Origin of the sequence: Vibrio sp. 1159 (assembly GCF_033340395.1) — a bacterium.
Taxonomy (GTDB): Bacteria; Pseudomonadota; Gammaproteobacteria; order Enterobacterales; family Vibrionaceae; genus Vibrio; species Vibrio alginolyticus.
Genome location: NZ_JAWOWL010000033.1, coordinates 1 through 57,671 on the forward strand (window position 1 = coordinate 1; position 57,671 = coordinate 57,671).

Here is a 57,671-nt window from a genome sequence, read left to right on the forward strand (position 1 = left end):
TTTCCACACTGTTAAATTCTTCCTTGAAAATGGAGGAATATCAGTGATTAAAGAACTTATACCAGTAATAGGGACAGCGGTACTGCTTGCAGGCTGTAATGGTGGCGAAAGCCAAACAGACAACGATGCTGTAGGGGAGGGAGAACAGCAACCAGGAGGAAATGAATCGGAACAATTCATCGCTAACTCCAACATTGTCGGTACTAGCATGATAGCGGTAGCGACAGCGTACCCAGCTGCAGAACCATACAATATAGGTTTGATGGCATCGGATGGCTCCTTAGGAGTTTCACCTCGCTGGACGGTTACAACAGCACCTAAGAATGCACAATACACGATTACATCTCCCAGCTCTGCAACGACAGGCTTTATTGCTGATACTCCTGGAGAGTATGAAATTGAACTGACCGTGAGTAATGAACAGGGTGTTACAAGTACCAGTAGTCACAAGATATCAGTTGTTGAAGACCTCGATGGTGATGGGGTAATTGATTCGAATGATAACGATCTTGACGGTGATGGCTTCTTCAATGAAAACGACCTTTTCCCAAATGATAAAGCATCGCACTCTGATACCAATAGTGATGGCATTAGCAACTATCACGATACAGATGAAGACAAGGATGGTGTTCCTGATTTACTAGACCAGTATCCATTTGACGATTCTAAGAGTGATTTTCCACTCTATGAGGAAAGAGAAACATCGAGCTCAAATAATGGTATCAATGTAGCTGAAACGATTTCTGACTTTCCGTTCAAGTTAACTGGTACGCTATCAAGCGCAACGAACTATGAGCAGGACTATTTTAGATTAAGTCTTCCTACGGGTGCATTAACCTTCAACGTTAAGTTTGGAAGTGACAAATTCTCAGGTAATTTATTGCTAGTCGATGGCAGTGGCAATCCTATTTCCTACAGCCTGAAAAAATTATCTAAATCTCAAATTCTGATTAACGCGGTAAATGCGACGGAAGGTACCTACTACCTCGTTTTAACTCAACCTGAGAATGGTGATGTCATCACTTATTCTGTCAGTGGGTACATCGATACTGACCATGATGGTCTGTCTGATGCAATTGAGTTGGCGATTGATAGTAATCCCAACAATGCCGACTCTGACTCAGATTTAGTTAGTGATCATGTCGAAGCCTATGGCAGTTTGGATAACGACGTGGATCCAGACAATGATGGATTACCGAGCTGGTGGGACTTAGACTCAGACGGCGATAATATTTCTGACACTGTAGAAATGCTTAACACTGCAGCTGACGTAGATAAAGATGGTTATACCAACCATCTCGACCTTGATTCTGACAATAATGGCATAACCGACAGTGTTGAATTTGGTGATGACCCACGAACTCCAGTTAATAGCGATGGTGATTCCATACCGAACTTTCTTGACCTCGATAATGATAATGATGGTGTAGATGACTCAATGGATCCGGCTATGGATACACCGCTCGAACCATTAATGGTGCAGAATCCCATTACGATCAATAGCATTAGTTTTGATGGTCAATTGGTTCGTGAATGTAGAGAGGGGCAGGTACTTACTCTAGATTTATCTGACTCGACTCCATTTGGAGAAGACACACTACTCATTGCAAAAGGATCATCCACCAGCCAAAAGGTTGATATTCCATTCACATGGTCTGACGATGATATTGTTTTCAATTGTGACGATGGTCCATTAGGTTCATCGGTGAATCTGTTTGTTACCGATGGTAACTCCGCGTCGACGGAATACGGTATGAATTTCCGGGATACGGGTGAGCTATTTGTATCCAGTGTAAGTCTCAACGGTTCGTATATTACTCTTAATGGTGTCAATCTTAACCAGGCATTCACACTGAAATGGGATGGTGGCGAATACGACTACGATAATTCCCGATCAAGCGACGATACTCGGGTTAGTTTTTACTTACCAAACAACTTCACAAAAGGATTCTCATACATAGAGTATCTAGATGGTCGAACATCGACGTTCTACGTAAATTATGAAGACCAACAAAATATCGAGTTTGTTGTTAATGAAGTGGAAGGTCTCGATAGAAGTGCTTTATACGCAAGTACAAAGCCAGGTGATGAAACACTAATTGGTTCGGCTAACACTGATATTGATGTGTCATCCGTATCCGGTGATTTGATAACACTGACATTAGAAAAAGCCGATCAGCCGATAAAAGTCGTGGGTTACCTTCCGACTATCCCGGCCGCAAATAACTATACGTTAAACAGCAGTACTACTGGTCTTGGTTTACTATGGACGGTAATGAACAAAGACTGGGTACAAGATGCAGATGCGCTCACGGTTTACAACGATTTACTCGCGCTTCCTGAGATTCAAGCACTAGGTGAGTATGTCTACCAGCAGCTAAGAAATGATGCTGCTTACTTAGCTAAATTCGACTTGTACTCAACAAATGAATATAGAAATGCGTTAATTGCAGTTAGCCAAAAATTACCAAGTTCTCAGAGTAATATTTCCACACAAAAAGTTGATGTCTACCCAAAGGGTGAAACTGATGGATTCACTGTACAACTAGAAGGGGGGGAAGTCATCGTTGATAACGACACCAAGCTTTTCGTAGCGTTTGAGTATGCAGATGACAGTGGAACGCCGTTGTGTGGATTTGGTGATAGCTTATTCAGTCAGAGTTTTGTTGGGCCTCAGTCCTCATACTTGTACTGGGCAGGCCGCGGCAAATGCTATCAAGGAGATTTTTCAGCTTACAAATCAGGTAATGTACGCATTTTAACGCCGGGTTATGACGTGTCATATGACGCCCAACTGACTCCAGCAATGCTGAGCAAAAATGAGAAGAGAATTCGAGAGTTGCTTGCAATGCGATCAATCTCTGAATCTCTAGTACTTCCAGTGTTTAATGGAGCTCTAGATATTATTGGCTTGCAACCGACAAAAGCGGAAAACCTAATCACGGTTCTAAGTGAAACTCCTTGGTTTCTGACGGAAATTGCTGCTTTTTCAACAGGTGGCCAGCAATGGGAGCCGACAAGAGATGCCATTAAACGTAAACTTTATGAAGATGTACTTTCTTATGGCACGTTCTCACAGCTTTTTGTCGAAAAAGTCTTGCGCTCATCATTTGATGCTGGCGAATTAATTAAAAAGAATGCAGTTAAAGCGGTTCCATTTTTTGGGCAGGTCTGGACGGCAGTGCATACTGGAACGGTTGTTGCGGGAACTGGTTTAGAATTAGCTAACTACGGTTATGATATGGCCAACCGTGACACAGTAATCGACTTTACTGTTACGGCTCCAATTGAGATAGAAAGCGTAGAGCCAAGACAGCTCATTGAGCCTGAAGAACCAGTACGCGTAGTAATTAAAGGTGTGGGGATGTACGAATACAAAGAACATTGGTATTCGACTCCTGTCAAACCAACCATAAAAATTACCAACAATACTACCGGTGAAACAGAAGAAATTTCACCATATCATATTGAAGACGACGGTAGCGAAATATGGGCGATGGCTCCACAGAGCTTTTTTATCAAAGGGACAAAATACGACATTGAGGTTACTTCGGCTGAAGATAAAGCCGGTTCGAGTACATTGAATGACGCGATAGAGGTCGTCAACAACGAAACATATATTGATTTCATTGAGGCAGTGGAAGGTAGTCAGTCAAATGAGTTCATGATTAATGGCTATGGCTTCAGCACAATCAGTAGCGACAACCAGATCATGCTAGATGATGAAACACAACTACTAGTTTCAAGTGCATCAGAGACGAGTTTGTTATTTAGGTTACCGGTTGGACTTGAAACTGGTGAGCATACTATAAAGGTCCGAAATACTAAATTCGGTCAAAATGCTGAATGGTCTAATGCGAGTTCGATAGAAGTGTTGTCGAGTAATGTGTCGGCTATCGTTTGTGACAACGGCGGGGCCAAAGACGACAACTACGCGTTAGATATAGACGGCATCCGTGTAGGTCAGACATTTACAACATGGAGTAACTACTGTTTTACTTTCGAGTTAAACCTGTCAGCTGGTTATCACACAGCAACACTTATTGGTTTGGATGCTCCTGATGGTATTGGTACATACTCCATCAGATTTCAAGGCGTCGAAAGTGTTTCTGGCGACTATCAATCAGGTAATGATCTAGAGCCAAGTACGCCGCCTAAACATTATAGATTTAAAGTGGCGGAGCAGGTGACGACTACAAAAGCTGTATCTTTAACCACGCGGTCGATAGCTGAATAGGTAGAAGATGTTAAGTAAAATTAAATCAATAATCCATATGATCTTATTCGGTGTTGAATCTCGGTATATGGAAAAGGAAGGGAAAAAGAAAAGCGTCAATTTTGCTTTTCATGCACTTTGTTTTTTCATTGCCTTGTGCTTCTCACCACTATACGAGCCTAACGTTCAAATTATAGGTGTTACGAGTGGGCGAGGCCCAGGTCCAGGTGGGGATATTTTGTCCGTGGTTGTGCCAATCTTATTGTGTGCAATTCTCTATGCTGGGCGATACAGAGGTGACTTCAAAAATAAACCATCTAAGTCAGTCGTGAGAGAATATAACATACGGTCAGTTTCGTTACTTTTACTCTACGGGCTCTTCTTTTTCACAATGCCGGTTTTGAACAATTATTTCCATTATGGAATTGTCTATTTAAATCCATGTGAATTATTGGTTATTGACGGACGATAAACTAATCAACGCCCTAACTAAGGGCGTTGTCATTTGCTGTATCAGATGACAAGCTTTAACCGACATTCCGCAGCTAATTTAGGAATAAACTACCTCATAGAATCTACCGAGTAATTTGAGTAGTTGTGTTTGATGCTCTTGAAGTCCAGTGATGAACCTTTGGCCGTTGATCTCTAACGTATCAATACCTTCGAACTGCAAGAAGACCCAACGTGCCGTCGGTTTTGCTGTCGTCTTGTTCTTTACCATACTTGGGAAGAACGCTTCGGTTTGTGCGAGTTGCTCTCTGATTTTGTGTTCTAAACTGGCGTAAACAAGCAAACTCAACGTCATTATCATTAGCAACGCTTCAATGCGTTCAGGCTTTTTCAAGAAGATCGATGAGGTTAAAAACTCAGGGCTTTTTAGAAAGCGGAAGCCGCGCTCGACTTTTTGTTGCGATTTGTAATGTTCTAGAAGAGCCGTCATGGTGAGTGCTTCATTGTCGGTGTCATTTGTCGCGAGGATAAACATGCCTACTTTGAGCTTAGCCAGTTTTACTTTTTCCAGGTCGGTGAAGGGGGCGGCTTCGATAAAGTATTGGTATCCTGTCGGCGCTTCATCTGTCTTTGGGCGGCCCGAATGAGAGTAAGTCGGCAGTTTGATGAGAGTGCCTTGTTCAAACCCTAATAAGTCACATTGTTTCTTGAACTCGTTAAACGCTAATTCTGCGTCAACTTCACAAGCGAATGGTTTTTTACTTAGCTTTCCCAGCGCTTTGATTTCTTTTGCTATATTTGCCTCTAAGTTCTTGAAGAAAGTGATTTCTTCCCGCTTGGTGGCTTGTTCACTGTGAACGAGCAACCAACGTTGATTGACCTTTCCGTAATCCGAGTTTACCCAACACCCTGAGTAGCCATGACCGATAGCGCTCAATTGCTCTGGCTCTAGCGCAAGCAGTGCTTGTTTGGCGAGCTTGATGGTCATGGGTACACGGGTAATGAACTTTTGATTTTGCTCATCTAGCGAGGAGATGCTTTCTTCGGTGTACAAAGCGGCATCAGCGATAAAGTAACGACTATTTTGCGCGGCTTTTAGGCAATGTATGTGTCTTTTAGTGACTTCAGCGAATGCCTTGGCATCGTTGGTGTTGCCACTCAGTGCTTGCATGTAAACAGGAATACCTGCTTGGTTTTCACAGATGAGTTCAAGCACGACTTGGTTAAGCTCTGGCCTATGATCCCGACTGTAGCCTCTTACAAGCTTAATGACGTTGGTGTTTTCATCTTGTGCATACTCACCATCGACGTGGAAGCTAGTGATATCAAGATGAACAGAATCCGTCGTCAAGCCCAGTTTATCAACAACACGCTCAGCAATAACCTGATAGAGCGCTGAGACATCGGCTTTGTATAGAGCATCTAAGGTGCGGCCTAGTACATCATCAGTAAGGTGGTGCGCTTCAATGTCTTTGGCGAGTAACTTAGACACAGGCTTGGTCTTAAAAAAGTCCGAGAACATGTGCAATGTTCTGCTATGAAAGCCAAGTCCATTTAGGAGCATGGCCAATACCGCGTCACCATGAGAAACATGGTGGTCAGAATATTTTGGGATAACGGCATCTATCATCCGTGGCAGGCCAATTTCGTGACAAAAGGCGGCAATGAGACCAAGGTGATCTAAGCGTTTAATAACAGGCTGGGTAGACATATTTTGAGGCCGTCAAATAGCAGTAATAGATCAAAACTGTCGATCGCGGTCAAGATGGTGTCGTGGTTTTTATTAACAAACGATCGCTAGATCACACTATTTAAATTCTGGAATTAGCTGCGGAATGACGGTTGAAAACGTACTATGTTTGATTCTCCCAAATAACTGACCGGTTGCACCAGTTGAAGTAACATTCAGGTTTGAATTGCTGACACTTATGTTGGTCCCAATTGTATCATCAGTAGTACCCAACACCATTGCTGCACCAAGGCTCGCTGCAAAAGGAGCGTCAATAACACTGTTGTTAACGTGAACATTGGTTAATTGACTATCATATGCTCGACCTGCGAGGATGCCAATGGTTTTAACATCTTCGGCAATAGAGAGCTCAGCACTATCAAACGTGACATTAGAAATCTCAGAGCCTCTTAGTTGCTCAAAAAGACCAACATTACTGTCTGTTCCTATGATTGTAAGTTGGTTGATGTTAAATCCTTGACCATCGAGCGTACCTTTAAAGATCCCCAAACTAGGTAATTCATGTCCATTGCAGTCGATGTCAGATGTAAGCTGAAATGTTCCGCTAGGATTTTCACTTAGTAGTTCAAGTGACTCGCAGCTATCGATAGTAATTACATCAGCTACAGCTGATGCACTGAAGAAAATAGCGATGGTTGTTGCGATAACTGATTTACTTAAATTAAACTTGATCATGTCTACCTCTATTTAAAATATGGCATTTGCCGTTTAAGTTAAGTGAAAATTATCACCCAGCTTTGTAATCCCGCCATAGGGTGTAATATGATCAGACAATTAAAAGAGCCATAAAATATCACCAGATCAACAAAATCGTTATCTAATTTAAATGTAATCCGATCACGGGTTTGTGTTCGTCTAAATATTTCTAATCATATCGAAGGATTTTAAAAACCAATTTATCATTTGATTTTTTAAATGAGTGTTTATGATTTTCCGACAGATTAAATGTAATTCTAATTAAAGGTGGCAATGATTGGTTACGGTGTCACGCAATGATTTTTCACCATTTATCGGCTTATTATTCTGGAGTACGTGACCATCGATAGATCATAGCCACGTATTAGGAGAGGAATTAAACATAACCTCGAAATGATACGCTTTGACTAATAGCAAGATAGACTATTTGTCGGCTCTGGTTCGAGTTCAAATGTTGATTGGTTAAACTATTTCCAATCCGTCCACTCTACATTACTATCTTCATCTCGGTATCCTTGCATACCGGTTTCGTTATCTACAGAATATGCTCAAAAGAATGTAATTCTGGAGTTTTCAGTATTCCAGTTTCACTCGATACTTTTCGTTACGGATGGGCACAAAATGTCTAAGTACCAGCAACAATTTGAAGAAGCTATCCAGTTCGGCCACGAGCTCTTTGGAAGTGATAGTGTAACAAACAAATCAGCAAATCCTCATGCAGCTAGAATTATGCAGGACGATGAATTCAATGCTAAAACTCATGAATTCATCAATATCATGGTTGATATGTTCTTGAGTGATAGGCACCACTTAATAGGCAAAGACCCTTCATTTCAATGTCATGTAGTGTCGCAACAATTTAAAGAGTTTGTCGACAATTGGAAGGGGGGCGAAATTGTTTGCTCTATTGCAGACCTTCGACTAACGGTAGGGAATATCTTATACAAGGGACATAACATCTATCAGTTGAACAAGAAAAAGTTAAAGGAGATTGTGAATGAAGGGTACGCACTCACAAAGTCTCTCGATCTTCATGTTTGGCTGACTGCATCCGATATGACTGTTTACGATTTAACAATCATCCCGACATTGAAGGAATTGGGTTATGGCATGCAGAGTGATGAAATTTCTGAGTATAAGGTCTGGAACCAAGACGATAAGAAGGGTTTTGATTACGTGCCACTGTTGGTCGACGATAAATTTTCGCGCCGGGTTGATATTTTTAGCTAAGTACTAGGTTTCCTTTTTCAAAGCTCCCAAAATTTGGGAGCTTTTTTTTGCGTATAATTCTGCTCAAACCACTAATTTATAAAAAAGTTACGTTGTCACTTATCACGCGCCGAGGGCTGAACATTATTACCTTCGATAAATGTCATTAACGAAGGTAATCAAAATAATTTGATAGAATGCATGAAAACTTTAGTTTTTATGTGTTTGTTTGCTGGTGGCTTTGACTGCTTATGCCAGGTTCGTTTAGTGCACGACTTATGTAGCTTGATAGGTATAAACAGCTACCTGTTCGGGGTATCAGAACGTTTTAGTCCGTACTGTATGAGTTTTTAATTTTCCAAGAAACACAACTACTACAATATTAAAAATTGATGTTTAAAATGAATTTAATTGAAGAAGGGGGGATGTTAGAAGTTAAAGATCAAAGTAAAAGCCATGCTAGTTAATGCATGGCTATGACGTTTTTTGTTAGTCGTGTTTATCTAACATATTGGCTAACTCAGTAAGTGTCAGGTTCGCACTGCCTCTACCTTCTTCTTTGTTATAGCCGCGGCCCCAACATACCCAAGGATATTGCATGTTTGAGGACCAGCGAGTATGTACTTCATCAAGGCCATAGGTTGGGAAGAATGCCCCAAAACTTGAGGTTGTATTCTGAAATTTGAATAGCATTTTAGCTTTACGATCTTCTCGTGCTGGGCGGTCTTCGTATTCCATGTAGGCACCGTTGGTACCAATTTTCGATGCGTTTAATGTAGAGTCGAGTGATTCTACAGACACTAAACTGAATCCTCCCATGTTACTGAAAGTATAGTTTTCTTCGTGTTTGAATCCGTAGCCATAGCTTTCGCCATAGCTCAACTCTCCGTACTCTGGAAGAACTACTGGAATATCAGGATCTGTGTATTTGCTGCTTCCTACGCACTGACGAGTCTCGTACACAGTTAGTGTTACCTTATCCGGATGGTCATAAAGTTCGAAAGTACGCGAGTCGAAATTCAATGAAGATTCTACGTTTAGGCCAGATAGGGTGCCACTGAACGCACTGACTTTTGCTTTAGCAGCCACGTACCCTTTCATTCCCATGTTTGCATCAATGGTTGAAAAAGCAGGAATCGCCGGACTAGAAGCTCCACCTTTTAACTGAACGTAGCTGGCTTTAGTGGAAACTTGGCCAGCAATTTCGATTGTTACTTCAACTGAATCCCCAATTTTTGCAATTGGAAATACTCCTAAATTTGTATCGAGTTGAGTTTTAATTTCATCTGTTGAGGTGTTGATACCTAATTCTATATTAAATAACTCTTCACCTTTTTGAGTAATCTTTGAGTGTGAGTCAATTGACGCTTCTAATGTTGGTTGGAAGTATCTTCCGTAAGAAGCTACCAAGCTTGCATCAGCGTTAGCTTTAATACCTACTTCTGTGGTGACTTTCATAGGAACGCTAATCTTTGTTTTCAAGCCCACATTAGGTTCAAGTTTAAGTACAGTGCCTTTCACTGGCAGATCAATCTTTGGAAGTGGCCAAAACGCGTTGAACTGTAAATCTTTTGCAGATGCTTCCGCTTTCAGGTCTACAGAACCAGAGTAATTACACGAGACAGTAGTCTTTGGGCGGCTTGATAATTCAAAACGAGCACTACAGAGCACTGAGCTTAATTTGATAGGAGAACATGCCGAAGCTTTCAGGTAACCATTACTCACTTCAACACATTTTTTAAATTCTGATCCAGTTGCTTGTGTAGCTAAAACATCAGGAGCCGAAACTGTAAAGCTATTTTGGTGGGTAACTGATTGTGCACGAATACGTGAAGTTAAAGTGTTTAGAGATTCATCATCAATATCTTTAATGCGAAGTGATACTACGAGCGGAGCATCGGGTGAATAGAGTTCATATTCTTTTGCTTCAACCAAAGCTTTCGTGCTGTCTTGGGTCTCACGCACAATCATGAATGTACCATCACGATCGATGATTTGGCCATCATCATAACTGTAAGCATCAGGGTTGCTGTCGGTTACGTAAGTTGCTAGTTCAGGCAGTTTGTCGGCTACCACATAGTCGTAGTGTTCAGAATATGTGATTGCCCCAGAGTCAGATTTTACCGACAGCTCTAGGCGGTAGGTTTCACCTGGGAGAACTCTTGTACTTTCTGTAGTAGTTAGAGTGGTTAGGGTATCAATGTCGTTTGATGGTTCCCCATCAATTAAGCGCGTGACAGTAAGCGTGTACTCTGGATTAGATGCCGGATTACCTGCGTTGTCTGTTGCTGCCAACCATTCGACAGTCATAAGGCTGGTTTCATCTACTGTGATGGTGTTGATACCGTTCAATGTTAGGTTATTACCACCAGCCACAGATAAGGTAGTACTGATTGTTCCTTGCTCGGATTGGTCATCTGTTTCACCCCTGATTTCAATGTTCAAATTCCCGCCAGAATCTGAGACTGGTGCGACAACATATGCCCCCTTCGACACTTTACTTAACACAGGAGCCTTTAAGACTCCTGAGTCTGTAATTCCCCAGGAGAGATCAACATTTTCTGGTATGTTACCAATGATTGGGATGTATAGTCGGTCACCAGATTGCGCCGCGAACTCAGAGCTTACACATAGCTTCTCGGATGCAAGTGTCATACATGAATTTGAATCTACGGTGCCACCGCCGTTTCCGTTTGGATCGGTAGTAGAATTGTCACTACTACTATCACCACCGCCACAGGCTGAGAGGATGCTTGCACTAAGCAATGCAAAGGATAGTTTTTTGAGTTTCATTATTTTAATGCTCTGTTTTTACTAACAATAACGTCAATTATTGAACTTGACGGAAAGTTGTATGATCACCGAAAAATAAAATTGCACAAGGCCATTAAATGAATTTCATACTTCACTGCAAATAAATCTAGTTTTATTGGTCGTTATATGTTCATTTTTCAGTAATGTACTTAAAAAATAGATGTTTGGCATGAACAGTCAGTTTCTTAGTAGAAGTAGAAATTGCCTAGACAGGAAGATAGGACATTGAAAGTGTCGGAAATTGTTGTGCGAATACTATACGGTTCATATTGATTTACTGAATTAAGATCACGATAGGGTTTTGATAATAGTTGAACGCTAAGTTTTAATATCGTAGTATTCGCTTTGTGTTGCGATTGCATAGGCAACTCATTAAACGAATTGATACCAGGCTCGTATTTTATTCATTACTTATTTATTAGAGGATAGACTCTCTACTTTAGCACCCACTCTTTGAGTGGTGGGTGCACTTTTTCCAATCAGAAAACTATTCAATTTCACCCCGATATACCGCAATCATTTCAACACCATCACTTAATCCGACTGGATTAATCTCGACTAAGTAATTAGCTCCATTTCTTAAGGCTGTTTGTGACCAATGATCTAGCTTTTCATCTTGGGTGATGTCTAACCGGTCTTTCGAGAAAATGTATCCCACCAACCTGCTATCTTCTGGTAGATGAAGCACAGTGGTCCAGTGGAACGGGGTATTGGATGGTAGCCTTTCATACTTCGTTAGGCAGTCATGGAAAAATTGCCAATTCTTTTGGTCATGTTGAGCAGTGAGTTTCGATTTCTCAACAAGGATAGTGCAGTCTTCAGTCAAACCCTTACCCTTGAGTTTTGATGTGTCCAGGATGTAATTAGTAGGAGTGCTAAACGTGCTGCATGCCCCTAGTAGTGATGTTAATAGAATGACACCGACAGCTTTATTCATTTTTTCCTCACAATGTATTCGTAGTATGGGTTTTAATCTGCTCTTTGATGAGAACCACTGTAAGTCTTCAAGCAAGCGCATTTCAATGCTCAATTTCTCAAAATTAAGTGTAATGGATTTTGTAATTATGGTGGTCAAAATGTTGGTGTATTCATAATAATGACTACGAATTCAAAAAAAATTGTATTTACCCCGTAAATTTTCTCACCGATAGCTTAGATATGCAGCCAGTATTTATTCGTAATATGGGCGCCATTGCAGATGATAGGTGTTTTTATGTTAGAGATCACAATGCGAGCTACATCAATCGGTTACTTTATCGAATATCGCTAATGCGGTAGATGACTGAAGGAATTCAACTTGATAAAGTTAAAAGACCAAAGTCTCCATTTGTTGGCTTGTTCGGTTGATTCGTATCCGTCAATTAAGAATTATAAAATTTCTATGATGTAAACTTTTAGGGACCATAGTGAAAAGAAAAAATGTCGGCTTATTAGTTCTTTTACTTCTGTTTGGATGTAATAAGGAATTTGAAACTATCACTTTAGCTGACAATACTGTCATACATGAGGGCGACATGATCGCTGCCGAACTAGGAAACCTCTATAGCGTAAAGGTAAACAAACTGCTGGGTCACTCTCCAGAAAACTGCTTTTTCGATACCTTTTCCGCAAAGCTTGATAAATTTACTCACCGTGTAAATTATGAGTTTCTTTCTATGACATGTGGTGATCGGTCGGCCAGTATGAAAGGCTACGCGGTGAGCAATGATACCGCTTTAGGATTGAAGGTCGATATTGAAAGTGGTGAAACCGTTGTTACTGATAGGCATTTCAATATTATAGTGACACAGGAATTGGATTTAAGTGAAATGAAACTGGAAGTCGAGCGTATATAAACTGCCAGTTAGAGCCATTTTTGAGGTAGGTTTAAAAACATAAACCTATTTTTGATTTGCGTTTTCTCGATTCCATACAGCGTTCTTGTTTAAAATAATCAGCTCTTCTTCAACATAATTTCTCAATGACTCTGGCTCAATGGGTAGATAAGCCACTTTGATTAAGTTACCTTCACGAACTGACTTTTGTACCTCTTTTAACTTTGCACCTGTGGCAGAGTGCTTTTTAATCAAATGATTTCTCAGCCGTTGCCTTGCTAGATGACGACTTGTTTTCCCAATGTATTTCAGGGTTGTCTCTCCACTTTCTTTTTTACACTCGAAGATAGCGTAAATGTTTGCTGTGCCAGAAATCGAGTTAAGAAGAGAGTCATTCTCTATTGAAATAGAATCTGTATCCCAAGTATTTAGTGCAGTGCTCGGGTACTGTACAAGGTTATGGTTTTCCTCGTTATGCAGAAAATCATTTACTGAAAGAATGAACTCATTTAATTCTTTCATCCATTCGAATTTCATTTTCGCTTCCTTCGTCAATCGTAAGTGTACTTACTTTATTCTACACAGTTAAGTTACTAGACAGTGACCTAACTGTGTATACACAAGTTGATCAGATTACACCAAACAAAAAGCGTTCCTAATCAAGTGGATTCAACTTCTTAGTTTTAGCACTATGATGTCGCTCAGCTCTTGTTGTGTGTAGGTAACGTGACGTCACATCAATGCTCTCGTGACCGGCATCCGCTTGGACGTGTTGCAAAGGTCGCCCATTTGCGATGTCATGAGATATACCAGTATGTCGAATACTATGGACAGTCAGCACTCTTATCTCTGCCGCGTCTTCCATTAATCCATCCGTTTCAAATCGCTCTGCAGTTTTATCGAGAACCTCTTGTATTATTTCTCTGATTTGTCGAATACCTAAGTTGGCATTCAATATACCTTCTTCGCGGCCATGAGATGCAGCTCGGTGACGGACAAAGAGGGGTTCGTCATCTGTCGGGCTTGGCATTTCAGGGAGTTTGCGGAAAGTCCGGTACCTGATCAATGCGTCCTTAAGCTCGTCAGATACTGCCACAGTTCGACGTTTGCCACCTTTGGACTTTGGAATAAAGAAGCCAAGGTAACCCGTCTTTTTGTCTCTTCGGAACTGGGACATAACCGGCGCATAGCCCGGTCGAGCTCCAATTTCTGAGATACGGCAGTAAGTGCCGTACAATAGCTTAACCAGGAACAGAGTTCTCTCATGGGTCTGTGGATCTTCTTGCGCCATCTCTTCGACGGTATCCATGACATATGACCACTGCAGATCGGAAAAAAACTTCATTTCGTCGTCATCTTCACCGGCTGCGGTTGATTGAGACTTGGCTTTGTATTTACCAAATTTCAAAACGATCGCGGCTGGGTTTGCGTCGCAATACTCTTCGGCATTTAAATACTGGAAGAATAGGCTCAAGATGCTGAGTTTTTGATGTGCAGCATTGGCAGAGAGTTTGTATTTGATTTCGTTGATGTCAGACGTTGATGACTTAGGTTTTGATTTACGGAATAAGCGCCACTTGAAATTAGGCACGTTCTCGCCAATTCCTTTGTTATAGACGAACTGAGCAGCGTTGTAAGTACCGATCAATTCTTCTGGCGGGTTTTCACACCATTCAATGTATTCGCGCATTCTGGCACGGTTAACCATCGAAACAGGCATACCTTGGACTGACCAGCACCAATGAAGAAACGTGTTTATTTCAGCGCGGTATGCTTTGAAGTTGTTATAGGAATCTTTTTGCTCTGAAAGCCAGGCTATGGCGTGTTCGTATAACTCGCCAGCATCTTCAACAATGTTGATCGTCAAGTGTGCCACGAACTCGTTAATATATGGGCTAGGGTTGTCTAATTCCTCTGCCGAGCCAAATAGTGGCATCGCAGGAGGTAACGGAATCGAATGTCTTATATTCAACGCTTTCTCACCTGTTAATTCGTACAGCTATATCTTACCACTCTTTACGTTACTCATGCCTGTAAGCCCTGAGTTTTGTTGTAAATAATAAAAATGGCCTGTTTTTCATGTCTATTTAACGCTCGATATTAAACATGTAAGACAATTGATGTATTATGCGACAAGAAACTGATTTATGAAACGAACATTGTTTGAAAGCACCTGTGGTTGAACAACGGACAGATGTTTTTGAACTTTAAGGACAGTTAGATGACTGCAAATAGAAAAACTCTTGAACAAGAATGGCCTCAAATAGCTGACTTTGTAGAAAGTTTGCAAGTGGAAAACATTCAGCAGAGTCCAGTTTGCACTACTGACTCAACTGGGAATTCGTCAACTAATTTTGTCCGGGTACACCTCTCTGATATTGAAAAGGGCCTTTTGGATACTTCTCCAGTACCTAGAGGAAACTGGCGAAGCTATTGGGTGATGAATTTAAACCGACAGCCAAGCAGCTGCAGATTGCCGAGAGGATTTGGTAAGTTTGATGTTTAGCTATGCGTTAATCTCTAATGGTGCACATTCTCTTTATCTCTCTGACTATCACGAGGCACCCCAATGACCCCTTACCACAAGCAATTCGGGCAGTGGGTATCGGTAAATGATTCTCTCCCGGATTCCGATGGAAAGTATATGTGTAAGATCGATAGGCTGGGTGAAGAATTTGAAGCCATGCGTCTACTCAAATCAAACCATTGGTTCGGTGGATGCCGCCCGTTCAGTGATAACGACAAAGTAAAATCGTGGTATCGCCACCAAGTATTCAACATTTTCCAGCAGGAGGCCGACACCGCACAGTCGGAATTTGAGTTTGCCTTACAACTCGGCCTCTGCATTGAAGCTTTGACAGAAAAAGAAGTATGCGCTGAGTTGTTCATCGATGTCATTAGCGACAGAAACGTCTTAGCGAAAATGCTTAAACAAGAGACCCCCGCAGCCGTGATAAGCATGGCAAATCGTTTCTTGGATATGGATAGTGATCGGTACAGCATCGTTCTAAGTGCGCCGATGGCCGCATTATCTCAACATGTCCGTAGTTGTGCGACTGCGTAGTTGTGTGAGCATTACCAAGTGTTTTAATTAAAGGACATTTTTCATGACTTCTTATACACGTCAGATTGTCTCTGTAGACAATCTATTTAGACTCTCTAGAGATGTTTTATCGTTGCAATCACTTTTGGGGTTTCTTAGTCATCAAGCAGCTCATCCTGGTGTAGAAACGACGCCGGAATTAGCTTTCCAGTTTAAGCCAAGTTTGGCATTAACGAGTGATATCTTTGCTCAAGCTCTTGGTTATGACAATCACGCCGCAGTTATCAAGCATGCTAAAACCGTAGCGGGCACCCATTACCCAGCGTTTATGGACCGCCAGTTCGAATCAAACTTGTTCAACCTTGTACTGAAAGAAATGAGCCAGTACTTCAAGGAATTACCACGTAATCCCGATGAACTAGAAATGGTCGCCCAAATGGTGAATAGTTTCTGTCTCATTTTAGCAAATGAAGACTCGCGTTCGCTTGAAGTAATTGTTGGTGGCTCATACACGGGGAAAACACTGTATCTTACTCAATGGCTGGTGGAATACGCAGAGGCAAACAGCAAAGTAATGCAAATTCCTGTTGTGGTGTTTGGTTTACCGTCACTTTTTGAGAATTTAGTTAAACACCGCCCGGACCTATTTGAAAGTGACGCGGTAACGCACATCAAGGTAGATTTAGATTGCAATAATATGCCTTCGTCACCAACAGGAACACCAATCACATTCATTGAAATTGATTGGCTTAGTAGTAAGGGGTATGACGATGAACGTTTATATTCTCTAGCATCAATGTTGGCTGAAAACGATAAAACCATGTGGGCAGTCTTCGATGAAACTATGCAATTCATACCAGCTGTCGTTGCATTTAAAAACTCGCATCACAACATATTGGCGACTGAGCAAGTTGGTTTTAGCAACGATGATGGCCAAACGCTATTCTCCCCAACCGAATTTACTTGGCGTTTAATCGATCCGAAGTCACTTATCCGATTTTTGACTGCGATCGGTAGTTTTCAGGACGGGCAGGCTGATGAGATGGCGGAACGTTTAATGCCATTACATCCGTCGGGCGTAGCTGCGCGTATGGCCCATACGCTGATAAAAAATAGTGGCCTTCTGACATTGCCATATGCACTGAATGAAAAGGTCTTCTATGAGGGATTTAAATGTTAGGTTTCATCGACTTCTTCATAAACTTGGGCCTCGCAGTTTTTGTTGGTCTTAAGGTGGAATCAGTAAGGGCTGCTATCGTTTTTCTATGCTGTTATGTAGTGGTGACCCTCTATGTTAAAAGCAAAGAAAAAAATGACTTAGGGGTACCTGCTTGTTTGTTTCTTTGGGGAGCTAAAGAAGCGTTCACATTGTTACTGACGGTGATGTTAAATTGGCTGATAGATGCCGTAATAGGTCTCTTTCCGTATGCTGCAAAGGCAGGACAAGTGACCAGCTCTAAGGATGAGTTTAGCTACAATAATGCACCAGAATGTGTTCAAACAATTCTGATGCCAAACCCTGACGTGATACCTGAGCATGCTGCACAAACAGAGAGCTTCATTAATCAACTAGAGACTTACAGCAATGCCTTTGGTTTAACAGCAGTTCAGTTAACGTTTTACGTGTACCTAACAACCAAAGTGGTTTGGTTCGCATTCAAGACCTTTCAATACCGAAAAGCGAATAAAAACAGCAAGCGCTGAAATTAGAAAACTCGCCACTGGAAAAGAAGAGAAAAAAACCGAGTTGTATATCTCGGTTTTTTTCTGAGTTGGGATAGCTTGACTAAATTTGTCTTTATTTAAAACTCATGGGTCTGAATCTGAAATTCAGAACCTCCTAGTAACGCTAGGGAGAGTGCAGCTGCTGTGAGTTTCTGTTTGAAGTGATTCTTTTTCATACGCGATACCCCGATTTTTGCAGTTGTTTTTTTTGATTTACTCTCTTTTTCAGTTTTGATAGTTAGCGGCGAGCTTGCTTTTAAACAAGCTTCGAATTTCGTGTGCTCAGTGATGTTGTACGTTGCACAGATGCTGCTTTCTATAGCGGGTTCAGACCGATGAGCTTTAATACGCCCATGATACTACGGTTTACGTAGTGCCTAAACATTTTTCATAAGCAGTATGCGAATATTAGTTATGTTGATATTCTCAGTGGCTATATGTGATTGGTGTAGCGATATATTCCGTATGGGCGGGTGAAGATTTGAAATTGATAGTGAAAATGAAGCTGAGTGGCATTTTCTTGCTGGCCTTTACTGTAATGCTGAGCGTGGCTTCATTCTTCTCGTATGAACTGCAGAAGGTGGAGCAGGAGAATTTTGCATCTGAGGTACTAGCAAATACGGAAAGGGTCACACACCAGTTAATCACGGTGTTATCAGCAGCAAATGATCTGGATGACTTTACCTGCACAAATGACCATATCAATACGTTACGTGAACTTGTCCAGGCTCACTCCGATGTTTTTGACGCAGGTTTTATCGACCGCGGTACGGTGCACTGCACAGCGAACTGGGGAGTAATAAAACCGATCAAGATAAAAGCGCAGGATGTTGGGGTGCTGGATAGCTACCGATTTTTCTCAAATGAAGAAAACCTTTATCGTGTACCAGCGGATTACAATATAACAGTTAAAGGTAACTTTTTTGCAGTTAACTTGACCACCCCATACTCACACATTCTTAAAGAGCTACCTCAATTTCAGTTTCAGATCTATTCAAAAACCGTGGACCATGTATTTGACGAGTACACGCCCCCGCATTCAGGAAGTAGCTACTTTGGATTTTCCCTCAATACGGATGCCTGTAGTTCACTATATAGCTACTGTGTCAAAACGGTAAATGATAGGGCTGGGCTTCCTTACTATAGCGAACAAACAAACATAATCGTCGTTATAATCATCCTGACGATGTGCTTTCTAATTACTTACATATCAAAACTGAACATCGCCAACCGACAGTCCATCGAAGCTCGTTTCAGAAAGGCTCTAAGTGATCAGTCACTGAACATGGAATATCAACCTTTGGTTAGTATTAGGAACGGCAAAATAGAGGCCGTAGAGTCACTTGTAAGGTGGACCGACGATGTTTATGGGCGAGTATCACCGGAACTATTCATTAGCATTGCTGAAAAGCTGTCTTTGTACCCTTATTTAGCGCGCTTCACCACGAAACGAGCGCTCTCTGATATGGCGCAAGTGTTACGCAAAGACCCTGAGTTTTCATTAGGTATTAACATTGGCAGTTATGAAATCCGTGAGCGTGAATATCTGGACTTCTTAACCGCGGTTGTCAGTTCGCTCGGCGTCACTCCTAGTCAAATTAAAATTGAGATTACCGAAAATCTCGATGTCGAGTTGGCAGAAATTTCTGACTTCTCCAAACGAGCTCAGGAACTAGGTTTTATGGTGGTTCTAGATGATTTTGGCACGGGGATATCAAATCTGGTTTGGTTAACTGAAGTCAATTTCGATTACATCAAAATTGACCGCGTATTCGTGAATGCTTTGAACTTCGACATCAAGGAGGGTATGGCCAGAGCGGTCATGGATCTTGTAACCAATCTTGGTAAGGAGGTCGTGTTTGAAGGTGTCGAGACAAAACGTGAGTACGACCTGATCATTGAGAACTGTAGGGAAGGATATGTGCAAGGGTGGTACTTTTACAGGTCAATGCCAAGGACAGAATTGTTGTCGCTGCTGGACAAAGAGAAATCTTAAAGCAAATGAAGAAAGGAGCCTCGGTTCCTTTTTCTGTAATTAATCCGTTTACCAACGATAAAAAATGTTCGGAAAATTTAGCCTACTACCCAAATGGCTACGTACTTCGATGCGCCTGAGCCGTGATAAGAAAGTTAAATCAGCTGCAAGAATTGAAATAAATAACTACGACCAACTAATGTCAGTGGCTAGGAGATTACCTGTTAATGCATTACCAGAACTCATTCGCGCTATAGTCCGGCCTATACAGAGTGAATTTCTGTTGGCTGTAGCAGAGGAAGGGTCTGATTCTCGCCCAGACATGAACCCACAAGAGTTCTTCTTTGATGGTCTCATTCAGTATCTATTTATCGATAAGATGGAAGAGAACGAAAGGGATGGCGCTGATTATCCATTGTCCCTGGCAAGTGAGATGGTTTTACCCTGGCCTTGGAACTTGTCACGCTATATCGATAACGTTACACACATAGGTACCAGTAAGGGGAAGCCTTGGAAGCAGGACCACACCAACCATTCCGTTGACTTATGGTTACCTTGGCGAATCGGCTTTGTGTATGGGGGAAACCACTCTATTACAGCGGGGATTTTAGCGGGGGAAGGGACTGTTATCCCGGAGCGCGTTTACGACATGTCTTATCTGTTTGAACGTATCCGTACAGATGGAAAGTACTGGTTTGTTGACGGCCAGAAAATAGAACCGGTGAAGTCCACTCGGTCAGCAGCGGTGTTTGAGATTGGGCGTCTACTGGCTGATGATAAGACCGAGCATACATAAAGCAATAATCAAGGCTGAACTAAGCTACACTGCGTATTAACTTTAAATTTGATAGTGACTATTAATCAGGGTCACTTGTTATATCCAACTGCGCGAGCCTTAAGTTTTTAATTACCTCGACAGCATGGTCTAACATCTCAGGACTCTGATCATTCGCAGCTGCAAGAAGTACGGCTTTCAGGCCAAGGTCTACTTTTTTTCTTTCACCTACCTTGTGGTAGCGAAGAAGCCCACAGACCTCTATTGTGTTTCGCCCTTTCTCCGTTTGGTATAGATATACTGCACCAGGAACAGCAACTTTAATGTGCTCAGCATAATCATCAAAATGTGGATGAATAATGCGATAATTTGCACTCTTGCGAGGAAAACTTTGATACGTTTTTCCTTTTGTGACGGTTCTAGTGCCTTTGGCGCCATTGCAATCCTTACAGGAAACGCAAAGATTCAATGGTTCGAACATCCATTGCGGTGAACTATCTTTGTCGATAATGTGTTCAGTATCCCAAACCATTCCATGAGATGTGTGCAGATTTACCCGACAATAAGCACAGGTTTTATCTTGTTCAGCTATGTAATGCTTTTTGATGTTCGACTTAATTGTCGTCACACGGCAGTCGTCCCACTTTTGTTGTGGGGAGGTAACTTCATCTTGGACACTCTTAACAACTTTGGACTCTTCTTTGCTCAACTCGTAGGGTTTCATCATTTTGAAATTCCCTCTAACGTCTGATCTAAAATGGATAGTAAGCGCTTTACCTTATCGCCATCAGGCAAAAGAGCTTTATAGCTTAATAACCTATGCGCCTTTGCTTTTGTCTCCGGTGAAATTTCGTTTGACTGGCAAATGTTATCCAGCATTTCTATAACTTGGCTTAAAAGATACTCGTTGTTGTTACCTGGGTTGTGAAATAGCGTAGCCAGTTGATAGTCAGAGGAACGTTCACCATATGGTGTCGCATCGACCAATGTATTTGTTGCCATGTCGTACACACAGCAATTCTTTGCACTTATGTCAGATACGATAAGCGGTGAGTGGGTTGCAATAAGGAAGTGACAGCCACGATAACTTGAAAACGATTCACTCAATATATCAACGAAGCGTTCCTGCCATTGTGGATGGAGGCTAATTTCAGGTTCATCGATGCAGATCAGCGCATTATCTTCGATAGAAGAAATAATGCCCATAAACAATAGAAATAAGCATTGTTCTCCAGAACTACGCTTTGATAAAGACGAGATAGCAAAACTATCGATATCTTCCGTAGGTTTTTCGTTTTTCAGTGATACATCTTTCATCGTTTGTATGCTTGAAAGATTAATCAAACCAGCTCTGAGAACTCTTGAAATGATGAGCTTAGAGAAAGGCTTTGGATTTGAATCGTTAAGATGTATAAGCTTAAGATTTTGATTACTTACTGTTAATACAAATGTAGGGTCCTCGATAATTTTTTCGCAGTAACTCAGTAGCTCAACCAACTCCATTTCATCGTGTTCGATATAGGCATTTTTCAAAATTAACTGAGTTTCTGGCTCTGTTGATGACTGATTTTGGATATTCGCCAGATCTTTTTTAGGGAACGTGAGGTCGAATTTAAGTAGCAATTTTTGTCCAAAATCGAACTTAGACAAAAAACCGACGAGGGCTTTATGTTTTCGTTCTTCGAAATACTCTGTACCCAACAACTGTTGAATGGCTTTTGATGCAATACGCGTCGATGGAGATAACGATGGCATATAAGGTTTAGAGCCAATATATGCGTAGAAACCTGAAGGTACTACATCATTTCTGACGCTCCAAGAATCTTTAAATTTTTCAAACTGGCTAGTGGAGGCTGCAATCAGCTTTCTAGGTAAACGGTGTCCATACTCACGCTCCACTGCCTTCCAGTTTTGTGAGGAAAAGTCTTGTCTGAGATAGTGAACAGCAGATGCTACATGTGTACCCTTGTCAAGTAAGGCACTAGTGTAATAACTGTGGTACTGGTTGCACGTATCAATCAAAAGCTCTGTTTTCCCACAACCATTGTTTCCGATGATCACCGTAAATGCATTACGATCGTCATTTTCCTTATCCCAGAGAACGTGATTCCTTACATTTTTTACTCTAAAGCCCATGATCGCCACGAAAGTCTATGATTTATATGCCTACTTTACACTTGAGCTCAATATAAACAAAATGCAATCAAAATTTTTTCTTATTGGTTATTTTAAGGCCGAGTTTACCTAACCTGGATAGATCTAGAAAAGTTGCGAGCGTAGGTGGAAGACATACAGTTTAGAGTTGTAAAAGTTGAAAAAGGGAGCTTGGCTTCTGTTTAATGTCTAACATATGCATACCGTTGTGCACACATTCCAACCAACAAAAAGTAATCGTAGAGAAGAAGGTCATTTGTTGATAAATGTATCTGTTTTAATTATTGTGCGTTTTGTTTTTATGGTTAGCCTATACAACTAGTATTGAGAACGTAAGACAGGCTATAAAATGGATACGCGGAAATGACTAAGCAACTTGCACTAGGAGCAGTAATCGCTGCAATCGCAGCAACTTCACTAACTTCTGTATCGGTAATTGCTAACGAAACTGACTCTGGCACAACTGGTTACAACCCAAGCATCAAAAGCTATGCATCGCCATACCTTTCATCGGTGAATATGGATAACGGCATTGATGGTGCAGGTTTTGGCGTTCGCTTAGGTTACAAACTTACTGATAGTTGGGGGGTAGTTGGTGACGCATCTATTTATCAACTCAACGGTAATCCAAAAGAAGATTTCGAGAAGCCTATACCTGACTACGATGGTTGGATGTTTAGCGTTGGCCCAAGTTACTACATAAATGAGCGCCTAAATGTATTCGCTACTGTTGGTATGGCAAAACTATCTGGAGCTAACTACACCTACGGAAATACACACAGAACCAAAGAACTTAACCACCAAATTCAACAAACGGTAGATGTCACCAAGCGTGATAACGAAAACATCAACCCAACGGATGACAAGACCGTTGTTTACGGTGTCGGTATCAACTATGCACTGAGTAACTACTTCTTGATCAACGCATCTTATAAGCGTTTTACGCCTGACCTCTTTATGTCTGATGTTAATTCCTCAGAATCGACCGATTTGTTGGAAGTAGGCTGCGGTTTCCGATTCTAACTCAAGCCATTCACACAATAACAAAGCACAACATAACTCTTGGATATTCGCAGTGAATTTTAATAAAAACATAATGCCAGATAGCATAGGGCTAATAATAATAGGCGAGGGTACCGACGCTGTAATTAAGTATGCCACCAGCAGTTCCGAGGCTAAAACAACACTGGCTAACGAACTCGAAATGCTAGGTGAAGAGTCATACGGGCATATGTTCATTTCCACAGATAACTTTGAACTGTTTGTTGATGACCAATTAGTCGGCCTATGTTTAGTTAGCGTAGACTTTGAACACGATGACGACCTACCAGAACTATTTGCCACTCTTTCATTAGATGCAGTTGTTCTACACCCAGAGTATCGAGGCTTAGGCTTAGGTTCAGAATTTGTAGAGAAAGCAATGGTTACGGCATTTGGCCTGATAAATCCGCAGTGCGTTCAAGATGGATACAATGCCGTGTCATTAATTTGCCTTGCTGATTTTATGAGCTTGGAAGGTGAATCTGTATTTCACCACGGTTACAGTGCAATTAAACAGGCAAGTAAGAAGAACACTAGCATCAAGTATGATATTTCGATGGATGCTTGTTTTTAAGTGGTTCAGGACTGTACTTTGCTACCCGTTAAACTCTCCACCTTTCTACGTTGTCTACTAACTGCGAAAATTTTTTCCGATTTCCAAAGCCTTTAAAAGCTATCATCTCAGGTGCTGATTTGCGTCCTTTCCCGTTACGGCTAATACTCCGCGGTACATCTGTTCTGTATATGCTGAACCCCCTTGCTTTATATATACGTGCCAGTTCACGATTGAGGCTGTTGCAAGCAATCATAGGCATGCTGTGGTCTGCCAACCAGTCAGCGACTTGTATTTGCTGATTGAAATTAAACCCTTTTCCCGAGTAATTTGAAAAAGTACCTGCATAAGGTGGATCGGCCAGAAGAAGGTCGACTCCCGCCAGGTTAAGGTCTAAAAAGTTGCAATTGGTGAAAGTCCAGTTTCTGGTAACTTTTGAAAATTGGCTAAAGCCAGATGGATCTGCAATTTCGTCGTATTGGCCAAATGGTACATTAAATCGTCCATTCAAATTGAAGCGCATCAGACCATTAAATCCGTGGTAGCTTAGGTACCACATAGCACCCGCTGAAAATTCACAATTGGCTTGGCCTTTTTCTATCAGCTTATTGAGCTGTTCACGGATGTTTAAATAGAATTCCTTATCGAGTTCCCAATCATCTCTATTGGGTACAAACCCTCTTTGTGCATGTTGATACAGGTTAATTAGCGGGGTAATTACGTCGTTAGCAAGAACTCGCTCAAACTCATTGTTTAGTGAGAACGATAGTCCACCACAGAAAGGTTCTGCGACAAATTTTGGATCAAGTTGAGTTATCAGTCTTTTTGAACGAGTTGCCAACCAAGACTTACCGCCAGGATACTTTAGTATGCTTTTCATTTACGCTCCATTTTAATCGAGAAGTAGTATAGGTATAGCCTCACGATAGTTCACCTGTTTAGGTATAGATGTTTGGATAGTTTTGGGTGTTGACCTTATACCGGGAAAACTTAGAAGTGAGTTTTTGAGAGTATGTCATTAACGATTTTCTCTATCAGATTGAGTGTCTTACAACCTACTAAATTTCGTCCTATTTCTATAAATGCTTGGATTATCGCTGGTGGATTTTGATGATTAATAGTGTCGTTCGGCTTTCTTCCGGAGTTCTTCTCTGCTGTTCGCCTAGCAATGTCTTCCATTTTATCTGATTCAATTTGAATCTTACTTTTTAGTTGTTCAATCAAAGTCCGAGTCTCCTTGCTTTCCATAATAACCAGTTAATTGAGGTCTCTCACAGCATAGCGATCGTTAATTTATAGTATCTCTATTGACAAGATTTACGGCATCAAAATAGCACAGTGATATTCGCAAATACCGACAATTTAATCATTAATAACAAGAAAATAGTAAATGTAGTATATAAGGTATTGCGGATTTTAATAAACCACATAGATTGGTTATCGAAAGCGAGATAATACCACTTAATCTTTAAACGCTTTTCATTGATTGATATGTAAGCGGATGGTATTTTTATAGCAAATAACCGTATGTGACGGATTTTAAACATCTATACATACCTGTACTGGAGAAAAGTTTTGGATCTAAATGTAGTAACAAAAGCACTACTTGAGTCAGATGAAGGGTTCAGCGTGACTCAATCTGATGACAGCCTAATCATCACAAACGATGTTGGTATCAACGCAGTACTAGTAGTTCAAGGTTCGCAGATTATTGTTGAGTCACTATTGTTTCCAGTAGATGAGGTGTCTGACCAAGCTGCACTTGATGATTACATCTTGAAGACGCATAAATTAGTCCCACTGACAGCAGTCGGAAAATCAGAAATAGAAGGCCAGTTTTATTACTCCGCTTTCGGCGCTCTATCTTCTGAGTCAAAAGTTGAAAGCGTGTTACTTGAGGTAGTCGAGTTGTTCCGCAATGTTGCTGAACTGCTAGAAGGCTACTCAGAATTTCTGATTAAGTAAGGACTAAAGCATGTCACTAAGTAAATTGTTCCGCATCATCACTGGTAACGTAAACAAAGTAGCTGAGAACGTTATTGACGAAAACGCTATTACTATTCTTGAGCAAGAACAACGCGAATCGAAAGCCGCTGTTCGTAAAGCAGAAAATGCATTAGTTGATATTGTGGCTAAACGTAAAATGTCAGAAAGCAAAGTGTCTGACTACGACAAGGCTATTAACGAGTACACAGAGAAAGCGATCGCTGCTAATGAAGCTGGCCACGAAGACTTAGCTCTTGAATGTGCTCAAAAGGTTGCTGACCTTAATGAAGAAAAAGGTGTGGAAGAAACACAGCTTCAAGAATTTAAAAACGCAGAACAAAAGCACAAAGCTAACATTGCTGAGTCGCGTAAAAATATCGCCAGCATTGACCGACAAATCGATCTTGTGAAAGCCACAGATAGCGTTCAAAAAGCTCAAATTGCAACCCAAGCGTCAGTTGTTGGTGCTAAATCAAAAACAAGTACTGCCCTTGATTCTTTAAATCGTATTAAAGCGAAGCAATCCGAACAGGCAGCAAAATTAGAAGCTCAACAAGAGTTAAGTGACGTTGCAACTTCTAGCGATTTGGATCAAAAGCTTAAGGCCGCAGGTATTGGCGGCAGCACTTCAGCCAAAGACCAGCTAGCAGCAATCCTCAACAAAGAAAAATCAGCCGAATAATACTGGCGCGATTCTCCTTGATACGAGCCCGCTTATTTAGCGGGTTCATTTTTTCGGAATAAAGGAAAAGATCATGTTTAAAAAAATCAGTACCGCTCTAAGGTCGACCTTTGGAAGCAATAAAACAATAGAGAACCCGGAAATTATCCCTGAATTTGGTGGATTACGCCTTGGTGGTGTAGTTGAAATCGATCCGCTGATGTTGAAGCTCAGAGAGCCCGATTTGACCATCGAAAATGCTGCGACTACCCAGATTATTTTGGCCGTAGGTGTCATTGAGCTGGGTGACGATACCCGACTAGTTCGTTATTACACTGACGACGAGGGATACTTTCAGGTCTTGGTTGAGGGGCCAGATGATACCGGTATTAAGGAAATAAGCCTTTGGTACTTTTATGACTCAACTCCGATTGATACTCCAACTTCTTGGGACAACCTGCTAAATGAACAAATCGTAACTAAAGAGCAGGAGTTAGAAGGTCACTTGTTTCAACCACATTGGGACAACGAGAAGCCCGTACTTATGACAGAAAAAATGATCAATAAGTTTGGTGTTAAAAGCGAAGCCGACACGTTTGCAATGTTGTATTCAAGAACAATTGAAGGTGGCGTTACAGAAGAACTATTGATAGCTGGTGAAGAGCGGATCAATAACAACCGTCCTGACAGACTTCGTTACCGTGCAACCGGTATTCAATTAAAAATTACAGATTATAAAGTGGTGGCATAAAAATGATCGAATTAGCAAATGAAAGTGCAGCAATGACAGCCTTTATGAATGGGATTACTTCGTTCGTTGGTTACTTTGCTTTGTCCTTGGCGTTCCTAGTTGCTTTTAAATTCATCTACATGGGTATGACCCCATATAACGAGTGGAAGCTGATTAAGGAAGACAAAAACTTGTCAGCAGCTATTGCACTTGGCGGTGCGGTCATCGGATACGCGATCGCCATTTCAAGTGCAGCTGAGCATTCTGTCGGAATTATTGATTACGCACTTTGGGGCGCCGTGGCGTTGGTTGCACAGGCATTAGGCTATGTTGGGGTGAGAAGTCTAATGATGCCAAAGCTCGTTCAGCGTATCGAAGCGGATGAAAAACCAGCGGCAGTACTACTTGCATCCGTATCTATTGCTGTTGGTCTTCTGAACGCAGCCTGCTTAACGTATTAACTAGTGAGGTAGCACATGACTGATCAAAAGCGTCGAATGCGTAGCCGTGTCAATTTAGACGGGAAACGCAAAACATTTCGTAACTTTGCTCTGGCTCCGATTGCATTGGCAACACTGGCTGGTTGTCAATCTGACAGCCCACTGCGGATTAAAGTCTATGAGGACGTAGAATCCTGTAAAGCTGATGACAAAGCGCAGCTGGGTGCTCAATGTGACGCAGCATATAAAATTGCACAGCGTGAGGCCGACCGAACAACAGAAAAGTTTCGCAAACAAGCAGAATGCGAACTGGAGTATGGTGTATGTGATGTAATGCCAGCTGGCCTTGGCTTCCGACCAAGACTTGATGCCTTCATGGTTGCACCTGTTAAGCCTGAGCACTATGAGAACTACTACATTTCACGTCAGTATGGTGATTTGTTCGTGCAGCCTCTGTTCACTTCGACTTCAACGTATTCTGACAAATACGGGAAATTGTTTTTCGCTGATGGAATGACAGTCGGCAATGCCAATGATATTGACCATTTAAGCTTCAAAATGACAGACCGTTATTTGCATCCGTTACCAACAGTTCGCCTACGTTCTGAACAAGATAGTTCCTACACTAGCGCTGAGGTAAATCCTAGATCTAATGATGGACAAAACTCAGGTCATAGCGTAGCAAACACAATTGCGAACGCCTATATCGCAGGCCGTGTAATAGATGCGGTAGATGATGCTAGTGAACGTCGGCACCGAGAACGTATGTATAACGCTGCTCGTGATAAAGAAAAGCAACAGCAGGCAATGGGTGGAACAGGTTACCAATCAAGTTCAAGCTCAAAAACTTCCGGTGGGTTCAAGTATGACTACAAAAGTAAACCAGTAGTGAAAACCTCTTCTCGCGGTGGTTGGGGTAGCTCGGTAAGTTCACGAAGCTCCTGGGGCGGCTAACTTTTAACTAATAATTCATTCAAGCCGGTTTAAATCTTAACCGGCTTTTTAGTGACTGCGTAAGTGCTCTTGCCGATTTCAATGGCAGTGAGAAGCTACTAGAACATTTACTTAGGCACTAACTAAGACATAGAGGTCTAAATGCTACAGATACCAACCACTCCACGACACGACTGGAAGCAAACAGCTATAGAGTATGATTTTTCTTATCATACGCTCGATGGGCTTCCGTATTGGACAGAGGACCGCTACTTTCAATTTACACTTGAACAAATCGAGAAAGACATAGAAGACCCAACTGAAGAAATTCATCAAATGAGTCTCAAAGCTATTGCGAAAGTCGTTGAGAGTGATGAGCTCATGGCAAAATTTCAGATTCCAGAGACAATGTGGGGAGTTGTGCGCGAATCATGGCAACGACGTGATCCATGCTTATACAGTCGTATCGATTTAGCTTATGACGGAAATAGCCCGGCGAAGCTGTTGGAATTTAACAGTGATACGCCGACTAGCTTGTACGAACTAGGTTTTTTTTCCTGGTTATGGCTGGAGCAAAAGGTAGAGCGAGGGGAGTTACCGCCACAAGCTGACCAATTCAACTTATTAGAAGACTTACTTGTTAGACGCCTACTAGAACTCAAACCAACACTTGCATTCAATACTATGCATTTTGCGTGTTGTAAGGACACCATCGAAGATCGAGGTACGGTTCAATATCTGCAGGACTGCGCTAAAGAAGCGGGGATTAATACAGAGTTTGTCTACGTTGAAGACATTGGTATTTCAGAAGATGGTAGATTTTTCACGGACGCAAATAGCAAACCAATCGATACGCTTTTTAAACTCTACCCTTGGGAGTTTATGTTGCGCGAGGAATATAATCAGCATTTAGCAACTGCCGAGATCAATTGGATTGAGCCACTGTGGAAGTGCATCAGTTCTAACAAGGCAATCTTACCATTGCTTTGGGAGATGTACCCCAACCACCCAAATCTACTGGAAGCATATTTTGAGGATGATCCACGAGCTAAGAAATTGGGTCATCACGTCATCAAGCCAATTTTCTCAAGGGAGGGGTCGAACATTTCAATTGTGAAAGATGGCCATGTCGTTGAGTCAGTTGATGGTCCTTATGGCAGTGAAGGAAAAATAGTTCAGGCATACACTCCACTACCAACCTTTGGTAACAATCATGTTCTGATCGGTAGTTGGCTTGTGAATGATAAAGCGGCTGGTATCGGTATCCGAGAAGATGAAGGGAAGATCACGAAAGACAGCAGCCAGTTTATTCCGCACATTATCCTTGGATGAATATTCGATGCCCAACTAATACGCGGATGGTGAGGGAGTCAAATAGAAACGACATAAGTATGTTGTCATAAGCATACGGTTTCAAACTAGATAGTTGTTGTTCGTGTATTATGAATTCGTAGTGATAAAAAGGAAGGTGGAAACTGTATAACTCCAGGGATATACAAAGTGATTCTACCCATTGACAAAGCACGTTACTTTAAGGCATTGTTATAGCAGGCGCATTTAGGGCGCCTGCCCACCCCAAAGGCGAATCTTTTCAGAGAACCTACCATTCCAACTTCAACGTTTTTTTCAGCCATGTTATTAGTGAGGGGTGCACTTAATGTATGGCTATTGAGGAAAACGATATGTCATCGACAAACAAAAATTTAATTGCACACGTCAAAAAACAAGCCAGAAAACTAGGTAAAATTTTTCCAGAAAAGCGACATCACGAGTGCTTGAATGAAATCGCTCAGAACCTGGGATTTCCTGATTTTGACCATTTGATTCTTCATGAGAATGGTACAAAACTCAAATCAAAATCCAGTATTTGTCTAATTGAAACGCATTCAGAACTGATCAAAAACGTGCTATCTGACTGCGTAGTTCAAGAGACAAACGCCGAACTAGTTACCGAATTCTGGAACTTGCTATTTTCCCCAATCAATAGTGATTCACAACTAGAGCATATTGAGCAATTAACTAGATGGAGTATTGATAAGGAAAAGTTGAAACAATACGGATATTCCTGCCATGAAAGCGACAGCAAAGAGTATGAGGCTTTAGGTTATATATTGGTATCCATCGGGCATTACTATAGATCGTTAATGGATAATTGTTACTACCAAATTGGCGAGCATATTACTTTCAAAAGTTATCTCGGTCATTGGCTGCACTCTATGTATCCGAATACCAGAAGTAATCGAACTAACTCACCAGCTCTAGAAGAACTAAAGAAATGCTACCCAGTTAGCGGAGATCAAGAGTTATCTGTTGGTGCAACTAGTTGGGCACCAAAATGGTGGCTTCAGGAACAAGGCCGAATTTAATCACCCCATAAAAATCAGTTAGTGCTAATTGTCGGGTTAGAGTCTTCTATCCCGACAAATTCATAATGTAATAATCGTGTAACTAGTAAAGGCCATGCCCTGCATTGTCATCATCCCAAGCTTCAACATCGTCAAAGTATTCTTGGAGAATCTGAACTGACTTGTGGCCTGTCATCTGCATTACCTTGTTCATTGTCTTACCGGCGGATACTGTAGTTTCAACAAAGCCGCGTCGCCCGCTATGACCACCATACAAACCTTCTAATCCAGCTCGTTTGCAACGCTCCTTCACCATTTTATTAATCGCATCTCCGGTAAGTGGAGTTGATAGCATTGTACGATTACGGTTAGAGCGTCGGAAAATAAAACCGTCAGTGATTCCTGCCGCCGAGAAGTATTCTGATAGGAATAGGACCGGACACATTTCTCCCTTACCACCAGCTACAATGATTTTGACCATACCGTTTTGTTTACGTTTGACCTTATCCAGTTTTATCTTGAGCCCTTTGCTTGGAAAAAGCTTCACGTTTGAATATTGAAGTTGGACAATTTCGGAGCGGCGAAAGGCACCCGCAAAGAGGAGCATCAAAATAGCTCTGTCTCTTAGGTCCACTTGGTCGGTAAGATCCATCTGTGAAAAAATTATGCGCAGGTCATCGACGTAGATACCTTTAACCTTTCGTTTATCTGTACCAAGCTCTTCGGCTACGCCCTTCATAATGTCACTAAAATATTGAAGTTCCGTTTCAGTGAATGAACGGTTGTAATACTTTCTCAACGCAAACTTTACCCCGTTCAAGCGCCGATAAATCGTAGAGTAGGCAAGAGGCTCGCCAGAAGTAAGATAACCAAGTCGCGCTGATTTATCTGTCCAAACCCATCGGTTTAGCTTTCCTACAGTCTGGTCTGTAAGAAAGTTAATGATTTCGCCAGTAGTAGCACTACCTGGATTGATGCGTTTCACATCGCACCAGGCACAAAAAACTCGACTGTCAGACAGGTAGGCATCAAGTGTTGCTTTGGAAAAACTTTTCTGGAGCAGTTTTTTCGCGTCATCCGAAAGTTCTGATTCAATTTCGACTTGCGCTGAAATCCCTGTACTTAGAAGGGGGTCAATGTAAGGCTGATCGTACTCAACTAGCTGTTTATTCGTCATTTTGAGTTGTTTGTTATGTATCGGTAATTATCAAGCTATCACATGGTTTCCAACGCGCTACAACACCACGCACTGTATATAACACCAGTATCTTATAACAAATAAGATCACGTTAAAAGCGCCGATATGGTCAGTTTGAAAATTGAGCATTTTGATGGGTAAATGACAAACTGGCTGTTCAGGATAAACAGAGAGCTTGAATTCATCGTCAAGTCAGACGAAAATAACTGTATATATAAACAGTATTTGGATTTTATGAAACTTATTCCGTTAAAGCCGCATGCTGGCATCGTAGGGTTCGAATCCTATGCGGATCAGCACAAGATGCTCGACCTGTCCCTTGATGATTTCGTTGAAAGACCTAGCAGTTCCTTCCTCGCTATTGTAAATGGCGATTCAATGGAAGGGGTGGGGTTGTTTGACGGTGATCCTGTATTAGTCGACCGCTCTCTAAATGCTAAAACTGGTGATGTAGTCGTCGCTATTTTAAACGGTGAGCTGACTGTAAAGATAATAGACATTGAGCAGCGCCAACTACTATCAGCCAATCCAACGTATCGGCCAGTGATTATTGATGAACTCGACGATTTCGCTATAGAGGGAGTGTGTAGTTTCTCCCTCAGAATGTTTAGACCATCTAACTTACTGGCCAAATGAAATGTATTGCTTAGCGGATGCATCAGCCTTTTATGCAAGTTGTCACCAGGTCTTCGAAGTTTCATGGCGCAAGAAACCTGTAATCGTCCTATCTAATGAAAATGGGATTATCGTTGCGGCGAACAAAGAGGCTTTATCCTTGGGAATAAATAAATTCTCTGCTTACTTCAAGGTTAAAGCACTTTGTGATCATTATGGCGTGGTGGTCTGTACGTCAAACTTCCCCCTTTATGCAGACATAAGCGGGAAGATGATGACAGTAATGAGTAGTTTCGCTCCTTCAAGCTACGTGTATTCCATTGACGAACAGTTTCAGGATTATTCTGGATGTGAAGCCACTATCCCTGATTTCTTTGAGCATGGTATGAAAATACGCCGCGCAGTGTGGAAGCAGGTTCGCATACCAGTCTGCTGTGGATTTTCTCACACGCTCACGTTGGCAAAATGCGCGAGCCATGCATCGAAACGCTTACCAGGTTTTCGCGGTGTTTGCGTACTGGATACAAGAAAAGAAATTGAAGATGTACTGGCAAAAATGACTGTTGATAAAGTATGGGGTATTGGTGCTCGTTTGGCCACAAGGCTCAAGTTTATGGGCCTCGATACCGCATTGCAGCTTTCACGACTAGACCCACGTAAAGCAAGGCGCGAATTTAGTGTCGAAATGGAGCGGATAGTACGGGAACTAAACGGACAACGATGTAAAACTTGGGATGATGTTAGGGCACCGAAGAAAGAAATTTTCTCTACAAGAAGTACAAGCGACCGGCTGACTACTGAGGAAGAATTAATCCAGGAGATTTGTGAGCATGCTGGTATAGCATCCAGAAAAGCTCGTGATCAGAAATCGCTTTGCCGCGTAATGGTGTGCTTTGCTGGAAATTCATCATATGACGAGCGTCCCGTTAACTATAAGGCAATGCACCAGTTCGCTTACCCGACAGCAGATGCCGATCAGATAACTAGGCACGCAGCACAGATGGCAAGAGAAATGTTCAAACAGGGTGTCAAATATTATCGAGTCGGAGTAGGGCTCATTGACCTTGTTGACGGCCAGCATGCACAAGAAGACTTGTTCAACCCATCACCGAACCGGGCAGAACTTATGAGTGTCTTTGACGGATTAAATACGAAATATGGAAAAAACACTGTATTTCTGGCTGCACAGGGCATACCAAGAAAATGGGAATGTGATTCAGCGATGAAAACGCCGCATTATACGACGTCGTGGCGGGACTTACCGAGGCTTAAATGTTGACTTCTTTCTAAGACTGTAGGTTATGCACCAACATCAATTCACTTTTTCATGCACCAAAAAATACACCTCAGAATGGTATATCGAAATTATTGACCGATATACCTTAAATCGGTAACCCAATAGTGGGTTGCCCATTTACCCATAAGAACAATGTCATATCCATTCAAAACAAAAACCATAGAAAATCAGAAAGTCAGTGACAGTATCCCACCGAAAAAGTTTGTTCAATTTTTTAGAATATCTTATTCAAAAATATGTAAGCGCCTATCTATGATAGTCACGTATAATCCAAAACTATATTTTTTGAAAGCGTGGTATTTTAAGTTAACAAACTAACATGTCATTTATATATAAAGAACTATGAACGACAACCTAGTTGCTATCCATGCGTTAGCTGCAGTAAAGCACCACGTTATTAACAAAGATTAAACACTCAATAAGATGTTAGGAAGAAGTAAAGATGAAAAAGTCTCTAGTCGCCGCCGGTCTATTCTTATCAATGGCAGCACCACTGACAGCAAACGCTGCTGACTATAAAATTGATACATCTGGTGCACACGCGTCAATTAACTTTGCAGTTAGTCACTTAGGTTACAGCATTACTCAAGGTCGTTTTAATGATTTCGAAGGTACTTTCAGCTACGACGAAAACAATATTGAAGCTTCTAAAGTAAAAGTGGTTGTTGATACGACAAGCTTGGATTCAAATCACGCGGAACGCGACAAGCACATTCGCAGTGCAGACTTTATCGACGCTGGTAAATTTTCAACAGCTACGTTCACTTCTACTAAAGTGATCGACAAGAAAGATGGCAACATGGACGTGATCGGTGATCTGACACTACACGGCGTAACTCACCCGATCACAATCCAAGCATCCGTAATAGGTGGTGGTGCTGATCCTTGGGGTGGTGAGCGCTTAGGTCTTAAGGGAAACACACGCCTTGAACTAAAAGACTTTGGCATTAAAGAAATGGGCGCGACTACATACGCAGATATGACTTTATATGTAGAAGGTCTAAAACTTTAATTTTCCGAACATTTACGTAGTGCCGGGGAAGGAGTTAGTCACCATGACTAGCTCCTTTTTTATGTGAAAAACAGGAAAACATAGGCTTTCTATCAAATTTCTCGAATAGTAGAAAAGGTTTTTGTGGGTTATAGCTTGTTGTTTGTTCGCAAACAATTTATTTTAAATGCGTGGTAGCATTTTAAATTTAACGTTCTTTAATTTTTAAAAACAATGATTTTTAAAATCACAAGTTTTGAATGCTAAAGCTCGAATAGTTCACCCCGGTAGAAAACTATGTCACTTACTAAAAACCTAGTTACAATAGCTATCTTAGCTAGCTTAAACATGATCTCTGGATGTGCTGAAGAGTCAGATGATGACAGCTCATCAAGTACATCAACCGAAGAAAGCGTAACAGCTCCAACCTTTACTATGGTTCAAGAAGTCTCATTTAACGAACCTGAAAATGGTCTACAAACGTTTGACGTGACAGTATCACTTTCACGTAGAGCTTCAGTCGATATCACATTGCATTATGATATATCTTCAATAACCGCAACCAGTGGTACAGACTTTGAAGCTCAATCTGGTGTAGTCACAATTCCAGCAGGAGTTACTAGAATCGATATTCCAGTGACGTTAATTGGTGACCAATTGGATGAAGATGATGAATTATTGGAGGTTACAATCTCTGACCCATCATTTGGTGAAGTATCCAGATCCGCAGGGAGCACGGAAGTAACAATCAGAGACTCTGATGACGAAACTCAAGTGTCATTTGCATCAAGTCTGGTTACAGTATCAGAGGCTTCTGGCGATTATGATTTGGTTATAAACCTAAGCGTACCAACTGAAAAAAATGTACAGATCCCGTTCCAAGTCACTGGATTAGCGAAGGAAGGTTCAGACTTCCTGATAAACACACCGAGTCCAATCAATGTTCCATCTGGTGCAGATCAGGTAGTCATATCACTATCTGTGATTAATGATTCATTGCCAGAAGGTGGTGAATCCATCGTATTCGACCTCGAAACTCCGAACAACGCTGCTTTGGGTGAAACCACAGAAACAATCGTAATGATCCCAGGTGATTTAGGGCTTAATGATAGTGGGTCGGTATCATGGTATGACGGATCTACATATACCTCTACATCACCGAACTCCACTTACCCAGGTCAGGATGCCGAGTTTGGCCTTGATGTCACTAATCAAAGCGTTGATTTTGATGGGCCAGCAGGGTTTAGCTTTACGAAGTTAGATCACGCAGGGAACGCATTACCAAGCAACGCAGATAACTTCACCTGTGTTCGAGATAATCGAACCGGGTTAGTCTGGGAAACTAAGCAACCTGAAATGGTACTACCTACTAATACAGGTACGGCGTTAAGTGATGAATTAGACAGTTACGATGACGAAAACCCATACCCATATACCAATGCAAACTCCTACTGGAGAGCAACGAATTACCAATACTATTGGTATAACTCCGATAGCACTACAAATGGTGGGGCAGTTGGGGCTAGGGGGGATCGTTTAGATAGACAGTACCAAGTATCAAATCTGTGTGCATACCAAAAAGAAGGCCAAGTTGGTTATGATTCTAGCTCCAAATACTGCGACACAGATAGCTATGTGACTGTTGTTAATGATCTGTCCCTGTGTGGATATAAAGACTGGCGATTGCCAGAAGTTGGCGAACTCGAGTCCATTTACAATTACAGAGCAACCGTTGCTGATGAGACTGAAGTTGAATACTTCGACGACAATATGAACGGTGACTATATTTCTTCCACACCATTTTCTAACGGAACAGGGTCAGCATGGTGTATCAACCAGGGAACAGGTCAGATCAAGTTATGTAACAAGCAATCTGCTCATTATATTCGATTAGTTAGAGGGGACGCACAATAATGAATGCAGTGAAGGTAATTCTGGCTGTAGCAGCCGTAGCATCGTTTTCAGTTTCGGCTCAAACTTGCAAAACATCTATTAATAAAAGTCACCCTACCCAACAATTTGTAGTTAATTCGGACGGAACAGTAACAGACGTCATCAATGGTTTGATGTGGACATATTGCTCGTTTGGTGAAACGTTTAGCAACTCAGCTTGCACAGGCGACCCTACCAATGTTTCTAGCTGGCAAGCCGCGTTGAATACCGTGTCAGGATATTCATTCGCAGGTCATAACGATTGGAGACTACCTAATATCAAAGAGCTAAGCCACTTAGTTGAAAGAAGCTGCGTTAACCCAGCAATTGACCTAGACGTGTTTCCTTCGACGTCATCGACAGTCTACTGGTCGAACACACCGGATGTGAATCATATTAATGCGATTCCAGGCATTGAAGGAATGGTAGTAGATTTCAAAGATGGTACTGAGTTTGTAACTGATGTGAATTCACACAAGCTGATTAGACTAGTGCGTACTATCAATTAGTAACCAATTACCAAGAATAAAGAGCTGGCTATGCCAGCTCTTTCTATATCGAGATAATTAAAACTGAGAGGTTATAATGGACACTGTTGATTATGAACAAGAAGTAATGAATGATCCTTCAACTTCATATTGGTTACGTGAACAGATCGAGAAGTCCAAGGAAAGAGATATTCTAGACGTATTGGACGACACTGAATCTTTGGTCTTGATTTTAAAAGCTCGCCTTAATGCCATGACTTTGAAGCACACAAACAAATAGCACTCAAGATCACTTGAAGAACAGCTGGCAATGCCAGCTTTTTTTTTAATCTTCAGACACACCTTGGTGTAGCGAATTCCTCAGAAATTATGCTATCTATATTATCCATATCAAGTTCATTAGGGGAAAAATAACGTCGATGGTGAAGATGACCAGAGCTTTTGATCAGAATGGTGATGTTGTATCGATTGACCATGTAGAAAATGGTCGAAGGTGCAACTGTACTTGCATCGTATGTGGCACACCGCTGTTGGCTAGACAAGGTACACGCAACCACCACCATTTTTCTCACGTCACTCAATGCAATTGTGATTGGTCTGGAGAAACAGAACTGCATCTTTTAGCTAAAGAGGTTTTTCTTACTGATAAGTGCCTGACATTCACTTGGTTGTCGTTGAATAGCATGCCTTATAACATAGATGTTCACTTTAGTGATGTTCATCAAGAGGTTACTTTAGGTACATTAAGGCCGGATATTGTAGGAACAACAATAGATGGTGAAAGGGTGCTTATTGAGATTTGTGTTACGCACCCATGTGATAGCTCCAAGATTCAGGAATACCGTAGACAAGGACAAAATGTAATAGAAATTCTACTACCTAAAGAATTGTTAATCGGTGTTGATGTTATGGATGTTGCATTTGTCAGGGAAGCTATAGTTACGGCAGAAAAAAAGTGCATATCGTTTAACCCGATATCAGAATTCTGTAAATCCATGTATCAATTGAACGCGGATGTAATTAAAGAGCAAGGTAGTACCTTAAGGACGATACGCCAAGAAATAGGAGCTGGAAACAAAAATCTGCGAATACTGAACAATCAAATTTCGGACTTTAAAAGAATTACGCATAGTTGGGCTCTAAAGGCTAATGAAATTGAAGAAAGAGCCGAACATTACGCCAAACAACTAGAAGCAGAAATTCTATCGCAACAACATGTTAAGCAATATCTGTCTGATAAAGATACTTATGAAAAACTGAGACGCGAGTTGCGCGAAAACTACTCGAATGAAGTAAAAAAAGCAGAACGTGATATTACAGCGTATGAAGCGAAGCTAAAACAAGATGTCCATCACCGGCTAAAATCATCTGAAGCGAACAGACTCAAGTCAATTCAGGATGAGTTACTTGAGTTTTCTGGAGGTACATTGTTGCAAGTGGATCAGTACATACAAATGATCAATGAGAAATATGAGAATCGTTTCGATGAGCTTGAACGCAATTGGATTGTACTAGAAAGACAGCTAGCACGACTAAATGAACATACTAAACGTCCAGAGTTTTTAAAGCATGAGAATAGAAAATTACCTCCATTAAATAGTTACAATAAGGTCCGAGGCTAAAGCATCGTAGATGTAAAATTAATGATGATTCATGATAAAACGAGAAATTTAGTACGCTCAGTAGAAGTGAATATATGGAGCCGACAAGTAGGATTATCGGCTCCAAAATAGGTATTGAAACACTGCCCCAGCGCCCGTCCTATAAAGGCTCAAGGAAATCGTGAAATCCTTAACACCGATAACCGTACATGTCGGGTAGCTAAAAATCAATTAGGCTTGTTTAATCACTTCCAACTTGCAGTTATGAATCAAATACACCACGCCAAAATGCATCTAGCTGTTGTTCTAAAGCATCCATGTCGACTGCTCGATTACCATTGGCCATCGCAGTAAGTAACCGGTCTTTGTGATCGTTCTTCAACTCGAGCAAAATACTCTTTGATTCAGCCTTCAGAATGTCTCGAACATCAAAACCTAGAAGAAACGCTGTAACCACGTCAACGTTGTATTCATAATCAGAAGGCACATAATCTTCCCAAATGCGGTCCGAATGGATTAGCTGATATTTCTGAATTAAGAGAAGAAAGTCACTCGCGTCCTTAGAGTTTTCAACTCCGCGTTCTGACCACGCAATGAGCTTCATCAGTGCGATACCCGGTAAAGAAGCGACTTTAAACGTCAAATCATTAATTTCTACCTGTATCGATGACTCAAACGCTTCGTAGAACCCAATTACTGACATGGTTTCTTTATATTTTGGTGGCCACTGAATACGCCTTTCAGCGTCTTCGAGCGCGCCAAATGGCAAAATATCAACTGGGTACCCTGATTTTGGCTCACGAAGTCGATGTACCATTTCAGTTTCCGTTAAACCTGACTTTATTAGTGATGCTTTTATTTCATCGAACTGAGTCCAGTTATGGACAAAGATAGCCGTATCGATATCGGCGGTTGCTCTCCCCGGTGCGTGCCCGAAAATGCCATGTAGAACAATATCTCTAGCGGTTGCACCAGCAATAAAATATGGAATATCAAGGGAGTCTGTAACGGCCACTACTTCTGTCAGCGCATTGATGAACTGATCATTGAGGGAGTGTTTTAATCTGTAAGAATCTGTCATTTATTATCTCCGCGACCTCTCTATTGCGTCCATCCTTTGTAGCAATTAACTCAGCAATGGTAAGTAACGCTCTACCTGTATCTGTGACCTGTAAATCTACTCCCCAGAATGGTTTGCACACATTCAATCGAGGTGCATTAGCATCCGCTTTATTGGTTTCATACTTTGGCACTTGTTGATGCGCATACAGTAATAGATGCTCGGGATGTAGGTAATCTGTCAATTCTGCAGCTGCAGCTTCCCCACCCCATACTGCATTATCAGGCAGTACGATGCTTCTCCAGTCTGCTGGCGGTGGATATGGTATGCTAATTTGCTTGGAACCAATGTGTTTGTAGTAGCTCGTAATCCAGTCGTACATAAGCCTACTAGTGTCAAAGAACCTGCGTTTAGTTTTGTCTTTTGGAATGTGTTTGTTCTGCACTAAGAAGTTTATGGCTTTATTGGCCATACTGACGGAAATCCCTGCTTTCGAAGCAATTTTCTCATAGGTTGACTTCAACAAAGATGGCTCACAAATTAAAGCGAATACGCATTTCACTATCCCTTCCGTCATGACTACAGGTTGCTTTGTAATACCTGAATTTGAGTTAGGTGTGGTGACCAGGACATACATATCATCATTAATGATCCTAATATTTCCAGCTTCGTCTATGTAGTTGATACCGAGGGTATCACACTCAGTTCTTAGGAATTCTGTCAGTGCGTTCGTGACTAACACATATTGGTCATCAATCCTTAAATTCCGTAAAGTTTCTTTACGGTGTATACGCTTAAATTCTACTTTTAAACGATGATGCTTTGGGCCCAACCAAAGGCTTAAAGTCCCGTCGTAATTACGGTCTTCTTTATACACAAACTTAGCCTGCCAAGACTTAGGCAAGTTTTCCGTAAAGTTCATCAATTCGAATTCGGCATTCATTTACACAAAACCTAAAATTACATGATTCATGTAAAAACTATAATCGTATAATTATGACAAGTAAAGGCAAATGGAAACCGGAAACAAGGGACGATCCCTTTTAAATGCAAATCGTACATAAATGGTTGTGGCTAAGAACGAAACCGGTGGTTTTGAGAAGGCAAAAAAAAGCTGCATCCAGGTATGCAGCTTTTTTAAAATTGCTATATCAAATGGAGCACTCTACTCGACAAAGGTGACATTAGTCATCTCAAACATAAAGTTGGCTTTGCCCTCTACGTTATCAACCGCTGGTGTTACTGGTAAGTATACTTTTCCATCCGTTGATATGTTTAAGTCCCATTGAACACTTTGTCCGGGTTTAACTGTCTGGGCATTAACCAAAACACTAAAATCTGCATCGCTTCGTAAAGTAAACACGACAGGAACAGACCCCGTGATAATTTGACCGGAATTATCTCTTAGCTCAGAACTGACAATTTGGTAGATAGGGACATTATTTCTGTCTTTCAAAATCTGGCTAGTAGTGAGAATTTTGCGGTCATCAATTTGTATTGTATTTGCGGGCACATACTTGAGCTGAATGGTGTTATTAGCAACATTACCAAATTCATCAGAAGCTGTAATATCAAGAAAATAGTTTTGATCGGGTTCTAAACTTGGAAATAACCTTGGATATTCAAGGGTATAGGTTGTATCACCCACATTTACAAAGTCTAGCCTCAACTCATCCGAAGCCGGGCCACCTCTAATAATAACGCCATCCAATTGATGCTGAGACATGTCATCCACATCGATTTTTAAGCTTTCCAACCCCATTATTAGACTATTGTTAACGAACGCATCTCCTTCAACCGTTACAGAGATTTCCGGTTCGGTTTTATCTGTAGTAACACTACCGAGAGTTTCAGTTGTATAGTTTCCAAAACTATCGTAAACAGTCACATCCAGCTCAAACCGACCCTCTGGTAACGAACTCACGTCACCAGAAAATTTGTAATATGTACCATCTATACGTTCTACTTTGGCTTTGAAGGTTACCACTTCACCAGTGTCTATATCCTTTGCATTTACAATTGCATTTGAAATGTAGTAATTGCGGTACACATCTTCAACATCCCTATTCCACACTTTCCCACTGAATTTTAATGTTTCTTCACTAAAATCATGATCGACAATAATTGGATCGTCAGTATCGACTTTAAAAATAATGGTGTACCCATCCTTGATAGATGGGTTGCTTGCATTGATTGATACAGCTCCGTAGTTTGAGTGTATATAAAGCTTATTTAGGCTTTTCAGGGTTCTGTCATACATGACACTACATTCAGTTTCTCCAGCGGGTATTGTACACCTCTTAGAAGTATCAATATTTGAATATACAGTTTGGGGATACTCACGAATCTTTGTAACGAACCGGCCGCTTTTGATTGACTCAACTCCGCTATTATTCCCAAATCCTAATTCATAATAGCTTCCGGTTGGGAGTGAATTTCTTACGCCTTTAGTGATCGTATAGACACCATTGGTATCATTTGAGGTACCACTGACTCTTATCTCACGACCATCATCCAGGGTCATGTAAAAATCGGTCATTTCAGGTGGTAAAGTCTCAGCCGTAAAATTAGTACCAGCATCGAGATAACCTGTACAGTATCCACCAGGAGACATTAACCTACGTCCTATCAATTGGCCGTTACTTTCTACTTGAATGTTACCTTGCTTGTAATATGCATAATTAGCATCCACAGATACAGGATCATAAGCAGTATTTAACTGTGCGAACCGTGGTGACCAACCAAACATTGGCAGTTTGAAGCGACTATATTCAAGAGGTACCCTTACTATAAACTCCGCTGGATTAGCAGTGATAGGTTCGCCTTTTTTAAACGACTTAAACCCAGCCGTATTTGAGATGCCAGGTATGCCACTTGATCCAGGGGAAGAAATACCTACAAAGTCATCCCTCATTTCACTGGTGATCGCCACATTATTTATCCTACATGTAGCCCAAGGATAGGTTTTAGAAATAATATTTTTATTTCCTGCTTGATCCACTACAGCAAGCTGAACCCTTACCTCACTAGTACTATTTGAAGGGAGAAACTTAGCTATACCGTTGTATGGGGCCGTCAGTTGGTTATTTCTGAGGTACAGCTCTGAACCGTTGGTATATGCATCCTGCTCGGCGTACTTAACCCAATTACCATTGTCATTAAAATAAGTTGTAAAAGTTGCGCTTTGTATCGGTGCGCCAGTGAAGGCTGATACGGATGTAATCCTCTCTGTATTCCTCGATGATAAAACCTGCTGTCCGTTATATTGAAAGGTAGGCCGGTCATACTCACCATTGACATACAATACTCTAAAATCAGATAAAGAGACTCCATCTTCGTCAACGGTAAACTCATATGACTCCGATTTGATTTCATTTGATTTACCATCAAGAACCGTTTGAGTTACCGTATATGACTCTTGATCGGTAAGCTCCGGCAGGCTTATAACCTTTCCATAAAAGTCGTTACCAACGGGATTACTTATCCTATCATCGACCGTAACCATCCCTGTGGTTGTTGTATAGATAACAAGTCCGGTTGAATTAACAAGTTCGAGTTTTAGTTTTCGGTCTAGTCCAGCTGATATGCCGAGGGATAAACTGGTGGAGTTGATGAACTTTTGCGGAACAAGTGACGTCGTAACATTGTCAACTTCTTTCTGAAAAAATACAAACTCTGCATTAGCATTACTTGATAATGTTGCCACTGCTCCAATTATGAATATTGATGCTAATCGACCCATTGATTCACCTTACCAACCTACTCTCAAAAAAATTAATGGCTTAAGGATAAGTTTTACATGAGGTCTATGTGGTGATTATGCACTGTGTTTTGCATGTGCTTTTTATCCGTTTAATTTGTTGGGGCTGGGAGAGAGCTTTAAACCTCAAGTATAGAGTCAGCGACGGTTGGAAGGGACGACATGCTTGTCGAGTTTATTTCTAACTTCTATCCGGAAATTACCGATAAAAAATGCCAGTCATTTAACTGACTGGCATTAGAGAACTTTCGGTATTCAGTAATTTCTGGTTGGTAATAACTATATCAGTGTATGAAATACATGTAGATGTGGTAAGGGATACACAATACCGCAAAACCTTTTGCAAGACCAAACAACCAATATACAGGAAAATTAATAACCACACTAAATGGCTGGAGAAACTTATATTTTTTTAGTAAATCTTCAACACCGCGCATGATAAGCAAACTAATAAACGCACTTGCAAGAAATGACACAACCCACGCTAGCGGTACTTCCCAAAATGAAGAAGCAAGAGGTTTAATTACAATCTTGATAACTTTATCGAATAGCCAAAGACATCCCCCCCCAATAACATAATTGTTGGTATATGCAAATGATATGGCATCATTGAATAGTCTGATTCTTCTTTCTCTTCCTTTGTGAGGTGATAAACGTTCTTTGAATCAGTTCTAGAGCGATTTCTTGTAACTTCTCCATATCGAGTCTCCCTCGTTTCTTTCCAGCTCGTTGTGGTTACCTCTCTGTGCGAAAATCTACCAAAAAATTTCTCTTGCTGTCTTTCAACGGCTAAAATGTAAAAGAATGCACCAAAAAACCATAAAATAGTATACGGTGAAGCTAAACCCATTATTAAAACGTAGGCTGCTGATAGCACACCCACCATTAAGCTAATAAAATTAGATACTCTAATAAATTTTTGCATTTTTAGATCTCAAAACGATATGATTTTTTTCGAGGCGGGAGATATAAGCCGAGAAATGGAGGCTGTGTCATAGGGCCATTTTTTGATAGTCAGCAGATGATTTTTTAAGCCATATTTTTAATGTCATATTTGTAGCTAAAGTTCTATTTAGAGTTGTTGTGCTAGGAACAGTGATCTCCATTTTGTTGAACGTTTGTTAGTTTCAAGTGATTTTATCGTAAATAATACCTAAATGTATGATTATATTCATCATATTTTTGCTTTGTTTCTTAATTAAAGAATCACAAAACTCAGGAGGTCATATATTGAATCGATAACGATGGATAAATGGAACCACGAGCGGCTCCATTTTAATGTAAAACCTTCTATGCACTTTCACACTTTGATTTGATAGTTCTATAAGCGATATACCCTAATGCTGTAACCACCAGCAGTGTTAACAAGTACTGAGTCATCTTGTAACCGATATAGAGCGATAACATCACTACTACGCCCCAAGAAATATACTTAAGCTTTTTCACTAGGCACTTCCCATGTTTGTTGTTCAGATGTCTCGAATAAATAGCTTTTCAATTCTTCTGGTTGATAAGCATATTTTGCACGACATCTGTAAAGCGGCAACCCTGCACTTTTACATGCTAGTTCAACGAACTGGTCCCTCTCAATTCTTGACTTTTTCTGGTGTGATTCGTCATCTAACTCTATAGCTGCTACATAAGAAAGGTCTGACTTTAAGCACAAAAGGAAGTCGAAGTGCTTACTAGAAATCTTGGCGAACAAACGTCCCGAATCCTTTTGGTTGAGCCCTTTGCTAGCATGTAATACATCCGCTATTCGTACCTTACTCATGACCACCAAGTCGTCTGGAACAACACCAACTAGCACACCGTAAAAGCTTCTCTCTGCTTTCGTTAGTAAGCCGTTTCTCAAAGTGTAATCCACGATATTTCCATCAGCATCTTTCAATGTTTCATCCTTGGCTCTAGGTAGGTTCATCAACTTTTGTAATTGCTCCCAGCCAAACATGACGAACATACCTATGGCAGCTAAAACAAAACAATACATAGGATTTGTGAACACTAAGCCTATCGTTGCGATAACGATGATCCCAAGGCCGACTTGTAGATTCGTAATTTTCAATTTTTTTTCCTAAAAAAATACCGTCCTATTTGAGGACGGTAGTGGTTATTTTGAACGGATGCCGGTACATCCATTCTTCGCGTAATTGACGCACCCCCAGAATGGCTTGTCTGTATGCTTCCCTTTTGATGCGCGCCTTATCACCATTGTTGAGCCGCAGTTCGGACAGGTAACTGACTTGACCTTCGTAAATGACTTGTTGATACGATATAGAATGAGAAGAACCACTACGCCGTATACTGTAACCATCATTGGTCCACTAACCAGACTCTGTAACTCGATGCCTAGCATTAAGAGGCGCTGATCGCTTTACCTGACTTAAGTAATTGCACTTTGTTTTGGGTGATGACTTCAAGATCTTTTAGCGGAGAGAAGCCTTCCTGTTTGAATGCACTTTGAGCAGATTGGTATGTAGCACCAATAATATCTAAAGGTACTATTCGAGGCAGATTGTCAGTTTTGCTGATACGGTCAGAAAGGTAGTCTTCGAAGTATTCACGGCAGGCATTTTCATCTACGGAGTCTGCAAGCAAGCTACCCGAACATCGAACATAACTAGCCACACCTTGCGTATCCATTTCTAAGATTGGGCCAGGTTGTTGCATTGATAGCCCGAAAGCAGAAACCGCTACGAGTGTACCTAGCAGGTATACACCTTTAAGTTTGCTGAATGAATACCACTTTTTGTCATTTTCATCCTGTGTCATCGCGAGTGAGTTTTCTTGAACGTTTTCCAAGGTAAAGCCCTCTTTTCATATGTAAATAGACATAACCAGTCTGGTTATAGTTAAACCCTGGCGTAATGTTAAACGCTAACTTTTGATTTACAGGGTTACATTGCGATAAAAGCAATGGGCATTTTTACATACTTGATAACGCCTGATATTGATAATGTAGTACTATCTAGGTGTACTAAATTCTGAAAAGGTATGATTGTGAATAAATCAACTTCCCTCTTACTTGCGGGTACAAGCACTGTTTTAGCAGTACTTGGATCTGGCACTTACGGTTATTTTTCCATTAACAATGGCTACGACGCCGCAATTGAGAAACTCGAGTCACTCGAAGGTATTACAGTTGAAAGCCACCAGCTAAATATTGGCTTACTTGGTAGTACGGGAAACACCGTGATAAAGATTTCCCCTAAAGCGGCTGGTGTGCTGGGTGATCAACTGACATCTGGTGAACAGATCGTATTAGAGGCAACGCACTCTCTCAGTTATTTCGCTTATCCTTTCGAAATAAATCACGACTTAAAATTTGACGAAAACACATCTCAGCTGGTGGCCAAGAACTTGAACTTAGAGATCCCAGCAGGTGAGCACCTTCCCCTTCCAGGACAGTTAATGACAAGACATACGCTGAGTGGTGATTATGATGTTATTGGGATGACAGACCACATTAGCTACGGTGAGTTACTGACAATAAGCCCTACCCGTGTTTACTTCACCTCAAGCAGTGATGGAAGTGAAGGATTCCTAAAAACCAGCACAGATTCCATTGAGATGAACAGTAGCGGATACGGTAATAAAATTAAGCTGGACGGTATCAACTACCAGTGGCGCGGCCCTCTAACCGGATGTAAAACGATCTGTGAAGGTAGCCAACAAGTTAGTATTGCTAGCTTCAAACAGCTTAAATATAACGACGTTATCGAACTACTGGCGACTAACGTAGGCTTTTCAACAAGCACTTACACTGCGGATGACAAGTATCATTTCAGATTCAATGGCATTGCTAAGGAGCTTGAGAATAGTTTCATCCAATGGAAGGATGTCAACCTAACGACAAGTGTAAATGACGTTAAGTCAAAGGCTATTGAAGAGTTCAGTGACGAATTGAAGGTTGTCATGAAGTCAGACACGTCGAATTTCCTAGCATCTAGCAAAATGGAAAAGATGTATGCGCGCTTACTTGAGACGGGTTTGAAATTCAATATTGATAAAATGGTCGCGTCGACAGACAACGGAAAGCTATCAACGGAATTACATGTCAATTTGCCAGAAGGCAAGATGCCGAACCTTATGCTTAACCCTCTCGGATTAATTATGGTTATCCAGGGTGACTTGGACGTTAATATCCCTGCGGCTGAAATTGATAAAGTGTTTGGTGTTGGTTCCGCTCAATCAGCGAGTAGTACAGGCTTTGCTATCCTTGATCGTGACGGAATGTTCAAAACCAGAATCAAGGTATCTGACGGCGAGGCAAATGTGAATGGCCGAACCTTACCTCTATGATCCAAGCTAATGAACCAGAAAAGGCACCCTCGGGTGCCTTTTTGATGCGGATTTAAAGCTTATTGACCCTACTTAGTCTCCTGCAAATTAGGGAACAGATTTAGGACTGATGTTTTAGTACTTTGGATCCACTCACTATTATCACAACTGAACGTGCTTTCTGCAGTGCTATACAATGTTTCAAGGTCATCAGTTGGAACAACGTGACTTACTGCTACGAAGAAACCAAAGTATGGGTTAGTTTGCCCAATATTCATTATTTCGGTCTCTGTAAACGAAACACCGCATTCATTATCACGTTTCATACCTATCATTCGAATCGTTCGTGAGGCGATAGGGCTAACCACTTCAAGTTCCGATAATCTGGCTTCAACTTTTGGGGAAACAACGCTTTCTGTTTTTTCAACTTGAGCTATCTCTGTAGCACTGTCTTGATAGCTTGAACATCCGGACAGTACGCTAGTGGCAAGTAAGGCTAAGGAGATTAATTTTGACTTCATTGTTAGTCCTTAGGGGTGAGCTTTTCTAGTTGAACCCGGTAAATCAACGAATCTGTAAACCGTTGCGCCAGTTCTTCGAGTTGAATGCTGTTTTTAAGTGGGCCGAATGAATACTCAGCCATAGCTGGTTGCTTTTGGGGTTCAAAGTTACCAAGTGGGTTTTCAAAGGTTACGTCGAACCATTCATGGCCGAGGATGGTAATGTTACCTTTTTTTAGATGAACAAAACGTTCTGACCCAAATGTATGGCAATGATCAATAGCAATTTCTTCGTCTAACGGTTGCTCAACTACAGCGAGATTAAGCATATAGGTGACGCCACAGTTCGGACAAAGTGTCACTGTATACGACCAACCTATACCTTTAGCAGGCTTGCCGATATCCAAGTTTAACCAGTCGCCGTCCTTCCCTTTCACATGATCGCCACACTCGGCGCATGGTATGGACACTTCTTCCGTAGGTATCACCGTTACGCTTTCAAAGGTATTATTCATGACTCAGCCCCTGAATTTTCATAAAGGTAGTAGTTAGCCGGGGCTAATAGCGCGTTCTTTTCTGGTGGAAATGCAACAAGACGATAGTTATCAAGCAATCTTGATGGTTGTCCATCACAAGCGAGCACCGTTAAGTAGTTTCCTTCGCTTATACCGCCATCAGCACCATCAAGAATACCTTCGACCATTAGCGGGCAGTCATTAAATTGGTAGTCGCTCTGTTGTATGATGAATTCAGATTTGAAACGAACAGCGTCATTTTTGTATAAAGTGATGGAGTCAAACTTCAACGCAATGAGCTTACTTTGGTCGTAGTCCTTTATATCCCCCGTATAGCCAATGAATGTGGAACGGAAAACACCAATGGGGTTTTCGGACAATAACTGCCCTGTTGCCATAGTTTCTTGTGCCTGCAACTTAATCCATTTCCAAACGTTTTCTACTGAAGATGTGTTTAATGCCACACCAGCTGAAATTATCAAGGCGGCACCAAGAGCTACTTTATGCTCCTTTAGGTTCTTAACTGTCTGTTCACGCTTGGTGATTGGAACTGCGTTTTTGATTTCATTTAGTAACTGATCGTTATCTTCAACACTGCTAGGTTGGTCCTGCAGACTAACGCCTGCATCTAATTCTGAACCCATTCAATTTGCTCCACCTGTTGATAGTTTGTGTAGATACTAAGATGTTGCTAAACTTCTTGCAACTTCAATAGTGAGCGTATTTAAAAATGACGGATTTGAGTGACGACGATATTAAAAACCTAAAGATTAAACGCGACCGACTAGCCGCCGGGTCAGTTATCGGCCTGTATTGCTTATCAATTTTCACACAATCCATCTATGGTTTGCTGTTCTCAAGCCTATTCTTATTTCACTTTGCATTGCTTTACATGATGATGGAGCGAAAGAGGTTGTTTGGCGGAGACATTATGTACCTACTACTCCCCCTCTTAGCCTCTGGGTTTGTGTCCTATTACCTTTTGAGTTCGAATATGCCAGGTAATGTATTAGAACAAATTAAAGAAATAGATGTGACGATTTGGTTTGGGTGCGGTGTGGCACCGGCGTTCATTCACCGTGGTTTCAACCATTATTTAGGGCTGACTAAGAATGGTCATTGATATAACGTTAGACGATGTAGCTCGCGGTACTAAGGTGGCGCCTGTAGTGATCGAACAGTGTGTTGAACAGGCAGCTGACAAGCTCGACTTCGATGCTACGCTCATGATGGCAATATTGGATGTAGAGCAAGGCAGAAAAGGCACTGTATCTTATAACAAGTCAAATGGTTCGTTTGACCTTGGTCCCGGACAGGTGAACACGATTCAATTTGAGGAAATCTGGTTCAAGCATGAGTACCCGACCGTGACTTGGCAAAAGCTAAAAGACGATGTGTGTTTGAATCTTGAAGTTGCAAGCCGTGTGTTAAAACAAAGGTTAAAGGAATTAAAAGACGGACAAAGTGTTTGGAATGCTGTTGGTCATTACCATTCAAAAACAAAGAAATACAAACTCATATATCTGCAGAAAGTAATGAAGGCGTACCGCATCCGTTCTGAAAAGGAAGGCAGTGGATTCAACATTGTCAGACAGTGAATCCTACACAAGCTTTCGGCCTACCCAAACACGAAAAAGGCCACTATAAAGTGGCCGAAATACGTATCTGCTGGATTAAGCACATTTCTAGTAAACAATCTTTAGAGTTACCAATTTACTGGCATCAAGTTATTAAAACCCTAAGATAGAACGCTTGTTCTTCTTTAAGTGTTTTAGGTAAGGGTCTTCCTTAGCATCATAGTTCTTTAAGTGATCTATTCCTGCAAGTAACCCATACTCCTTTTCTGCCTGCTTAAGGGCTTTTTGAATGATCGAATCTTTAGAATGTAGACTGACTTTTGTCTTTGCAACTCTTGGTCGACCTATTTCCTCAACTGTAAAATATCGTCTAGCTTTGGTGAGCTCTCGAATCTGAACCCCAATGTCTTGGTGCTTCACTATAAATGAGTTTGGTGTACTGTTTTCCACAACAGCGGCGATGTTGTCTGCAACAGACTGCAAATCGCTTAACTGCTTTTCCCGGTGCGCGTTAATCAAACTATCTAACGCTTTTTTTCTCTCTGTAGTTCTGCGTCTTTTTGCCGATTTCAGCTTCGCATTAGAGTCATAAGATTTGCTGGAGTTAGATGTTGATGGCGCATCATCTTCCTTATATGCGTCATATAATTTTTTTACGCCATACGCTAATGGTATTGCCGCTAACCATAAAGCCATTGTTTTGCACCCTTTAAACTTGAAAGAGGGTCCTGCAATGAAAGCAGAACCCTCTTGTAATGATTAAGCCGTCTTAGATTCAAACTTTCCAGTTAGTAAGTCACGAATCTCAACTAGAGCTTCAACAGAACGCTTTAATTCATCAATGTCATATTCTGTAGCTGCATCTTCCTTCAGCTTATTGATGTACTCTTCGGTTTGTTCTACCAGCTCATCTAGACCAGCCTGAATTGCAGTCTCAGTATTGTTCCAGAACTTAACAATGCAATCTTCAATTTGGTCCCAAACATTTTCCTTTTTGATTGCTTCAGCAACCTTTTTAGCGAGGCTTTTCTGCCATGAACTACCCATTAAACGATAAACCATATATCCAATCGCAGCTGCAATGGCTATACCGATAGTGATCGGGCCACCAAGAGCCGCCACGAACGATGTAACTGAGGTTACGCTACTGGCAAGCCCTAACGAAACAAGTACACCCGCAGCTTTACCAACTAGGATGTAAGCCCCTAAGTTGCTTGCAATCGTAGATACATATAGAGCCATTGCACCTAGACTTCCTAGTCCGGCCATACCACCAACAAATGCTGCGCGGGAGTTAAATTCAGAAACATCGATATCAAGCCCCCCAATTTCTGAGTCAATAGAAGCCTTTGTCATTTTAGGAGCTGCTTCTTGCCATCGCACCAGAAGGGCGTCCACCTCATTTGAGACAACTTTACCGCTAGATTTTAGGTTACTCTCAAGTTTAGAGGTGATCAGTTGGCTGAAATAATTGCCAATTTCTGTTTGAGCTTCTTTCTTGTCATCATAAGTTTCGGTAATAAGCGTTTCCAAGCCTTCCGCAGATGAATTGTACTGATAGAAGGTCTTCATATCAGAAAGATCTTTTTTCTTACGGTCAGCACAAGATGCAACAAGTTCCTCGAAATCGGCCTTTATTTTAGAAGCCTGCTTACGAAATCGCGCATCCTGTTCATTGACCTCATTTACACGGTCAACACTTGATTGCTCTTTATCTTTCAATGATTCAATAGCAACCGCTAGAACCTTATCTGCTTGAGTGTAAATATTCTTGATATTTTGCTCTACGATAGCAGCATGATTCTCATTCAGGTAATCGGCCATTTCATCAACTTGACGGATAAGCGATGTACGATATAGCTCATTCTCTCGCCAGAACGGTTGTGTACGAGCGGTCAGTTCCTGAGGTTCTGGTGCTTCATCGATATAACCATCTTCTATCCAATGATTGAAAATTAGCTTATCGAGTTGCTTCTTCACGCGTTTGAACGTTACTTTACCAACCATAGAAACATCATCAGCATTTAGATCACTATGACAGTGCGACTGGACGAATAGTAGATGCTTCAGAGGATTATTTTTATCGACTGGCGGGCGCTGACGGATGATATTTGCGGCAAAACCCAAATCACTTTCCTTAAAGAATCCAGCGTGCATAGACAAGAATACAACACCATCAGCTAGCTCTACACCACCAAGCGCTTTTTCAGTGTCGCGGTCGTCTTCACTGTTTAGATCCCCTGGAGTATCCATCAACCACACTTTTTTGAGGATAGGCGCATCCATGAACACGATTGCTATGTACGCATCATTTTCAAATGATTCATCATAATTGTGTACGCCTAAACGGTCTAGGATATCGGTACCGCCTTGCTCTATCAGGTACTTATTGACCAGTTCTTGAGAGTGAATCATGTATGGCTTAAAACCTTTACGGAAGATTGCCACTTGGCCATTGATTATGGATGGTTGATCATCCGTGTGCATCAACAGGTTTACCACGCAGGTAGCAGGAGTGAACTTTTCTTTTAGTACCTTCCCATCCGTTAACGTGTTGAACATTGTGGTTTTGCCCGAGTCAAAGTGTCCAAAACCACCAATGATAGGCTTTCCATTTAGAGATTTTAGAAGCTCTTCGAACTTTTCAAACTTGTCTCCAAGTTCAATCGAATCAATGTAGCTTCTCTCTTTAGCGATTTTAGCAATAGCGGATTTTGTATCCGTAATCTTATCTAAAGCCTGTGCTACTTTTGTTGCAACTTCAGTTGTAGTGAGAATAGACATGGAAATATCTTCCTTTTTGTAAGTTATTTGGTTTAGGAATTCATAGAAGCGACTTGGTTCCATACCTATTGCGTTCAGGTAACCAGCCATTTTTATCGCATCTGCTTTCAGTGGTTGCTTTTCAATTCGGGAAACGGCCCTTTGATCAAGAGTTCTACCCATACCATAGATATCAGAACGTGCTGCAACATCTTCCTGAGAAAGACCTGCTTCAGTTCTAGAACCGATGAGGAATTCTATAAGCTGTTTGTTGATGTTTTCGTTGCTCATACTCTGTACCTGCTAATCAGCAAAGCGATATTGCTTGCAGATTTTAAGACGTTTTTGTCTAGAACAAATTCAATATAGAGCTCCAAATAAAAACTGTCAACAAATTAGACCATTTTGTCTATGTAAAATGCAAATTATCAGTAAAGCATTAAAAAATAGTGACTTATGACTCTGTTCACCTTTTCTTATCTGATAAAAAACTCATTAATTGGGAAGGTAGTCCTTGTCATAGAGCAATCATTACATTTCTTCAGGTATAAAAAATGGCAGTGTAAGTGATACCTACACTGCCATTTGAGTATGACAATACGAGTGATGATTTCTTAGTCTACCCGTTTACTACCCACTAATGTTTCGCAATAGATTTGGCTTACCAAACTGAACTAGATTAACGTTCGAATCCTTTAGAACCATTCGCCAAAACTGTTCCAGATTCTTCATCGAATTATAGCTGCTATAGTTCTTGCCACCGTGAATATACCCTGCCCCCAGCACATGTAGATCCGCGCCTTTGAAATCCGCCTGGAACCCTTGGGCAGCAATCTTTTCGAACGCCTTTTGTGCATCTGGAACATTAACATGACCTCGTGAGTAAAACGTCAATGTCTCAGAGTTCTCCAGCATATCCGACACTAGAAATACAATTTTCTTATCTGCCTGAGAACGCGAAATTAAGTCGGTACCGATTGACATGATTGTTCCAGCCAATTCAGTCTTTGGATAATCTTCGTCCCCATCGTTAAATGATTCTTTCAACATCTTCTGAGCGCCGTTCACAGCTTTAGCTTGGCTCTTTAGGCATGAATCTAACTTAGTGAGCTTTGTTCGATTCACAGAGTCACGATCAGATGACGAAAGAGGTGTCTCAAAGTATCCAGAAAATGGGATATTTGTGTATTCACCTGCGGCCATCGCAGAGAACGTTACAACCGTAATTTTGTCACCAGGTTGGTTAAAGCTTTGAACTTGTTTGTGTACGTTAACCTTCATGTTGGAATCTAAATGAAGTGTCTGGTCAACTACGACAAACAGCTCTCGCTTGGCTACTGATGGCTTGTATTCAGAAAGGCCAGCATAGTCATAGCAAGAAGGAATATCATTCCTTACCGCCCCAAATGCCAGTTGGGAAAAACTGGCTAGGGCTACCAATGTTAATGATAGAGTTTTCTTCATGTTAATTTATTCCGTCTCAGCTGCTAGTTTTGAAAGTCGTGCCATACGCTCTTCTGCTGACTCCTCGGCTTGGGCCATCAAGCGAGCCTTTCTCTCCGCTTGTTCTTTTTGCTGTTTCTCAGCAGCTTTTCTAGCGCGAAGGATCTCTACAACCTCTTCGTCACTGTATGACCCTGAAAACAATTCTTCATCAGAAATGTTCAACGGAAGCTCTTTTGAAGTCGTTGTTGAGTCCAAGATTGGTTCCGGTGTAACTTCTGGCTCTGGTAGAGTTTCTACCGCTACCTTTCTTGGCGCTTTATAAACAGGGGCTTGCTCTTGACCTTCGATGAATTTGTAGAAGGTTCGTTTATTCGCTGTTTTAATCAGTTCGTTCACTTCTGAAGAAGGGGTGATTTGCGGCAGAACGTTCGCCATCTGTGTTTGTAGGCGACTTAATGATTTCTGTGCAGAATCAGCGATTTCTGATGCCAAGTTCTCATAATAATTTTCGAACTCTTCTGGAGTCTGGTGCTTATGAGTGCGCTTGTATGCCTCTGAACTTAGAGATCCAGCAAAACCGCGAGTCATACTTACCCAAGTTGAGAACCCCTGTAGAAGCAAGAATAGAATCGCCAACATACCAAACGTTGCCCATGAACCCTCTTTTGTTGCTTCACATTTCTGATTCACACCTGCGGCAACCGCTTCTGAGTTTTGCTGTTTAGCTACGTTTGGCATGCTATTGTCGCCGCCATATAAAGCATTAAAGTCCGGCATCTCAGAAGAACCACCACTTTGAGAAGTGCTAGTCACATTACACAGAGCATCGTCAGTTTGATTAGACTCCAGAGATTTAATTCGAACAAACGTTAAGATCGCCGCGATAATCACAATCGCAATGATTGCCGTAATTGTACTCTTGAACGATTTAGTACTCTTACCCAGCTTCAATCGGTTCAGACGTCTAATATAAGGCTTTTGGTCAATATCAGAAGGGTTCTGAATCGCACCGACGTAAGTGCCTGCTTGTTGCGTGAGTGACGGTTCTGGATCACGATCAGCTGCCCAAAGTTCACGGATGTTATCGATCAGTTTGTTTCGGTAGAGTTCCGCGCCCATATTGTGTGTTACAAACGCCAGAGCAAGTGCAAAGGTGACTGCAACCAGCATCGCCATGATTTTACGAGTGTTTTCTGATGCAGTTAGGTCTATGAAACCGCTCAAAGTATAGCTAAACCCCCAAGCTTCCAGAACTAATACAACGAATAGACCGAAGATTAAAATTGGCGTTAATGGTTTACGCCCAGCTTCGCCTACTAAGTCCAGATATTCTCTACAAGCGATGTAGTAATTTTTGTCTTTACTGGTGTTTGAGTAGTAAGGCTTATAATCTTGGCATATTTGTTTCTCCACATGGAACCAGCCACCGTTGATAGTAGGGTTTTTGGCTAAAGAGCGAATTTTACCAAACACCACATTTCGATGCCTAACACCTAGCCACCACAGTCCAATTTCTTTTCTGTAGCTGTACCAGAAAAGTGCAACCATAGCCGTAGCAAAAGTAAGCCAAATTACCTTTTGCCAACTTTGAAAAATAGAATTCAATAGATCCATTCTGAATATTTAACCTTTATAGTCTTGTTTTTAATGTCATTACTTTAGAAAGCGTTTTTCCGCGAGAGTTATAAACAATCTCAGAGTACTTTGTTGCCAAATCGCCCTTGGTACTGAAAACGAAATCAGCACACTTAATAGATGATTTCCCCTTCGGATATACCCGGAACAAAACAGCGTCATCCCCTCGATAAGTTTCGGCGTTTAAATCGTATGCATAATCAACAGATTGATTAGCAAATTTGTAGTTTTTAATGAACTTCAGAGAAGGATTTCCTTCAGATTCAAACGTGTTTTTGTTAACTCTTACTGGGCCGAGCATAACCATCGTGGAGGCTTTTGCTTCGTCCACTTTAGACCACCAGATATTCCCAATCATGCTAGGTAGAAATTCACTGGTATTAGAAATGGTGTTACTGGCACCTAACGTCTTAATCGTGGACTTAGTTCTTGGTTCACTGACCGCACATGAGTCGACGAAAGCAAGTTCAGCATGAGCCTTATTGAACAGGCTCCAACTGTCATCGTAATACTTACCTAAGTTTTGGGTTAACTGTGTACTGGTGCGGTTGCCATCAAACTGCGAACCTTCGAGCTTAAGTGGGTTTGTATCTTTGACACGTACAGGCGCAGTGTTCTGAACAACATCAGTTTTATTAGCCTTCTTAACAGGTTTATTGGTTTCTTCCTTAGGCTCTTCTTTGTGGTTCATTTGCTGTTTAA

General features: G+C 41.3%; 54 protein-coding genes (1 of these 54 running past the window's edge). 28 read left to right on the forward strand and 26 right to left on the reverse strand.

Annotation, left to right across the window (positions count from 1 at the left end):
• Positions 1-43 precede the first annotated feature (43 nt).
• Positions 44-4,237 carry a hypothetical protein gene (locus tag R7127_RS20545; RefSeq protein WP_318148481.1) on the forward strand — a complete coding sequence of 1,398 codons (4,194 nt, stop codon included), beginning with the start codon at positions 44-46 and terminating at the stop codon, positions 4,235-4,237.
• 529 nt (positions 4,238-4,766) lie between these two features.
• Here R7127_RS20545 and R7127_RS20550 read toward each other — a convergent pair.
• A complete protein-coding gene (locus R7127_RS20550) occupies positions 4,767-6,377 on the reverse strand; it encodes an IS1634 family transposase (RefSeq protein WP_212660420.1) in 1,611 nt (536 codons plus the stop codon).
• Positions 6,378-6,473: 96 nt separating this feature from the next.
• Positions 6,474-7,091, reverse strand: a complete 618-nt coding sequence (locus R7127_RS20555; protein ID WP_318148482.1) for a ZmpA/ZmpB/ZmpC family metallo-endopeptidase-related protein — start codon at positions 7,089-7,091, stop codon at positions 6,474-6,476.
• A gap of 642 nt (positions 7,092-7,733) precedes the next feature.
• Here R7127_RS20555 and R7127_RS20560 point away from each other — a divergent pair.
• Entirely contained in the window at positions 7,734-8,342 is a 609-nt protein-coding gene (locus tag R7127_RS20560; RefSeq protein ID WP_318148483.1) for a hypothetical protein, read from the forward strand.
• Positions 8,343-8,810: 468 nt separating this feature from the next.
• Here the strand turns inward: R7127_RS20560 and R7127_RS20565 are convergent, their stop codons facing one another.
• Both R7127_RS20565 and R7127_RS20570 read right to left on the reverse strand, forming a co-directional pair.
• The gene (locus R7127_RS20565; protein WP_318148484.1) at positions 8,811-11,114 is read right to left on the reverse strand and encodes a hypothetical protein; all 2,304 of its coding nucleotides are present in this window, start codon (positions 11,112-11,114) and stop codon (positions 8,811-8,813) included.
• Between the two features lie 508 nt (positions 11,115-11,622).
• Positions 11,623-11,961 carry a hypothetical protein gene (locus R7127_RS20570; protein ID WP_318148485.1) on the reverse strand — a complete coding sequence of 113 codons (339 nt, stop codon included), beginning with the start codon at positions 11,959-11,961 and terminating at the stop codon, positions 11,623-11,625.
• Positions 11,962-12,541: 580 nt separating this feature from the next.
• On the opposite strand from R7127_RS20570, the gene R7127_RS20575 reads away from it, so the two are divergent.
• Positions 12,542-12,970, forward strand: a complete 429-nt coding sequence (locus R7127_RS20575; RefSeq protein ID WP_318148486.1) for a hypothetical protein — start codon at positions 12,542-12,544, stop codon at positions 12,968-12,970.
• Positions 12,971-13,015: 45 nt separating this feature from the next.
• On the opposite strand, the gene R7127_RS20580 is transcribed toward R7127_RS20575, so the two are convergent.
• Positions 13,016-13,486: a hypothetical protein gene (locus R7127_RS20580; RefSeq protein ID WP_318148487.1), complete on the reverse strand. Its 471-nt coding sequence runs from the start codon at positions 13,484-13,486 to the stop codon at positions 13,016-13,018.
• A gap of 118 nt (positions 13,487-13,604) precedes the next feature.
• Complete coding sequence (locus R7127_RS20585) at positions 13,605-14,921, reverse strand: site-specific integrase (RefSeq protein ID WP_318148488.1); 1,317 nt, start codon at positions 14,919-14,921, stop codon at positions 13,605-13,607.
• A gap of 249 nt (positions 14,922-15,170) precedes the next feature.
• On the opposite strand from R7127_RS20585, the gene R7127_RS20590 reads away from it, so the two are divergent.
• The 6 genes from R7127_RS20590 to R7127_RS20615 all read left to right on the forward strand — a co-directional run bounded on the left by R7127_RS20590 (position 15,171) and on the right by R7127_RS20615 (position 20,488).
• Complete coding sequence (locus R7127_RS20590) at positions 15,171-15,455, forward strand: hypothetical protein (RefSeq protein WP_318148489.1); 285 nt, start codon at positions 15,171-15,173, stop codon at positions 15,453-15,455.
• Positions 15,456-15,593: 138 nt separating this feature from the next.
• A complete protein-coding gene (locus tag R7127_RS20595) occupies positions 15,594-16,013 on the forward strand; it encodes a hypothetical protein (protein ID WP_206953937.1) in 420 nt (139 codons plus the stop codon).
• Positions 16,014-16,056: 43 nt separating this feature from the next.
• A complete protein-coding gene (locus tag R7127_RS20600) occupies positions 16,057-17,172 on the forward strand; it encodes a hypothetical protein (protein WP_318148490.1) in 1,116 nt (371 codons plus the stop codon).
• Positions 17,166-17,696, forward strand: coding sequence for a hypothetical protein (locus R7127_RS20605; RefSeq protein ID WP_318148491.1), 531 nt, complete (start codon positions 17,166-17,168; stop codon positions 17,694-17,696). Before R7127_RS20600 ends, R7127_RS20605 begins: the two co-directional genes overlap by 7 nt.
• A gap of 460 nt (positions 17,697-18,156) precedes the next feature.
• Positions 18,157-19,713, forward strand: coding sequence for an EAL domain-containing protein (locus R7127_RS20610; protein WP_318148492.1), 1,557 nt, complete (start codon positions 18,157-18,159; stop codon positions 19,711-19,713).
• Positions 19,714-19,891: 178 nt separating this feature from the next.
• Complete coding sequence (locus R7127_RS20615) at positions 19,892-20,488, forward strand: DUF6710 family protein (RefSeq protein WP_373896981.1); 597 nt, start codon at positions 19,892-19,894, stop codon at positions 20,486-20,488.
• A gap of 61 nt (positions 20,489-20,549) precedes the next feature.
• Here the strand turns inward: R7127_RS20615 and R7127_RS20620 are convergent, their stop codons facing one another.
• Both R7127_RS20620 and R7127_RS20625 read right to left on the reverse strand, forming a co-directional pair.
• Complete coding sequence (locus tag R7127_RS20620) at positions 20,550-21,194, reverse strand: hypothetical protein (RefSeq protein ID WP_206953931.1); 645 nt, start codon at positions 21,192-21,194, stop codon at positions 20,550-20,552.
• Complete coding sequence (locus tag R7127_RS20625) at positions 21,191-22,603, reverse strand: AAA family ATPase (protein WP_206953930.1); 1,413 nt, start codon at positions 22,601-22,603, stop codon at positions 21,191-21,193. Before R7127_RS20625 ends, R7127_RS20620 begins: the two co-directional genes overlap by 4 nt.
• Before the next feature lie 381 nt (positions 22,604-22,984).
• Between R7127_RS20625 and R7127_RS20630 the strand changes: the two genes are divergently transcribed.
• Together R7127_RS20630 and R7127_RS20635 are read left to right on the forward strand one after the other, a co-directional pair.
• Complete coding sequence (locus R7127_RS20630) at positions 22,985-23,644, forward strand: outer membrane beta-barrel protein (protein WP_318148493.1); 660 nt, start codon at positions 22,985-22,987, stop codon at positions 23,642-23,644.
• Between the two features lie 52 nt (positions 23,645-23,696).
• Positions 23,697-24,236 carry a GNAT family N-acetyltransferase gene (locus R7127_RS20635; RefSeq protein ID WP_206953928.1) on the forward strand — a complete coding sequence of 180 codons (540 nt, stop codon included), beginning with the start codon at positions 23,697-23,699 and terminating at the stop codon, positions 24,234-24,236.
• A 28-nt stretch (positions 24,237-24,264) separates the two neighbouring features.
• Here the strand turns inward: R7127_RS20635 and R7127_RS20640 are convergent, their stop codons facing one another.
• Together R7127_RS20640 and R7127_RS20645 are read right to left on the reverse strand one after the other, a co-directional pair.
• Positions 24,265-25,095 carry a Dam family site-specific DNA-(adenine-N6)-methyltransferase gene (locus tag R7127_RS20640; RefSeq protein WP_318148494.1) on the reverse strand — a complete coding sequence of 277 codons (831 nt, stop codon included), beginning with the start codon at positions 25,093-25,095 and terminating at the stop codon, positions 24,265-24,267.
• Positions 25,096-25,205: 110 nt separating this feature from the next.
• Positions 25,206-25,439, reverse strand: a complete 234-nt coding sequence (locus R7127_RS20645) for a hypothetical protein (RefSeq protein WP_318148495.1) — start codon at positions 25,437-25,439, stop codon at positions 25,206-25,208.
• Positions 25,440-25,790: 351 nt separating this feature from the next.
• Between R7127_RS20645 and R7127_RS20650 the strand changes: the two genes are divergently transcribed.
• From R7127_RS20650 to R7127_RS20680, 7 genes are all read left to right on the forward strand, one after another.
• Positions 25,791-26,180: a DUF2170 family protein gene (locus R7127_RS20650; RefSeq protein WP_318148496.1), complete on the forward strand. Its 390-nt coding sequence runs from the start codon at positions 25,791-25,793 to the stop codon at positions 26,178-26,180.
• Between the two features lie 10 nt (positions 26,181-26,190).
• Positions 26,191-26,883, forward strand: a complete 693-nt coding sequence (locus R7127_RS20655; RefSeq protein WP_318148497.1) for a PspA/IM30 family protein — start codon at positions 26,191-26,193, stop codon at positions 26,881-26,883.
• Between the two features lie 73 nt (positions 26,884-26,956).
• Positions 26,957-27,613: a YjfK family protein gene (locus tag R7127_RS20660; RefSeq protein ID WP_318148498.1), complete on the forward strand. Its 657-nt coding sequence runs from the start codon at positions 26,957-26,959 to the stop codon at positions 27,611-27,613.
• Positions 27,614-27,615: 2 nt separating this feature from the next.
• Positions 27,616-28,053, forward strand: a complete 438-nt coding sequence (locus tag R7127_RS20665) for a DUF350 domain-containing protein (RefSeq protein ID WP_206953912.1) — start codon at positions 27,616-27,618, stop codon at positions 28,051-28,053.
• A gap of 15 nt (positions 28,054-28,068) precedes the next feature.
• Positions 28,069-28,986 (forward strand): DUF1190 domain-containing protein, encoded by a 918-nt coding sequence (locus R7127_RS20670; protein ID WP_206953910.1) that lies wholly within the window; start codon positions 28,069-28,071, stop codon positions 28,984-28,986.
• A 141-nt stretch (positions 28,987-29,127) separates the two neighbouring features.
• Complete coding sequence (locus R7127_RS20675) at positions 29,128-30,297, forward strand: glutathionylspermidine synthase family protein (RefSeq protein ID WP_318148499.1); 1,170 nt, start codon at positions 29,128-29,130, stop codon at positions 30,295-30,297.
• A 350-nt stretch (positions 30,298-30,647) separates the two neighbouring features.
• Positions 30,648-31,331 carry a hypothetical protein gene (locus R7127_RS20680; protein ID WP_318148500.1) on the forward strand — a complete coding sequence of 228 codons (684 nt, stop codon included), beginning with the start codon at positions 30,648-30,650 and terminating at the stop codon, positions 31,329-31,331.
• A gap of 82 nt (positions 31,332-31,413) precedes the next feature.
• On the opposite strand, the gene R7127_RS20685 is transcribed toward R7127_RS20680, so the two are convergent.
• Positions 31,414-32,487 (reverse strand): tyrosine-type recombinase/integrase, encoded by a 1,074-nt coding sequence (locus R7127_RS20685; protein ID WP_318148501.1) that lies wholly within the window; start codon positions 32,485-32,487, stop codon positions 31,414-31,416.
• 162 nt (positions 32,488-32,649) lie between these two features.
• On the opposite strand from R7127_RS20685, the gene R7127_RS20690 reads away from it, so the two are divergent.
• The 7 genes from R7127_RS20690 to R7127_RS20720 all read left to right on the forward strand — a co-directional run bounded on the left by R7127_RS20690 (position 32,650) and on the right by R7127_RS20720 (position 39,453).
• Positions 32,650-33,144: a LexA family protein gene (locus tag R7127_RS20690; RefSeq protein WP_373896986.1), complete on the forward strand. Its 495-nt coding sequence runs from the start codon at positions 32,650-32,652 to the stop codon at positions 33,142-33,144.
• 1 nt (position 33,145) lies between these two features.
• Entirely contained in the window at positions 33,146-34,402 is a 1,257-nt protein-coding gene (locus R7127_RS20695) for a Y-family DNA polymerase (RefSeq protein ID WP_318148502.1), read from the forward strand.
• A 460-nt stretch (positions 34,403-34,862) separates the two neighbouring features.
• Entirely contained in the window at positions 34,863-35,432 is a 570-nt protein-coding gene (locus R7127_RS20700) for a YceI family protein (RefSeq protein ID WP_318148503.1), read from the forward strand.
• Between the two features lie 276 nt (positions 35,433-35,708).
• Positions 35,709-37,325, forward strand: coding sequence for a DUF1566 domain-containing protein (locus R7127_RS20705; protein WP_206953898.1), 1,617 nt, complete (start codon positions 35,709-35,711; stop codon positions 37,323-37,325).
• The gene (locus tag R7127_RS20710; protein ID WP_206953896.1) at positions 37,325-37,852 is read left to right on the forward strand and encodes a DUF1566 domain-containing protein; all 528 of its coding nucleotides are present in this window, start codon (positions 37,325-37,327) and stop codon (positions 37,850-37,852) included. Before R7127_RS20705 ends, R7127_RS20710 begins: the two co-directional genes overlap by 1 nt.
• Before the next feature lie 76 nt (positions 37,853-37,928).
• The gene (locus tag R7127_RS20715; RefSeq protein ID WP_206953894.1) at positions 37,929-38,111 is read left to right on the forward strand and encodes a hypothetical protein; all 183 of its coding nucleotides are present in this window, start codon (positions 37,929-37,931) and stop codon (positions 38,109-38,111) included.
• 139 nt (positions 38,112-38,250) lie between these two features.
• Positions 38,251-39,453, forward strand: a complete 1,203-nt coding sequence (locus R7127_RS20720; RefSeq protein ID WP_318148504.1) for a competence protein CoiA family protein — start codon at positions 38,251-38,253, stop codon at positions 39,451-39,453.
• Positions 39,454-39,694: 241 nt separating this feature from the next.
• Here R7127_RS20720 and R7127_RS20725 read toward each other — a convergent pair whose 3' ends face one another.
• From R7127_RS20725 to R7127_RS20750, 7 genes are all read right to left on the reverse strand, one after another.
• On the reverse strand, positions 39,695-40,513 hold the full coding sequence (locus tag R7127_RS20725) for a nucleotidyl transferase AbiEii/AbiGii toxin family protein (RefSeq protein ID WP_318148505.1): 819 nt from the start codon (positions 40,511-40,513) through the stop codon (positions 39,695-39,697).
• Positions 40,476-41,435, reverse strand: coding sequence for a type IV toxin-antitoxin system AbiEi family antitoxin (locus R7127_RS20730; RefSeq protein WP_318148506.1), 960 nt, complete (start codon positions 41,433-41,435; stop codon positions 40,476-40,478). The genes R7127_RS20725 and R7127_RS20730 overlap by 38 nt, the downstream gene beginning before the upstream one ends.
• A gap of 222 nt (positions 41,436-41,657) precedes the next feature.
• On the reverse strand, positions 41,658-44,234 hold the full coding sequence (locus R7127_RS20735) for an Ig-like domain-containing protein (protein WP_318148507.1): 2,577 nt from the start codon (positions 44,232-44,234) through the stop codon (positions 41,658-41,660).
• A gap of 541 nt (positions 44,235-44,775) precedes the next feature.
• Positions 44,776-45,177: a hypothetical protein gene (locus R7127_RS20740; RefSeq protein ID WP_318148508.1), complete on the reverse strand. Its 402-nt coding sequence runs from the start codon at positions 45,175-45,177 to the stop codon at positions 44,776-44,778.
• 507 nt (positions 45,178-45,684) lie between these two features.
• Positions 45,685-46,317 carry a DUF2726 domain-containing protein gene (locus tag R7127_RS20745; protein WP_206953882.1) on the reverse strand — a complete coding sequence of 211 codons (633 nt, stop codon included), beginning with the start codon at positions 46,315-46,317 and terminating at the stop codon, positions 45,685-45,687.
• Positions 46,318-46,362: 45 nt separating this feature from the next.
• Positions 46,363-46,608 (reverse strand): recombinase zinc beta ribbon domain-containing protein, encoded by a 246-nt coding sequence (locus R7127_RS27090; protein WP_411977865.1) that lies wholly within the window; start codon positions 46,606-46,608, stop codon positions 46,363-46,365.
• Positions 46,608-47,054, reverse strand: a complete 447-nt coding sequence (locus R7127_RS20750; protein ID WP_206953881.1) for a hypothetical protein — start codon at positions 47,052-47,054, stop codon at positions 46,608-46,610. Before R7127_RS20750 ends, R7127_RS27090 begins: the two co-directional genes overlap by 1 nt.
• Positions 47,055-47,252: 198 nt before the next feature.
• Here R7127_RS20750 and R7127_RS20755 point away from each other — a divergent pair, with 198 nt between their 5' ends.
• Positions 47,253-48,554, forward strand: coding sequence for a DUF945 family protein (locus tag R7127_RS20755; RefSeq protein ID WP_318148509.1), 1,302 nt, complete (start codon positions 47,253-47,255; stop codon positions 48,552-48,554).
• A gap of 68 nt (positions 48,555-48,622) precedes the next feature.
• Here the strand turns inward: R7127_RS20755 and R7127_RS20760 are convergent, their stop codons facing one another.
• Genes R7127_RS20760 through R7127_RS20770 form a run of 3 tightly spaced genes read right to left on the reverse strand, consistent with a single transcriptional unit; the run spans position 48,623 to position 50,192 of the window.
• Complete coding sequence (locus R7127_RS20760; RefSeq protein ID WP_318148510.1) at positions 48,623-49,054, reverse strand: hypothetical protein; 432 nt, start codon at positions 49,052-49,054, stop codon at positions 48,623-48,625.
• Positions 49,055-49,056: 2 nt separating this feature from the next.
• Positions 49,057-49,548: a hypothetical protein gene (locus tag R7127_RS20765; protein ID WP_318148511.1), complete on the reverse strand. Its 492-nt coding sequence runs from the start codon at positions 49,546-49,548 to the stop codon at positions 49,057-49,059.
• Positions 49,545-50,192, reverse strand: a complete 648-nt coding sequence (locus R7127_RS20770; protein WP_318148512.1) for a hypothetical protein — start codon at positions 50,190-50,192, stop codon at positions 49,545-49,547. The genes R7127_RS20765 and R7127_RS20770 overlap by 4 nt, the downstream gene beginning before the upstream one ends.
• A gap of 86 nt (positions 50,193-50,278) precedes the next feature.
• Here R7127_RS20770 and R7127_RS20775 point away from each other — a divergent pair, with 86 nt between their 5' ends.
• Positions 50,279-50,671, forward strand: a complete 393-nt coding sequence (locus R7127_RS20775; protein ID WP_206953875.1) for a hypothetical protein — start codon at positions 50,279-50,281, stop codon at positions 50,669-50,671.
• Entirely contained in the window at positions 50,661-51,146 is a 486-nt protein-coding gene (locus tag R7127_RS20780) for a lytic transglycosylase domain-containing protein (RefSeq protein ID WP_318148513.1), read from the forward strand. Before R7127_RS20775 ends, R7127_RS20780 begins: the two co-directional genes overlap by 11 nt.
• A 132-nt stretch (positions 51,147-51,278) precedes the next feature.
• Here R7127_RS20780 and R7127_RS20785 read toward each other — a convergent pair whose 3' ends face one another.
• The 5 genes from R7127_RS20785 to R7127_RS20805 form a co-directional block, all read right to left on the reverse strand.
• Entirely contained in the window at positions 51,279-51,821 is a 543-nt protein-coding gene (locus R7127_RS20785) for a hypothetical protein (RefSeq protein ID WP_318148514.1), read from the reverse strand.
• A 63-nt stretch (positions 51,822-51,884) separates the two neighbouring features.
• Positions 51,885-54,179, reverse strand: a complete 2,295-nt coding sequence (locus tag R7127_RS20790; protein WP_206953871.1) for a hypothetical protein — start codon at positions 54,177-54,179, stop codon at positions 51,885-51,887.
• Positions 54,180-54,518: 339 nt separating this feature from the next.
• Positions 54,519-55,352 (reverse strand): hypothetical protein, encoded by an 834-nt coding sequence (locus R7127_RS20795; protein WP_318148515.1) that lies wholly within the window; start codon positions 55,350-55,352, stop codon positions 54,519-54,521.
• A 6-nt stretch (positions 55,353-55,358) separates the two neighbouring features.
• Positions 55,359-56,948 carry a DUF4230 domain-containing protein gene (locus R7127_RS20800; RefSeq protein WP_206953869.1) on the reverse strand — a complete coding sequence of 530 codons (1,590 nt, stop codon included), beginning with the start codon at positions 56,946-56,948 and terminating at the stop codon, positions 55,359-55,361.
• A 16-nt stretch (positions 56,949-56,964) separates the two neighbouring features.
• Positions 56,965-57,671: the end of an OmpA family protein gene (locus R7127_RS20805; protein WP_206953868.1), read on the reverse strand. It continues 820 nt past the right edge of the window; only the last 707 of its 1,527 coding nucleotides appear in the window; its start codon lies off the right edge, out of view; it ends in the stop codon at positions 56,965-56,967.

Coding starts and splice junctions, on each gene's coding strand:
- R7127_RS20800 (WP_206953869.1), bottom strand. CDS start 56,948: ATGGATCTATTGAATTCTATTTTTCAAAGTTGGCAAAAGGTAATTTGG.
- R7127_RS20760 (WP_318148510.1), bottom strand. CDS start 49,054: ATGAAGTCAAAATTAATCTCCTTAGCCTTACTTGCCACTAGCGTACTG.
- R7127_RS20550 (WP_212660420.1), bottom strand. CDS start 6,377: ATGTCTACCCAGCCTGTTATTAAACGCTTAGATCACCTTGGTCTCATT.
- R7127_RS20715 (WP_206953894.1), top strand. CDS start 37,929: ATGGACACTGTTGATTATGAACAAGAAGTAATGAATGATCCTTCAACT.
- R7127_RS20685 (WP_318148501.1), bottom strand. CDS start 32,487: ATGACGAATAAACAGCTAGTTGAGTACGATCAGCCTTACATTGACCCC.
- R7127_RS20655 (WP_318148497.1), top strand. CDS start 26,191: ATGTCACTAAGTAAATTGTTCCGCATCATCACTGGTAACGTAAACAAA.
- R7127_RS20785 (WP_318148514.1), bottom strand. CDS start 51,821: ATGGCTTTATGGTTAGCGGCAATACCATTAGCGTATGGCGTAAAAAAA.
- R7127_RS20660 (WP_318148498.1), top strand. CDS start 26,957: ATGTTTAAAAAAATCAGTACCGCTCTAAGGTCGACCTTTGGAAGCAAT.
- R7127_RS20680 (WP_318148500.1), top strand. CDS start 30,648: ATGTCATCGACAAACAAAAATTTAATTGCACACGTCAAAAAACAAGCC.
- R7127_RS20580 (WP_318148487.1), bottom strand. CDS start 13,486: ATGAAATTCGAATGGATGAAAGAATTAAATGAGTTCATTCTTTCAGTA.
- R7127_RS20780 (WP_318148513.1), top strand. CDS start 50,661: ATGGTCATTGATATAACGTTAGACGATGTAGCTCGCGGTACTAAGGTG.
- R7127_RS20670 (WP_206953910.1), top strand. CDS start 28,069: ATGACTGATCAAAAGCGTCGAATGCGTAGCCGTGTCAATTTAGACGGG.
- R7127_RS20740 (WP_318148508.1), bottom strand. CDS start 45,177: ATGCAAAAATTTATTAGAGTATCTAATTTTATTAGCTTAATGGTGGGT.
- R7127_RS20560 (WP_318148483.1), top strand. CDS start 7,734: ATGTCTAAGTACCAGCAACAATTTGAAGAAGCTATCCAGTTCGGCCAC.
- R7127_RS20700 (WP_318148503.1), top strand. CDS start 34,863: ATGAAAAAGTCTCTAGTCGCCGCCGGTCTATTCTTATCAATGGCAGCA.
- R7127_RS20605 (WP_318148491.1), top strand. CDS start 17,166: ATGTTAGGTTTCATCGACTTCTTCATAAACTTGGGCCTCGCAGTTTTT.
- R7127_RS20775 (WP_206953875.1), top strand. CDS start 50,279: ATGACGGATTTGAGTGACGACGATATTAAAAACCTAAAGATTAAACGC.
- R7127_RS20625 (WP_206953930.1), bottom strand. CDS start 22,603: ATGGGCTTTAGAGTAAAAAATGTAAGGAATCACGTTCTCTGGGATAAG.
- R7127_RS20665 (WP_206953912.1), top strand. CDS start 27,616: ATGATCGAATTAGCAAATGAAAGTGCAGCAATGACAGCCTTTATGAAT.
- R7127_RS20620 (WP_206953931.1), bottom strand. CDS start 21,194: ATGATGAAACCCTACGAGTTGAGCAAAGAAGAGTCCAAAGTTGTTAAG.
- R7127_RS20590 (WP_318148489.1), top strand. CDS start 15,171: ATGACTGCAAATAGAAAAACTCTTGAACAAGAATGGCCTCAAATAGCT.
- R7127_RS20735 (WP_318148507.1), bottom strand. CDS start 44,234: ATGGGTCGATTAGCATCAATATTCATAATTGGAGCAGTGGCAACATTA.
- R7127_RS20730 (WP_318148506.1), bottom strand. CDS start 41,435: ATGAATGCCGAATTCGAATTGATGAACTTTACGGAAAACTTGCCTAAG.
- R7127_RS20770 (WP_318148512.1), bottom strand. CDS start 50,192: ATGGGTTCAGAATTAGATGCAGGCGTTAGTCTGCAGGACCAACCTAGC.
- R7127_RS20615 (WP_373896981.1), top strand. CDS start 19,892: ATGTCAGTGGCTAGGAGATTACCTGTTAATGCATTACCAGAACTCATT.
- R7127_RS20640 (WP_318148494.1), bottom strand. CDS start 25,095: ATGAAAAGCATACTAAAGTATCCTGGCGGTAAGTCTTGGTTGGCAACT.
- R7127_RS20695 (WP_318148502.1), top strand. CDS start 33,146: ATGTATTGCTTAGCGGATGCATCAGCCTTTTATGCAAGTTGTCACCAG.
- R7127_RS20565 (WP_318148484.1), bottom strand. CDS start 11,114: ATGAAACTCAAAAAACTATCCTTTGCATTGCTTAGTGCAAGCATCCTC.
- R7127_RS20720 (WP_318148504.1), top strand. CDS start 38,251: ATGGTGAAGATGACCAGAGCTTTTGATCAGAATGGTGATGTTGTATCG.
- R7127_RS20690 (WP_373896986.1), top strand. CDS start 32,650: ATGACAAACTGGCTGTTCAGGATAAACAGAGAGCTTGAATTCATCGTC.
- R7127_RS20630 (WP_318148493.1), top strand. CDS start 22,985: ATGACTAAGCAACTTGCACTAGGAGCAGTAATCGCTGCAATCGCAGCA.
- R7127_RS20795 (WP_318148515.1), bottom strand. CDS start 55,352: ATGAAGAAAACTCTATCATTAACATTGGTAGCCCTAGCCAGTTTTTCC.
- R7127_RS20710 (WP_206953896.1), top strand. CDS start 37,325: ATGAATGCAGTGAAGGTAATTCTGGCTGTAGCAGCCGTAGCATCGTTT.
- R7127_RS27090 (WP_411977865.1), bottom strand. CDS start 46,608: ATGCTAGGCATCGAGTTACAGAGTCTGGTTAGTGGACCAATGATGGTT.
- R7127_RS20675 (WP_318148499.1), top strand. CDS start 29,128: ATGCTACAGATACCAACCACTCCACGACACGACTGGAAGCAAACAGCT.
- R7127_RS20765 (WP_318148511.1), bottom strand. CDS start 49,548: ATGAATAATACCTTTGAAAGCGTAACGGTGATACCTACGGAAGAAGTG.
- R7127_RS20600 (WP_318148490.1), top strand. CDS start 16,057: ATGACTTCTTATACACGTCAGATTGTCTCTGTAGACAATCTATTTAGA.
- R7127_RS20595 (WP_206953937.1), top strand. CDS start 15,594: ATGTGTAAGATCGATAGGCTGGGTGAAGAATTTGAAGCCATGCGTCTA.
- R7127_RS20555 (WP_318148482.1), bottom strand. CDS start 7,091: ATGATCAAGTTTAATTTAAGTAAATCAGTTATCGCAACAACCATCGCT.
- R7127_RS20705 (WP_206953898.1), top strand. CDS start 35,709: ATGTCACTTACTAAAAACCTAGTTACAATAGCTATCTTAGCTAGCTTA.
- R7127_RS20725 (WP_318148505.1), bottom strand. CDS start 40,513: ATGACAGATTCTTACAGATTAAAACACTCCCTCAATGATCAGTTCATC.
- R7127_RS20790 (WP_206953871.1), bottom strand. CDS start 54,179: ATGAGCAACGAAAACATCAACAAACAGCTTATAGAATTCCTCATCGGT.